Below are 57,671 nucleotides of genomic sequence, written 5' to 3' on the forward strand. Positions count from 1 at the left end.
CCTGGGACCCCCATTCCTCCCCGGCCGCTCGCTCGCTTCTCAAACGGGCTGGAGCGGACCGAGTCAAGGGTGACCCGGAGGGTCATCGCCGCAGGCGACGCGCAGCGCAGCGGAGCGCCCTTTACTCGGGCCGCGGAAGCCCGACACTGACAAAGAAGCGAGTGGCCCAACGGCAACCGGTGACAGACCTCGTCATCAACATGCTCGTCCGGGTCACCGATCCACCTGACCCAGCACGAGTTCGGCCCACACGGTCTTGCAGGGGGCGGGTGCCTCATCAACACCCCAATGGTCGGCATACGCGGCCACGAGCAGCAGCCCGCGCCCCGATTCCGCGTACGCCGAGGCCGAGTTCGGGACATGGGGGACCCGGTCGCCCCGAGCATCCGTCACCTCGATACGGAGCGTGCCGTACGCGTCGAGTCGTAGGGCCAGTCTGAAGTCACGTCCGGGTACCCGCCCGTGCACGACGGCGTTCGCCGCGAGTTCGGCGACGACGTGTTCCGCCGCCTCGGACGGCAGCCCCCAGTCGGCGAGTTGACGTTCCGTGAGGAGACGGGCCAGGCGGGCTCCCCGCCGGGTCGCGGACAACAGCACGGTGAAGTGCCCTACCAGGGGCGCGGCTTGGGTGATTTCTTCGTTCACATCACTCAGCGTGGCCACTCCTGTCTACCCTGAACAGCATTCATGTCGGTACGGAGCGCGACTGTCCGGGTGCGGTCCGGGGTCGTCCGGCTCATGTGCGGAAGGTGGCGGTGTGGACGACGAAGAGGCCATGGCCGTACTGAAGGCGGTCGGCCGTCAGATCAAGATGTGGCGCGAGGCCGCTGGGCTGTCGCAGGCAGAGTTCGGGGTGAGGGTCGGGTACAGCGAGGAGATGGTGTCCTCGGTGGAGCGGGGACGACGGGCCGCGAAACCGGAGTTCCTCGACAAGGCGGACGAGGCGACGGGGGCCGGCGGGAAGATCTCCGCGATGAAGGAGGACGTGGAGCAAGCGCGCTACCCGAAGAAGGTTCGCGACCTGAAGAACCTGGAGGACGAAGCCGTGGAGATGGGGGCATACACCGCCCTGCACATCCACGGTCTGCTCCAAACACCGGAATACGCACAGGCGTTGTACGAGATGCGGCGCCCCGCGTATACGGAAGAGGAGATCGAACGTCTCGTGGCCGCTCGTATGGCGCGCAAGGAGGTCTTCGAGCGCACGCCTCGGACATTGATCACCTTCGTCCAGGAGGAGTCGACGCTGCGACGGCCGGTCGGAGGCAGAATGGTGCAGCGGCAACAGCTTGAACACCTGCTGGAGGTAGGCAAGTTGCGGCACGTGGAGATCCAGGTGATGCCCACGGACCGGGAGGACCACGCGAGTGTGAGCGGCTCGTTCCGTGTGCTGAAGCTCCGGGGCGGAAAGACACTGGGGTACTCGGCGGCCGAACTGCACAGCCGGGTGATCAGCACTCCTCGGGAGGTCCAGATCCTGGAAATGCGCTATGGGATGATCCGAGCGCAGGCTCTCTCGCCCCGGGAGTCGCTGGCGTTCATCAAGAAAGTGCTGGGAGAAGAGACATGACCTCCTCAACCTTGGCGTGGTTCAAGAGCAGTTACAGCGGCAACGACGAGCCTGACTGCGTCGAGGTCGCCATCGCCCCCGCCGATGCCACCGTCCACGTACGCGACTCCAAGAACACCCAGCGCGCCCAACTCGCCTTCACAGACGCCTCGTGGGCCGAGTTCGTGGCGTTCGCCGGCCACTGAGCCCGGGGCAAAAGGACCGCGCAAGTCATCGTGCGCGGCGGGCGCGACGTGCCGGGCGACTCCGAGGAAATCGCCCAGCACGGGCTGCCTCCGGCGCGGGACTACGTGAACTTCTCGCACACCTTGAAGCTGTTGCCCTTGTACTGCACGCAGACGACGGTGTTCTTGGGGACCTTCAGCCCCTTGCCGTCGGCGTGGCCCCAGCCCGCGTAGGCGGAGTAGATGCCGTCGATCTTTCTGACCGTGGCCTTCTCCCAGCCGGCGCCGACCTTGGTGCTGCCGCCCGGCTTCTTGTAGGTCCAGCGCGCGTAGTAGGTCCCGGTGCGCTTGACACCGGTCTCCCTGTCTCCGCCGATGGCGTCCACGATCCGCGTCGAGGTGCCCTTGGTGTACGTTTTGTCGCCATTGATGCAGTAGATCGGATTGTGACGGCACGCTACGAAGTTGACCGTCGTCGTCGCCGCCGAAGCGGGCGATGCGACGAGCGATGAGGCCAAGGCCACCGTTGCGCCGACGAGCAGCGCCTTCCCCGTTACGTTGTTCATACTTGCGTGTTCCTCCGGCAGATCGGTGATCGTCGGAGAAGTTTGCAGCATTTCGGCATACACACCCATAGATATGGCGTGAAGATCATGTGCCGGCCCGTGCGACAGCGCATGTTCCCGCGACTGGCAACTCCCCGATGCACAGCACCCTTTGGGCGCTGATCCGACCGCTGGGCTCGACTTCCGTCCTACCGGACCACGATCACCTTGGTGGCCGTCGTCCCGAACGTCCACAGTGCCGCGCCGTCCGCCTTGCCCATGCGTACGCCGCCCGTTTCCTTGCCCGCGGCCGGTGGCGGGGACGAGCCGTCGACGGCGTTGGAGAAGGCGATGTTGACGCCGGACTTGGCGGCGAAGTAGACGATGTTCTCGATCTGGACGCCGTCGGAGCCGGTCGTGGCGTCGTTGCGGACCGACACCGTGTAGGTGCCGGGGTCGGGGCTCACCGTGCCGGGCCACACCGCGAACGTACGGCCGGCCTTGTCGCTCGCGTCGACCAGCCAGACGCGCTTCTGGCCGACGGAGTAGACGATGCGCCGACCGGTGCCGGAGGAGGCGGGTACCGCGGCGGCCGTGACGTGCGGCTTGGGGGACTTGGACGCGTGCGCGGACGCCGAGGCGGTGGGGCGGGCGGCGGACGCCTTCGGGTGGGGCCCCTTGTTGGCCTGCACGGCCAGGACCGTGACCGCGGCGATCGCTCCCACCGTCAGACCGGTCACCCAGACCTTCGAGGCAGGCACGGGCACGCATCTCCTCAGCTACTCACAGCCCCCACATCCCGATCGAACAGGGGTCGGATCATCGTACCGGCCCCCATCCGACCACCCGGACCCTCAGTCCAGCACCGGCAGCAGTTCCGGCAGGTGCCCGTCCGAGGCGGAAGCGACCCGCTGCCGCTCCTCCGGCACCTCCCCGTACAGCGTGGTGCGCGGACGCGCCGGCCGACCCGCCAGTTCCGCTACGGCGACCAGGTCACGCACCGACTTGTACGAGCCGTACGACGAACCCGCCATCCGCGAGATCGTCTCCTCCATCAGCGTGCCGCCGAGGTCGTTCGCCCCGGAGCGCAGCATCTCCGCCGCGCCCTCCGAGCCCAGCTTCACCCAGCTCGTCTGGATGTTGGGGATCCAAGGGTGGAGCAGCAGTCTCGCCATCGCCACCACCGCCCTGTTGTCCCGCATCGTCGGGCCCGGGCGCGCGATCCCCGCCAAGTACACGGGTGCGTTGGTGTGGATGAACGGCAGCGTCACGAACTCCGTGAAGCCGCCCGTGCGTTGCTGGATACCGGCCAGGGTCCGCAGATGTCCCAGCCAGTGTCTGGGCTGGTCCACGTGGCCGTACATCATCGTCGAGCTCGACCGGATGCCCAACTCGTGTGCCGTCGTGATGACTTCGATCCAGGTCGCCGTCGGCAGCTTGCCCTTCGTCAGGACCCAGCGGACCTCGTCGTCGAGGATCTCCGCCGCCGTACCGGGGATGGAGTCCAGTCCCGCTTCCTTCGCCGCCGTCAGCCACTCGCGGATCGAAAGGCCGGTGCGCGTCGCGCCGTTGACGACCTCCATGGGCGAGAACGCGTGGACGTGCATACCGGGGACGCGTTCCTTGACCGCCTTCGCGATGTCGAAGTACGCCGTGCCGGGCAGGTCGGGGTGGATACCGCCCTGCATGCAGACCTCAACCGCCCCTACTTCCCAGGCCTGTTGGGCGCGGTCCGCCACCTGGTCCAGCGACAGCGTGTACGCGTCCGCGTCCGTGCGGCGCTGTGCGAAGGCGCAGAAGCGGCAGCCCGTGTAGCAGACGTTCGTGAAGTTGATGTTCCGCGTGACGATGTACGTCACCTCGTCACCGACCACCGACTTCCTGACGTCGTCCGCGATCCGGGTCAGGGCGTCCAGCGCCGGGCCGTCCGCGTGCAGCAGGGCGAGGGCCTCCGCGTCGGTCAGCTTCGTGGGGTCGTCGGCCGCCGTCGCCAGTGCCTGCCGTACGTCCGTGTCGATGCGCTCGGGCACCATGCCGGGCGCCGCCGCCTCGCGCAGGGCGGCCCAGTCGCCGTAGACCTCGTCGAAGTCGTCACGGCGGTCGGACGTACGGCCCTCCGTGTCGATGGACACGTGCAGATCCGTACGGCCGGAGGACACGAACGCCTCCTCGGGCTCCTGCCAGGCGTGGCCCTCCACCACCGCGTCCTCGCGCGCCAGGCCCGTCTCCGGGTCGGCCAGTGCCCGTACGTGGGGCAGCAGGCGTGGGTCCAGCCAGGGTTCGCCGCGGCCCACGAACTCCGGGTAGACGCAGAGCCGTTCGCGGAGTTCGAAGCCCGCCTCGGCCGACTGTTCGCGCAGCAACTCGATCTGGGGCCAGGGGCGTTCGGGGTTCACGTGGTCGATCGTCAGGGGTGAGACCCCGCCCCAGTCGTCGATGCCCGCGCCGATCAGGCGCTTGTACTCGGAGTCGACGAGGTTGGGCGGTGCCTGGAGGCAGGCGGAGGGGCCCATGATGTGGCGCGCGACGGCGACCGTCGCCACCAGTTCGTCCAGTTCCGCGTCCGGCATGCCGCGCATCGCCGTGTCCGGCTTGGCGCGGAAGTTCTGGATGATGAGTTCCTGGATGCCGTGGTAGGCCCTCGACACCTTCCGTAGCGCGAAGAGGGAGTCCGCGCGCTCCTCGTACGTCTCGCCGATGCCGATCAGGATGCCGGAGGTGAAGGGGACGGACGAGCGGCCCGCGTCCTCCAACACCCGTAGGCGTACGGCGGGTTCCTTGTCCGGGGAGCCGTAGTGCGGGGCGCCGGGCTCGGACCAGAGCCGGGTCGCGGTGGTTTCGAGCATCATGCCCATGCTCGGCGCCACCGGCTTCAGGCGCTGGAAGTCCGTCCAGGTCATCACCCCGGGGTTGAGGTGGGGCAGCAGGCCCGTCTCCTCCAGGATGCGGATGGAGATGGCGCGGACGTAGGCGATCGTGTCGTCGTAGCCGTGCGCGTCGAGCCACTCGCGCGCCTCCGGCCAGCGGTCCTCGGGCTTGTCGCCGAGGGTGATCAGGGCTTCCTTGCAGCCGAGGGCCGCGCCCTTGCGGGCGATGTCGAGGACCTCGTCCGGGGACATGAACATGCCGTGGCCGGCCCGGCGGAGTTTGCCGGGGACGGTGACGAAGGTGCAGTAGTGGCACTTGTCGCGGCACAGGCGGGTGAGGGGGATGAAGACGCTCTTCGAGTACGTGATCACGCCGGGGCGGCCGGCCGCCGTCAGGCCCGCGTCGCGCACCCGGGCGGCGGACGCGGTGAGGTCGTCGAGGGCCTCGCCGCGGGCCTGGAGCAGCACCGCCGCTTCCGTCACGTCCAGTGCGACGCCGTCACGGGCGCGTTTGAGGGCGCGACGCATGGAGTTCTCGGTCGGGCCGGTTCCGGAGCTCGCGGGTGTCGTCATCCTTCGAGCATACGATCGGTGTGATCAGGCCAAAGAGGGGCGCCCGATTCGTTCCGGCCGGGCAGGTCGTTACACGGTGTCACTGGCCTCGGGAGCGCTCCGCCCTCCCCCGCGTCGGCTCCGGTTTCCCGACACCCGCCGATTCCCTTTCCTTGCACGGGAGTTCACAGCCGACTATCAGAGTCGTACGGGTCACCTCCGCGCCATCCCTGTCACTGACGACATCCTGGGAGCAGCAGCATGTGCGACGACGATCACGGAAACGGCCTCAACCGACGTGCGCTGATCGTGACGGGCGCCACCGCCGCGCTTACGTTGGGCAGTGTGACCTTCGCAAGCGGTGCGGCAATCCCCGCAAGCGGTGCCCAGGAGACGCGGACCGTTCGGGGCACCCTCCCCACCGGCTCGCCCGACTACGTGTACGTCCCCGTCGAGGTCCCGGCGGGGGTCCGCGAGCTCAAGGTGGCGTACACCTACGACAGACCGTCCGTCCCGGCCGGCACCCAGGGCAACGCCCTCGACATCGGTCTCTTCGACCAGTACGGCACCGGCCTCGGCGGCCGGGGTTTCCGGGGCTGGTCGGGCGGGGCGCGCACGGAGTTCTTCGTCCGCGCCGACGACGCGACGCCCGGCTACCTCCCCGGCCCGGTGCACGCCGGCACCTGGCACATCGCGCTGGGCCCCTACACGGTGTCCCCGCAGGGACTGTCGTACGAGCTCACGGTCACGCTCACCTACGGCGAACCGGGCGCCGCCCCGCGACCGGTGTATCCGCCGGAGCGGGCGAAGGGGCGGGGCCGGGACTGGTACCGGGGCGACTGCCATCTGCACTCCTGGTACTCGGACGGGCGCCGCACCCCCGCCGAGATCGCGGCGCTGGCGCGGGCGGCGGGCCTGGACTTCATCAACACGTCCGAGCACAACACGCACTCCTCGCACCCCCATTGGGCCTCGGAGGCGGGCGACGACCTGCTCATCCTGCTCGGCGAGGAGGTCACGACGCGCAACGGTCACGTGGTCGCCCTCGGCACCGAACCCGGCACCTTCGTCGACTGGCGCTACCGCGCCCGCGACAACCGTTTCGGCCGGTTCGCCCGTGAGATCCGCCGGGCGGGCGGCCTGGTCGTACCCGCGCATCCGCACGCCACCTGCATCGGCTGTGCCTGGAAGTTCGGCTTCGGCGAGGCGGACGCGGTCGAGGTGTGGAACGGCCCCTATACGCCCGACGACGAGGTGGCCCTGGCCTCCTGGGACGCGACGCTGGTGGCGTCCGTGCGGGCGAACCGGGCGTGGCTCCCGGCGATGGGCAACAGCGACGCCCACCGCGACCCGGACGCGGTCGGCCTGCCCCAAACCGTCGTCCTGGCCGACGACTTGACGAGGGAGGCGATCCAGGACGGTATTCGGGCGGGGCGTTCCTATGTCGCCGAGTCGAAGAGTGTCTCGTTGACCTTCACCGCGTCCGGCGGGCGGGCCGAACACGCGGGAATCGGCGAGCGGTTGAGGGTCGACGCCGACACCCCGGTCACGGTACGGCTGGAGGTCACGGGCGCCCCGCGCTGCACCGTCCGCTTCGTGACCGACCAAGGCACGCTGTTCACCGGCGATCCGCTGCCGGTGGGGGGCGCGGGCACCGTGGAGTGGCGGACGACTCCGGCCTACGCGGCTTACGTACGGGCCGAGTTGAGGCATGAGACGGCGGCGGGGCCACTGCCCGGGGCGCTGGCCGCGTTCACCAATCCGATCTTCCTGGGCGACGCCGAGCAGTGACTCGGCGGCAGCGGCTCTGCCGGGACGGCTCGAAGCCCGGCCGTTCGTGCACGAGAATCACCTTCTGGCGGGCCTCCCCCGGCGCGCACCCGTCCCGGCCGATCAGCAGGAGATCCGAGAACCGATGCCCCCATCGACCCCCGAGTCCAAGTACCGCAGCATCAGCCGAATCCAGCGCGTGCTGAACTCGGTCACCCGCCGCCTCCCCACCCAGACCGTCCTGGAGACCACCGGCCGCGTCTCCGGCGTGCCGCGCCGCACCCCGCTCGGCGGCCGTCGCATCGGCGACACCTTCTGGCTGGTCTCGGAGTTCGGCGAACTCTCCCACTACGTCCGCAACATCAAGGCGAACCCGGAGGTCCGGGTCCGGATCATGGGCCGCTGGCACACCGGAACAGCCCACCTCCTCCCCGACGACGACCCCCGCGCACGGCTGCGCACCCTGCCCCGTTTCAACAGCGCGGCGGTGAAGACGATGGGGTCGAACCTGCTGACGGTGCGGGTGGATCTGCGCGACTGAGCCGAAGGGGGAGGGGCCGGTCTCAGCCCTGCCACACGATCGCCTGTACCTCGCTGTACGCGTGCAGTGCGTACGAGCCGACGTCCCGGCCGACGCCGCTCTTCTTGAAGCCTCCGAACGGCGCCTCCATGTTGCGCCCCACCGTGTTGACGCCCACCCCGCCGGCCCGCAGCAGCCGTGCCACGCGGAACGCGCGGGCCACATCGCCGGACCAGACGTAGTCGATGAGGCCGTAGTCGCTGTCGTTGGCGAGGGCGATCCCTTCCTCCTCGTCGTCGAAGGGGACGACCACGACGACCGGGCCGAAGATCTCCTCGCGGACGACCCGCATCTCGGCGGTGCAGTCGGCCAGGACGGTGGGGGCGACCAGGAACCCCGGGCCGCCGGACGGCCGTTCGCCGCCCGCAACGACCACCGCGCCTTCCTTGCGGCCCAGTTCGACGTACGACTCGACGCGCTCCCGGTGCGCCGCCGAGATCACCGGCCCGACCACCGTGTCCGGCGAGCGCGGGTCCCCCACCTTCAACCGACCGGCGTAGGCGGCCAGTTGCTCGACCAGACGGTCGTACACGCCGCGTTGGGCCAGGACCCTCGTCGGCGCCGTGCAGATCTGCCCGCTGTAGAAGGAGAAGGTCGTACCGATCCCGGAGACGGCGGAGGCGAGGTCGGCGTCGTCGAAGACGACGGCCGCGCCCTTGCCGCCCAGCTCCATCAACTGGCGCTTCATGCCCCGCCCGCACACCTCGGCGATGCGCTGCCCGACCGCAGTCGAGCCGGTGAAGCTGACCATGTCGACGTCCGGCGACTCCACGGCCGCCTCCCCGACCTCCACCGCACGCCCGTTGACCACGTTCACGACCCCGCGCGGCACCCCGGCCGCCTCCAGCGCCTCCGCCATCCGGTAGACGGACAACGGGTCCTGCGGGGCGGGCTTCACGACGACCGTGTTGCCCATGGCGAGAGCGGGGGCGATCTTCCCTGCGGGGTTGGCCCACGGGTTGTTGTACGACGTGATGCAGGTGACGACACCCACCGGCTGCCGTACGGCAAGCGCCCCCATGACGGCCGCCCGCCCGAACGGCCCGGCCTCGTTGACCTGCGGCGCGATTGCCCACTCGGCCGGTTCCACGGTCGCGTACCGCCGGAACCGGGCGGCGGCCACACCCACCTGCATGCCCCGCGCGGTCCCGGTCGTGGCGCCGGTCTCCGCCTGGGCGAGTTCGGCGTACGGCACCAGCGCGCCCCGGACGAGGTCGGCCGCCCGCCCGAGGATCGCCGCGCGTTCCTCGGGCGGGGTACGCGACCACGGCCCGAACGCCTCCCGGGCCGCGGCGGCGGCGGCGAACACCTGCTCCCGCGAGGCCTCGGGCGCCCACCCCACGGTCTCCTCGGTCGCCGGATCGACCACGGCGTAGTGCCCGCCGTCCGGCTCGACCCACTCCCCGCCGACGAACAACCGCTGCCCATGGGCCACTTGAGAGCCATCACGGTAACCATCAGGGGAACCGACCCGGGAACTCACCTGGTGCTCACCGTCCTGGTGTCCCGCCCCGACCGCAGCACCCGCCCCGGCACGTTCCCGCTCACCGCGTCGCCGCGTATCGCCTCAACTCCGTTGACCCACACGGCCGTTATCCCGATCGCCTTGGAGTCCAGGCGCGGACTGTCACCCGGCAGGTCGTGCACCAGGGTGGCCTTGCCGGCGTCGATCCGTTCCGGGTCGAAGAGCACGAGATCCGCATGCCAGCCCTCCCGCACCTGCCCACGCTCCCGCAGCCCGAACAGCCGCGCGGGATCGTCGGTCAGCATCTTCACGGCCTGCTCGAGCCCGACCAGCTTCCGCCCGCGCAGACAGTCCCCGATGAACCGGGTGGTGTACGGCGCCCCGCACATCCGGTCCAGATGCGCCCCCGCGTCGGACCCGCCGAGCAGCACGTCCTCGTGCTGCCAGGTCTCGGCGCGCAGGGCCCAGGAGGCCGGGTCGTTGTCGGAGGGCATCGGCCACAGGACAGTCCGCAACTCGTCGGCCGCGCAGATCTCGACCAGACACTCGAAGGGCTCCTGCCCCCGCTCGGCGGCGATGTCCTTGACCACCCGCCCGGTCAGCCCCTCATTGGCGACGCTGTACGTGTCGCCGATGACGTACCGCCCGAAGTTCGCGAGCCGCCGGAAGACCCCGGCCTCCTTGCTGTTGGCCCGCACCAGCATCTCGGCCCGAATGTCGGGCTCGCGCAGCCTGGCGATCCGCTCGGGCACGGGGAGGCTCAGGATCGGCCCCCACCCGGGTATCAGGTTCAGCGCGCAGAACGTGCCGAGCGACATGTTCATCGGCGTGAGGATCGGCATGGTCAGCGCGACGACCCGCCCGCCGGCCTTCCGCGCCCGCTCACTCGCGAACAGCTGCCGGGGCACGCGCTCGGGCACGGCGGCGTCCACGGTCAGTACGTTCCAGTTCAACGGCCGCCCCGCCACCGCGCTCATCTCGACGAACAGATCGATCTCCGCGTCACTGAACTGATCCAGACACCCGGCGACGATCGCCTCGATCTGTGTCCCCTCGTGCTCACCGACGGCCCGTGAGAGGGCCAGCAGTTCCTCCGGGCGGGCGTGCCGGGAGGCGACCGGCTGTCCGTCGCCGTCCGAGTGGGTGGAGGACTGGGTGGTGGAGAAGCCCCAGGCGCCCGCGTCCATGGCCTCGTGCAACAGCCGTACGATCTCGGCGAGTTGCTCCGCGCTGGGCTGCCCGCCCACGGCATCCGGCCCCATCACGTACCGGCGCAGGGCACAGTGCCCGACCATGAACCCGGCGTTGACGGCGATCCGCCCTTCGAGCGCGTCCAGATACTCCCCGAAGCCCCGCCAGCTCCAGGGCGTCCCCTCCTCCAGCGCGACCAGCGACATCCCCTCGACCTTGGACATCATCCGCCGCGTGTAGTCGGCGTCCTCCGGCTTCAGGGGCGCGAGCGTGAACCCGCAGTTCCCGGCGGCCACGGTCGTCACCCCGTGATTGAGGGAGGGCGTCGCGTACGGGTCCCAGAAGAGCTGGGCGTCGTAGTGGGTGTGGGGATCGACGAACCCGGGGGCGAGGACGAGACCGTGCGCGTCCTCGCTGGTGCGGGCTTCCTCGGTGACCGTCCCGATCGCGGCGATACGACCGTCCCGTATGCCGACGTCGGCGATGTACGCGGGTGCGCCCGTCCCGTCCACGACGGCCGCACCCTTGATGACGTGATCGAACACGGGGTGACTCCTTGAGATACGTGACGCATACCTACCTAGGGGCGCGGGGAACTGCGCGACCAGCCACAACGCACCCGCACCCCGCAACGAAAGATCAGGCGGCTTGACGGAACCGGGTAGTCCGGTGAACAGGATCCGTGTCGATCTTCGGAATCACGTGCTCCCCGATCAACCGAATCGTCTGCAACGTCTCCTCCTTCGGCACCCCCACCGGCAACCCGAAGCTCAGCTGATCCGCCCCGGCCTGCTCCCACCGCTTGCACTGCGTGAGCACCTCGTCCGGGTCCCCGCAGATCAACAGCTCCTCCTCCACGAGGAGTTCGACGAACTCCGGCGTGTACTCGGGCAGGGTCTCCGGCCACACAGGGAACCCCTCGGGCCGAGGGAACGTGTCGTGGTACCGGAACACCAGCGAGGGCAGATAGTGCAGCCCCCCACTGGTGGCGATCCGGATCGCCTCGTCGTGCGTGGGCGCACAGATCGCCGTGGTCGTCACCATCACGTTGTCGTTGACGAACGCCCCGACCGGCTCGGCGTTCACGATCGCCGTCTTGTACTGCTCAAGCACCCACTCCATGTCGGAGACCTTCTGGATGCTGAACCCGAGGACACCGAGCCCCTTCCGCGCGGCCATGGCGTACGAGGGGGGCGACCCGGCGGCGTACCACATCGCGGGGTGGGCCTTGCCGTACGGCTTGGGCAGGATCTTGCGCGGCGGCAGCTGCCAGTGCTTGCCCTGGAAGCCGACGTACTCGTCCTGGAGCCACATCTTGGGGAACTCGGCGATGGTCTCTTCCCAGATCTCCTTGGTGTAGTTCATGTCGGTGACGCCCGGTATGAACCCGAGAATCTCATGGCTGCCCGCACCCCGCCCGCTCCCGAACTCGAAGCGGTTGTTGGAGAGATGGTCGAGCATGGCGACCTTCTCGGCGACCTTCACCGGGTGGTTGACCTGCGCGAGGGGGTTGAAGATCCCCGACCCCAGGTGGATGCGTTCCGTCGCGTGTGCGAGGTAGCCGAGGAAGACGTCGTTGGCCGAGAGGTGCGAGTACTCCTCCAGGAAGTGGTGCTCGGACGCCCAGGCGTACTTGAAACCGGACTTGTCCGCCTGGATGACGTACTCGGTCTCCTCCATCAGCGCCTTGTGCTCGGCCAGCGGGTCCGTTTCGGCACGCTTGCCCACGTATCCCTGTACAAAGAGCCCGAATTCCAAGGAGGTTCACCGTCCCAAGTCCAGGTGGTCCCTATGAGTGCTACGACTTTCTGACGTAGCGTCAGATTCGTCAATAGATGACGCCCCGTCAGATACTTCGGATGCCGTCAGATGACACTGACCCCCGCCAGCCAGCCCCCGTCGATCACGAACGGCTGCCCGGTGATGTACGACGAGTCGTCCGACGTCAGGAACAGCGCGAGGCGGGCGACCTCCGCCGGCTTCCCGATCCGCCCGAGCGGCACGAGCTTGCGGTACAGCTCGTCGAGGGCCCGGGACATCTCCTCCGTGTCGGCGTCCGGGTCGAGTTGGGCCGGGTTGGACATCGCGGTGTCGATGGCACCGGGACACATCGCGTTGACCCGTATCCGCCGGCTCGCCAACTCCAGCGCGGCGACCCGGGTGAGTCCGAGGATCGCGTGCTTGGTCGCCGCGTACGTCCCGACGGCCGCCATCCCGGTCAGCGCCGTGTACGAGGCCGTGTTGACGATCGTGCCGCCGTCCTCCATCGCCGCCGCCACGGTCCTGATCCCGAGGAAGCAGCCCACCTGGTTGACCCGCACGACCTGCATGAACTCGTCGAGAGGCGTGTCCACGAGGGAGTTGAACCGCAGGATCCCCGCGTTGTTGACGAGCCCGTCGATCCGCCCGTACGTCACCTTCGCGGCCTCCACGGCGGCCCTCCAGTCCGCCTCCTCGCCGACGTCGAGATGGACATAGGACGCGCCCAACTCCTTGGCCAGCGCCTCCCCTTGCTCATCCAGCACATCCGCTACGACGACCTTCGCACCCTCGGCCGCGAACAGCCGCGCCTCCTGCTCCCCCTGCCCGCGTGCCGCCCCGGTGACCAGAACGACACGCCCGTCCAGCTTGCCCATGCGGGCCTCCTCGGAATCGGTGGATGCAGGTCATCGTAGCGCCGCATCTGACGAAGCGTCAGATGAAGGTCAATGGATTGCACAAGCACACTTGAAGTGACCGTAGAGTAGGGACATTTGACCCTGGCCATACCTCGGCTTGACTCCAAGAATGCCGGGTATGGCAAAGCGGAGATTGCGCAACAGGAAAGTCAGGTACGTGGCGATCGGCGCGGCACTGGCCACCGGCGGGGTGGTCGTCGCCCTGCTGCCGTCGGCGAACGCGGCCGAGGCGAAGACACCGGACCAGATCATGACCATGTGCGAGAGGTCCGCGGTGGTCAATGGCGAGCAACGGACGGTGGAGGATTTCGGCGGCGCCTTCGCGGACGGTTTCCAGGCCGACAACTGCGATTACGTCGAGACGAATTTCGAGACCTTCGACGGCCCCACCGAAAAGTCGTCCATCGATTTCCCGAACTGCGAGCCGAACGCCACCGATCCCGCCAAGGTCTCCATCACCTGGTCGTCGACCGCGGCCCAGGGCCAGGGCAAGTACGTCTCCACCCAACAGGGCGGCGGAGGCGGCCTGTTCGGATTCCTCAGCGGGTCCTGGGCCAAGCACAAGGGCACCCTGGACATGACCGTGAAGTCGGCGACGGCCGGTGACACGGAGGCGCGGGACGTGCCGGTCGGCAAGGTGCTCCACATGGAGTTCACGCCGAAGCTGCAGCGCATGACCGGCGAATGGCGGGTGCGCATCGACGCCGATCCCGGCAGTTTCGCCGTGAACCCCTCTCCCGAACAGAACTTCGTGGCACCGGACGTCGTCGAGGGACCGGTCATCCTGCCGGGCGCCGCGGGCGCCCCCGGTGTCGTGGACGGCACCTCCAAGGCGGTTCTGGAGGACTGCTGACCCACCGGCCGACCCCCACGAACCCGCAGCTCAACTCCCTTACACCCCCCAGGAGATACCCATGTCCCGGACCGGCCGCGGCAGAAGCCACCGGAGCAAGAAGAAGCGCGTCACCCTGATGCTGGCCCCTGTGGCGGCGCTCGCGGTGATCGTCCCGCTGATGAACCAGGCGAACGCCGCCACCCCGTCCGAAGTGACCGCCGACTGCTCCGCGGACTCCGACAAGCTGGCCAACTGCGAGTTCGTGGACGTCCAGTTCAAGGCGAACAGCCTCGGACCCAACGAACGCGTCTCCCCGGTGAGCGACAACTGCGGTTCCACGAGCACCGCGACGAAGACCTTCAACGTCAGTACGTCGGTGACACGCACCCTCCAGGTGGAGGAGGGAACCGTCACCGAGGCCGGCACGAAACTCGGGAGCTCGCTCTTCGAAGTCGGCCTGGAATTCAGCACGTCGACCATCAACATCACGCGTGACGACAAGACGACCACCCTGGCGTTCAGCCGCACGGACACCGTGCAGCCGGACAGCACCGCCTTCTTCATGTGGTCGGCCAAGCGCACCGATGTCAGCGGATTCCTGAAGGCCACGTACAAGGAGGCGCAGGACGGCCAGACGGTGTTCTTCGCGCCGAGCGAGGGCGCCGCGACCGTGCACGTCTTCTATCCGCAGATCCTGAACAACGGAACGCCCGACGGGCGCCTTTGGCTGCGGAACGTGAAATGCGAAACCACAGCGGCGGACGCGGTTCCGAACTCCACGAAGGCCCTCCAGACCGAAGAGGCCGGATTCGGTCAGGGCGGCGCCGACGCCACCGACGTGGAAATACCGCTGACGGAGGTCCCGGCACCCTGATCCGGCGCTCCCGGACGGTTCTCAGGTGCGAAGCACGGGCGTGGCTCCCAGCCAGCGCAGGACCGCGTCCGTGCCGCTCCTGGCGTCCAGCTTGGCGTAGATGTTGCTGAGGTTGTTGCGGACGGTCTTCTCGCTCAGCCGTAACCGCTGCCCGATCTGCTGCGCGCCCAGGCCGGTCGAAAGGAGCTCCATGATCTGCTGTTCGCGCGGCGAGAGCAGCGCGCGCAGCCGCTCCATCGCGTCGTCGGTCGCGGCCATCCGCCGGGCCCCCTCACGCAGGGCGTCGCAGGCGGTCGGAGAGAGGTAGGTGTGCCCGACGGTGGCCGCCAGGACCGCCGAGGACATCATCTGGGGGCAGTGGTCCCCCTCGACCAGATAGCCCGCCCCGGCCCGGAACACCTCGACCACCGCTTGGGTGTCCTGGCGCGGACTGACCACGATCGCCGGGACACCCCGGGTGCGGAGCACGTCCAGCAGCCCCGGAAAGGATGCCGCCGGGTCCTCGCAGTGCAGCACGACGACGTCCGCCGTGGTCTCTCCCAGCCCGTCGTAGGGCGGGGAGACACGCACCACTCGGTCCACGTGCGGATCGTCCGGGGCCGGCCAGTCCTCGTGCGGCCAGGTGTCCCCGACGGAGGCCAGGACAACTACGAGTCGCTCGGAGGATCGCACTTCGGGGGTCCTTCCGCCGGAGCCATGACGTCCGTACGTCCATACATACGCGGCTCGGCGTGACCGTGTTCAAACAGGTTGTGATCAAAGGGTGGGCGTCAGCAGCGGGCGTGATCAGAGCAGGGGCCCCACCTCGGCCCCGAACTCGCTTATCTGGTCGGTGAGTTCGGCGCGGTCGCGGCAGCGGAACCGGACCTGGATCCGGTCCACGCCCATCGCCCGGTAGGCGCGCAGCGATTCCGCGAGCGCTTCGGGGGCTCCGGTGAGGGTGCGCCGCCCGACCTCCCACCCCGGGTTGCCGACGTACAGCGGCTCGGTGATGGCCCCGAACATGAACGGCCCCTGGAGGGAGGCCTCTTCGCGCAGTCGCCGGATCCGTTCGATCTGCTCGGACAGCCGGTCGCGCGGGTCGCCCTGCGGCAGCCAGCCGTCCGCCTTGAGGGCGGCCCGGCGTACGGCGGCGGGTGAGGAGCCGCCGACCCAGACGGGCACGTGTTCCTGCGCGGGCCTGGGTCGCTGCCCCAGCCCCTCGAAGTCGTACAACTTGCCGTGGTGCTCCGGGAATTCGTCCGGGCCGAGGGCGGCGCGCAGGGCGTCGATCGACTCGTCGAGGACGGGCCCGCGGCGGTCGAAGTCGACACCCAGCGCCTCGAACTCCTCCCGTACGTGCCCGGCGCCGACCCCGAGGAGCAGTCGGCCGCCGCTGAGGTGGTCGAGGGTGGCGTACTGCTTGGCGGTGATCAGCGGGTGCCGCAGCCCCACGACCGCCACATGGCTCAGCAGCCGGACCCGCTCGGTCACGCCCGCCAGGAAGGCGAGGGTGGCGACGGGGTCGTACCAGATGGTGCTCATCGCGGCGGCGAGGCGGCGCGGGACGCCGACGTGGTCGCAGCCCGCGATGTAGTCGAAGCCGGACCGGTCGGCGGCGCGGGCGATCTCGACGAGGTCGGCGGGGCCCGCGTCGGCCTCCCAGGGTTCGGCGTAGATGGTGCTCTGGGACTGGACGGGCAGTTGGATGCCGTAGGCGAGGCCGCTCATTCGGGCCCGCCCCACAGACCGTCCGGCGTCAGGCCCAGCAGGTCGATCGCGTTGCCCCGGACGATCCGCTCGACCACGTCCGGTGCCAGGTGCCCCATCTGTGCCTCCCCGACCTCGCGGGACTTGGGCCAAGTGGAGTCGGAGTGGGGGTAGTCGGTCTCGTACAACACGTTCCCGACGCCGATGGAGTCGAGGTTCTTCAGGCCGAAGGCGTCGTCGAAGAAGCAGCCGTAGACGTGCTCGGTGAAGAGTTCGGACGGCGGGCGGTGGACCTTGTCGGCGACGCCGCCCCAGGCGCGGTTCTCCTCCCAGACCACGTCGGCGCGTTCCAGGATGTAGGGGATCCAGCCGATCTGGCCCTCGGCGTACATGACCTTGAGGTCGGGGAAGCGTTCGAACTTGCCGCTCATCAGCCAGTCCACCATGGAATAGCAGCAGTTGGCGAAGGTGATGGTGGAGCCGACGGCGGGCGGGGCGTCGGCGGAGGTGGAGGGCATACGGCTGCTGGAGCCGATGTGCATGGCGATGACCGTCTGCGTGTCCGCGCAGGCCGCCAGGAAGGGGTCCCAGTCGTCGGTGTGGATGGAGGGGAGGCCGAGGTGCGGGGGTATCTCGGAGAAGGCGACGGCGCGGACGCCGCGGGCCGCGTTGCGGCGGACCTCGGCGGCGGCCAACTCCGGGTCCCAGAGTGGGATCAGGGGGAGGGGGATGAGGCGGCCCCGCGCCTGCGGGCCGCACCACTCCTCCACCATCCAGTCGTTGTAGGCGCGGACGCAGAGCAGCCCGAGTTCGCGGTCGGCGGCCTCGGTGAACGTCTGGCCGCAGAAGCGCGGGAAGGTGGGGAAACACAGCGCGGACTGGACGTGGTTGACGTCCATGTCGGCGAGCCGGGACGGGACGTCGTAGGAGCCCGGCCGCATCTGCTCGTAAGTGATGACTTCGAGCTTGATCTCGTCCCTGCTGTAGCCGACGGCGGTGTCGAGGCGGGTGAGCGGGCGGTGCAGATCCTCGTACACCCACCAGTCGCCGATGGGTCCGTCGTCGCCGGGCTCGCCCATGACGGGCTTGAACCGGCCGCCGAGGAACGTCATTTCCTTCAGCGGCGCGCGGACTACCCGCGGGCCGGTGTCCAGGTACTTCTTGGGCAGCCTCTGCTGCCAGACGTCGGCGGGCTCCACGGTGTGGTCGTCGACGGAGATGATCGGCGGAAGGGGTGTCCCGGGTGCGGCATGAGTGGTGGTCTGGGTGTCCATGGCGCTCACGGTAGCGCCGATCTGACGACCCGTCAGCTAGCTGGATCCGGGTTCGGGGTGCTCGGTTCTGTGCGGAACTGTGCGTAGGCCGTGTGAGGGCCTTGTGATATCCCGCGCGGCGACCTGTGAGCGGTGTCTCCGAGTGCTGACGCGACCGCCGCCGACAAGGCAAACTGTCGTAGTTATCAGGCGTGCCTAGGGGGAACGGCGATGGACGGTGGACCGCGAGTACCGGAGCAGCGGCGCCCCGACTCCGACTCTGAGGAGTCGACGGGCCTGCGCTTCAGCGTGCTCGGTCCGGTACGTGCCTGGCGGGGCCCTGTTTCGCTGCCCACCGGCTCTCCCCAGCAACGCGCCCTGCTGGCCGCGCTGTTGCTGCGCGAGGGGCGGACGGCGACCGCCGGCGAGCTGATCGACGCGTTGTGGGGTGACGACCCTCCGTCGCAGGCGCTGGCCGCGGTGCGGACATACGCGTCCCGGCTGCGCAAGGCGCTGGACGCCGGGGTCCTCGTCAGCGAGTCGGGCGGGTACGCCGTACGGGGCCTGCCCGACGGCGCGTTGGACGTGGCCGAGGTCCACGACCTGGCGAACGAGGCGGAGAAGGCGAAGTCGGCGGGTGACCTGTGCCAGGCGCGGGATCTGCTCGGCCGGGCGCTGGCGCTGTGGGACGGGGAGCCGCTGGCCGGGCTGCCGGGCCCGTACGCGGAGGCGCAGCGGGTCCGGCTGGAGGAGTGGCGGCTCCAACTCCTGGAGTCGCGGCTGGACATGGACCTGGAGCAGGGCTGCCACGCGGAGGCGGTCAGCGAACTGACGGCGCTCACGGCCGCGCACCCGCTCCGGGAGCGGCTGCGCGAGCTGCTGATGCTCGCCCTGTACCGCTCGGGCCGCCAGGCGGAGGCCCTCGCGGTGTACGCGGACACCCGGCGCCTGCTCGCCGACGAACTCGGCGTGGACCCGCGCCCCGGCCTGCGTGAACTCCAGCAGCGCATTCTCCAGGCGGACCCCGGCCTCGCGGAGCCGTCCGCACCGGCGGCGGAGACCGCGCCGGCTCCGGTCCGCCCCCACCAACTCCCCGCCACGGTCCCCGACTTCACCGGCCGGGGGTCCTTCGTGTCCGAGCTGAGTGAAGTCCTGGCCTCGGCCGAGGGCCGTGTGATGGCGGTGTCGGCGCTGGCCGGCATCGGGGGCGTCGGCAAGACGACCCTGGCGGTGCACGTGGCCCACCAGGCCCGATCCACCTTCCCCGACGGCCAGTTGTACGTCGATCTCCAGGGCGCGGGCTCGCGGGCGGCGGAACCGGAGACCGTACTGCGCGCGTTCCTGCGGGCGTTGGGCACCGCGGATTCCGCGATACCCGACTCCCTGGAGGAGCGGTCTGCGCTGTACCGGTCGGTGCTGGACGGCCGCCGGGTGCTGGTCCTGCTGGACAACGCCAGGGACGCGGCCCAGGTGCGCCCCCTCCTCCCCGGTACCGAGGGCTGTGCCGCGCTGGTCACCTCCCGGGTCCGGATGGTGGACCTGGCGGGGGCGCATCTCGTCGACCTCGACGTGATGTCCCCCGAGGAGGCGCTGCAGCTCTTCACGAAGATCGTCGGCGCCGAACGGGTCGCCGCCGAACGGGAATCCGCCCTCGACGTGGTCGCCGCGTGCGGCTTCCTCCCGCTGGCGATCAGAATCGCGGCATCCCGTCTGGCGGCCCGCCGTACCTGGACGGTCTCCGTCCTCGCCGCGAAACTCGCCGACGAACGACGCCGGTTGGACGAACTCCAGGCCGGCGACCTCGCCGTGAAGGCCACATTCGAGCTGGGTTACGGCCAGTTGGAGCCGGCGCAGGCACGGGCGTTCCGCCTGCTGGGCCTCGCGGACGGCCCGGACATCTCGCTCGCGGCGGCAGCGGCGGTTCTGGATCTTCCGGTTGAGGACACGGAAGACGTGCTGGAATCCCTCGTGGACACGTCACTCGTCGAATCGGCGGCGCCCGGCCGGTACCGCTACCACGATCTGGTGCGGCTCTACGCGCGTGCGTGTGCGGAGCGGGACGAGTGGCCGCCGAGCGAGACGGGGGCGGCGCTCTCGCGATTGCTGGACTTCTACCTGGCGACGGCCGCCGGTGTGTACGGCATCGAGCGCCCCGGCGACCGCCTGGTCGACCACCTGGAGGAGACCGGCGTCCCCGGGCTGGTCTTCCCCGACCGGCGCGCCGCCCAGGACTGGCTCTACTCCGAGGCGATCCCGCTGCTGGCCTGCGTACGGCAGTCGTCGAACGGTGCGCCGCTGCGGCGGGCCGTCGATCTGCTGTGGGCCACGGTCGACCTCGCGGAGTCCGGGGCGAACTTCAAGGAGTACGAGGCCGCCGGCGCGGCCCTGCGCGATGCCGCACGTGCGGCCTCCGACAGCCGGGCGGAAGGGCGGGCCATTCTGGTACAGGCCAACGCCCGCCATTTCTCGGGGCAGTTCGAGCAGGCCTACCAGGAGGCACGGCAGGCGCTCGCCCTGTCCGAGGCCGCCGACGACGCGTTGCCGTGCTGCTGGGCGGCGAACCTGCTCGGCATCTACTCCTTCTACCAGGGCCGCTACGGCGAGGCCGAGGAGTTCCTGGAGCGGGCCATCGCGAGCTTCCGCGCCTGCGGCGACCTCTCCGGCGCCGCGTCGGCGCTGTGCAATCTCTCCCGCCTGCACCTGGAGACGGAGCGCGCCGACAGCGCGGTCGATCTCGCCCGTCAGGGCACGGAGATGTACGAGGAACTCGGGCACACGCTCAAGGCGGCCAACGGCCACTACGCCCTGGGCCTGGCCCTCGGCAAGAACAGCCAACCTGCCGACGCGGTCGCACATCTCAACCAGGCACTGAACGTGTTCCGCGCGAGCCGGCAGCGCCTGTGGGAGGGTATGACCCTGTTCCGCCTGGCCGAGGTCGACCTGCTGGCCCAGCGTCCGGCACAGGCGGCGGCCAACGCGGAGATGGCCCTGACCCCGCTCCGGGAGATCGGCGGCGAGTGGCGACGGGGCAACGTGCTCACTCTCCTCGGCAAGGCCCTGAACGGCATCGGGCAGTCCGGCCGCGCGCAGGTCTGCTGGACCGAGGCGCTGGAGATCTACAAGCGGCTGGAGTCGCCCGAAGCGGCGGAGGTCCAGGCGCTGTTGGCGCCGGCCGCGGCGGTCTGAACCGGGGCCGGCGGGGCGTTCATCAATCGTTTATCGCCGCACGGCACTCTTCTGGATATCGGGCCGTCGCGTCGGGGGGCAGACGGACCGTCGGTGAAGCCGCCACCTTCGAGATCTAGAGTGGCGGCGCCAGTGGCCCATCCGGCCATCCTCGGGGGAGTGACCGGATGGGCCCGCCCCATTTTGAACGCGATCTCCAAGGAAGGCAGCACGATGAGCGACACCACGAACGACGAGACGGTCGTCACGCCGGACAACACCCACATCACCGACGCGAAGCTGACCGGCGACCTCAAGCCGCTCAACACGCACATCACGGACGTCGAGGCCGTCGTGGCCGCCGACGACGACGGCACGGCCACGCCGGACAACACGCACATCACGTCCGACCCCAGCTAGACCTTCTCCCACCGGGGGATCGGCCGCGGCGGCACCGAGGGGGAGCCGTCGCGGCCGATGTGCGTCCGGGGACCGGGGTTCTACGGGTTGGCATACCAGTCACCATGCCGCGCGTCACGGCCCCCGCAATTCCCCTTTGACCACCTTCCCACTGGCGTTCCGGGGCAGCTCCCCCACGAACTCCACCGCCCTCGGCACCTTGTAGTTCGCCATCTCGCGCCGGGCCCAGGCGATCAGGTCGTCGGACGTGAGGGTGGCCCCCGGCCGCCGGACGACGTACGCCTTCCCGACCTCCCCGAGCCGTGCGTCCGGTACGCCGATCACCGCCACGTCGGACACACCGGGATGCAGACCCAGCAGCTGCTCTATCTCCGCCGGGTACGCGTTGAAGCCGCCGACGATGAACATGTCCTTGATCCGGTCGGTGATCCGCAGGTTGCCCTCGTCGTCGAGGACGCCCACGTCACCGGTGCGCAGCCAGCCGTCGCCGTCCAGGACCTCCGCCGTCGCCACCGGGTCCTCGTAGTAGCCGCGCATCACGTTGAAGCCACGGACCAGCACCTCGCCCGGGGAGCCGGCGGGCGCCTCCACCCGGACTTCCGTGCCCGGGATCGCGCGACCCGACGTCGACGCGATGACCGACGGGTCGTCCCCGCGCCGGCACATGGTGACGATGCCGCTGGCCTCCGAGAGGCCGTACGCGGTCAGGACGGTCCCGACGCCCAGTTCGCCCCGCAGCCGCTCCACCAGCCGCAGCGGCACCACCGCCGCCCCGGTCACCACCAGCCGCAGCGCGGACAGGTCGTGCGCGTCGCGGGCCGGGTGGTCGAGGAGGGACTGGTGGAGAGTGGGCGGGCCGGGGAGAACCGACACCCGCTCCGCCGCGATGTTCGCCAGCACCGTGTCCACGTCGAACACCGGTTGCGGGATCATCGTCGCGCCCCGCATCAGACAGGCGATCACGCCCGCCTTGTAGCCGAAGGTGTGGAAGAGCGGGTTCACGATCAGATAGCGGTCGCCCTGCCTGAGTCCCGCGAGGTCGCTCCAGATCTCGTATCCCCGCAACGTCTGCGCGTGGGTGATCACCGCGCCCTTCGGGCGGCCCGTCGTGCCCGAGGTGAAGATGATGTCCGAGACCGTCGAGCCGTCCAACTCCCCTGCCCGCGCCCGCACTTCCGCCTCGCCCACGCCCTCGCCGCCCGCCAGGAAGTCCTTCCAGGTGCGGAAGTCGGCCGGCGCGTCATCGGAGAGGACGACGACCTGCTCCAGCGCCGGGAGCCCGGGCAACGGGCCCTCGCCCGTACCGCCCGTCCCCTCCCCCGCCGCCCGGCGCAGCGACGCCACGTACGACGTGCCCAGGAACGTCCCGGTCACGAACAGCAGCCGCGCCCCGCTGCCGCGCAGCACATACGCCGCCTCGGTCCCCTTGAAGCGCGTGTTCAGCGGCACCAGGACCGCGCCCGCCGACACCGCGCCCAGCGCCGAGACGATCCAGTCCAGCGAGTTCGGCGCCCAGATGCCGACCCGGTCGCCGACCTCGACACCGGCGGCGAGGCAGGCCGCCGCCGCGCGTTCCACCCGGTCGCCGAGTTCGGCGTACGAGATCCTCGTCCGGCCGTCCACGACCGCCTCGGCGTCCGCGTACCGTTCCGCGGCCGACCGGACCAGGCCCGGGATGCTGCCCCATTCCGTGTCTCCGCGCATGAACGGCCTCCCTGGACCCAGTAGCTGACTGTCCGTCAGATTAGCTGTAGCCTGACGCCCTGTCAGCTTTCCCGGTGTCACTCGGAGGTGCACGGAGAATGGCCGGACAGCGCATGGCCGGGCTGAAGGACGCGACCGCGATCGTCGGCATCGGACAGACCTTCTTCGCCAGGCAACTCCCCGAGGACGAACGGACCTTGGCCTGTCGCGCCGTCCTCGCCGCCCTCGACGACGCGGGCATCGCCCCGGGCGAGGTCGACGCCCTCGCCTCCTACACGATGGAGGAGACCGACGAGGTCGAGCTCGCGAAGGCGGTCGGCTTCGGGGACCTGACCTTCTTCAGCAAGGTCGGGTACGGGGGCGGTGGTTCCTGTGCGACGGTCGCCCACCTCGCGACCGCCATCGCCGCTGGACAGGCGACGGTGGGTGTGGCCTGGCGGTCCCGAAAACGCGGCAGCGGGGCGAGACCGTGGACCAACACCACCCGCCAACTCCCCACCCCCGCCCAGTGGACCCGCCCATTCGGGCTCCTCCGGCCGGCGGATGAAATAGCCATGCTCACCCGCCGCTACATGTACGAGTACGGCGCCACCCGGGACCACCTGTTCAACGTCGCCCTCGCCTGCCGGAACCGCGCCAACCAGAACCCGGCCGCGATCATGTACGACCGCCCGCTCACCCGCGAGATGTACATGACCTCCCGCTGGATCAGCGAACCCCTCTGCCTCTTCGACAACTGCCTCGAGACGGACGGGGCGTTGGCCTGTGTCGTCGTCTCGCGCGAGCGCGCCCGTGACTGCCGGCGCACCCCGGTCTTCGTCCACTCCGCCGCCCAGGGCCTCCCCGCCCAGCACCACGGCATGGTCAACTACTGGAACGACGACCCCCTCACGGGCCCCGCCTGGACCGCCGCCCGACACCTGTGGAAACACGCCGACTTCACCCCGCAGGACGTCGATGTCGCCCAGATCTACGACGCGTTCACCGCCCTCGTCCCGCTCTCCCTGGAGGGCTACGGCTTCTGCGGACGAGGGGAAGGCGGTGCCTTCACGGAAGGGGGCGCCCTCGAAATCGGCGGGCGACTCCCTCTCAACACCAGCGGCGGCGGGCTCTCCGAGGCGTACGTCCACGGCTTCAACCTGATCAACGAGGGCGTACGGCAGCTGCGCGGCACCAGCACCGCCCAGGTCCCGGACGCCGCCACCTGCCTGGTGACGGCGGGCGAGGGCGTCCCCACCTCAGCCCTGCTGCTCACGAAGTGAAAGGAAACGAGGAGTTGACCGCCATGCTCGCTCCGCTCACCGACTCCGACGGCGCCCCTTTCTGGCAGTACGCCCGCGCAGGCGAACTCCGCGTCCAGACCTGCGCCGACTGCGAGGAACCCCGCTTCCCGCCCCGCCCCTGCTGCCCCCACTGCCAGTCCTTCGCGAGCGAGTGGCGGCAGGTCAGCGGGCGGGGACGGGTGTGGTCGTACGTCTTCCCGCATCCGCCGCTGCTGCCCGACTACGCGGCCGTCGCGCCGTACAACGTGATCGTCGTCGAACTGGTCGACGTCCCCCGGATCCGGCTGGTCGGGAATCTGGTCAGCCGGCCGGGCGCCGCGCTCAACTCCCTTGCCCCTGCACGTGTTCGGATCGGGGCGCGGGTGCAGGTCGTGTTCGACGCGGACGGCCTTCCGCAGTGGGTTCTGGAGCGGCCATGACACTCCGGACCGCCGCCGACAAGGACACCGGCGTCGCCGTCGTCACCCTCGACCGGCCGCACAGGCTCAACGCCGTCGACCTCACCACGGCCGCCGAACTGGCCGCCGTATGGCGGGAGTTGCGGTTCGACGACACCGTACGGGCCGTCGTCCTCACCGGGGCCGGGGAGCGGGCGTTCTGCACCGGCCTCGACCGGGACGCGGTCGTGCCGCAGCCCAACTCGCCCTACATGCAGGACGATCCGCTGCTCCACATCGGGCCCAAGGCCAACGACCTGTGGAAACCGGTGATCTCCGCCGTCTCCGGGATGGCCTGCGGCGGGGCCTTCTACCTGCTCGGCGAGAGCGAGTTCGTCGTCGCCGACCCGAGCGCCGTGTTCTTCGACCCGCACACCACCTACGGCATGGTCAGCGCCTACGAGTCGGTGCTGATGGCGCACCGGATGCCGTACGGCGAGGTGGCGCGGATGATGCTCATGGGGACGGCCGAGCGGATCTCGGCCCAGCGCGCCCACGACATCGGGCTCGTGTCCGAACTCGCCCCTCCCGGCGGGGCGTTGGAGGCCGCCGTGGCCTGCGCGACCGTCATCGCCGGGTATCCGACCGAAGGCGTTCAGGGCACCGTGCGGGCATTGTGGGCGGCGAAGGAGGCGGCGCGGGCGCAGGCCTATGCGCAGGCGCCGCCGCTGATCGCCCTCGGCAATCTCCCGACCGAACGACAGGCGGAGTTGTTCGCCGCCCGCGGGAACGGGTTCCGGGTGAGGTGAGGGCGGGATTCACTCCCAGAGAGCCGTGGGATCCACCTCGCAGTGGTCGAGCACCTCGCCGGTCTCCCCACCACCGAACTTGACCTTGACGCGCACTGTGCCGTTCGCGGGCACGGTCTTCTTCGGGTGGACGTCCTCGATCCTCAGATCCTGCTTGTCCATGAAGGACACCGAGATGTCGAAGGTGAGCTTGCGGTTGTTGGGGTTGGTGACCTCGACGACGGCGTACGGCTTCGCGTCGGTCGCGCAGCTCACCAGCGTCACCCTGCCGAGTGCCGAGTTCCCGTCCCCGGAGGCCGTAGCGGTGGGTGTGGACCGGTAGTTGGACCGGCGTGGAGTGGACGTGTCGTGGTCCTGGCTCGAGCTGCTGCACCCGCCGCCACCGCTGCCGCTCCGGTGGCGGCTGCTGCTGTGGTGCCGTCCGGTGGAGAAGCCGGTGAGGGTGAGAACGGTCAATGCCAGTACTGCCGTGAGTTTGAGCCTGCGCCCCCGCGTATGCATCCGATCATGGTACCTACCTGGACCAACCGGCTCCGCTCACGCGGTCCTTGCGGTGCCCGTCCCCTTCTCCGCGTCGAGGGCGTACACGCAGCGGTCCTTGCTGCACGCGTACACGACGCCGTCTCTCACCACCGGCGCTCCGGTGATCTCGCCGCCGGTCGCGAGCTTCCAGCGGAGCCGGCCGTCGTCGGCCTTCAGGGTGTAGAGGAGGTGGTCGGTGGAGCCGAAGTGGATCCGGCCCTCGGCGACCGCGGGGGCGCCGACGATGTCGCCGCCCGCCTGGAAGCGCCACTTGGGGGTGCCGGTGACCGCGTCGAGTGTGTAGAGGCCCTTGCCGCTGCCGACGTGGACGTGTCCGGCGGCGACCAGGACCGGTTCGATGGAGGCGCGCGGTTCGGTCGCGATGCGCCAGCGGTCGCGGCCGTCGGCGGCGTCGAGGGCGTAGACCGTGCCGAGGTAGTCGGCGAGGTAGATGCCGCCGCCGGTCACCGCCGGGCCGGGGGCGAAGGTCGGGGCGCAGAGGAAGACCGCGGGGGCCTCGAAGTGCCAGCGGACCCGGCCGCTCGCCACCTCGACGGACAGGACGCGGGTGCCGGCGGCGACGTAGACGTGACCGTCCGGGGCGGCGGTGACCCGTACGGGTACCCCACCGCAGGAGGCCGCGTCGCCGATCGGGTACGACCAGCGCTCGTCGCCCGTCCGGGCGTCGAGGGCGCGCAGCCGGGCGTCCTGCCACACGTACACGGTGCCCTCGTGCAGCGCCGGTCCCGCCTCCGGGGACTCGAAGTCGGTCTGCGCGCCGGTCAGCTGCCACAGCTGCTGCCCGGTGGACGCCTCCCAGGCCTGCACTCCGCCGCCGCGGGTGCCGGTGACGACGGTGCCGCGCTCGGCCTTGAGGGCGTACACCCAGGCCTCGGTGGACAGCCGCCACAGGTCACCGCCCTCGCGGGCGTCCAGGGCGAAGAGGGTGGGGCCGTCCGAGGCGTGGATACGGCCGTCCGCGACCGCCATCGACCAGGCGACGTCCCTGGTCTTGAAGGAGCGGCGGCCGGTCTGCACGTCGAGGGCGTGCACCTCGAAGGAGGTGACGTAGACGAGGTCGCCGGCGACGGTCGGGGTGCCCCAGACGTCGTTCGACATCCGGAACCGCCAGGGGCGCCAGCCGGACGCGGTCTCCGGGGGCAGCGGCGGCGGTACGGGTACGGCGGGTCCTACGGCGGCGTCGGTGCCGTTGACGCCGGGCCGGGGCCGGGACCAGGAGGCGACGAGGCCGGCCTCCGGAGGGGGTGCCTTCACCGCGGCGGCGCGGGCGTCGGCGACCCGGGGGCCGGGACCGATCGGCACGGGGGCGCCGGCCAGCCGTACGGGCCCGGTGTCGGGGGCGCCGACCGGGACGGGCACCACGGGGTCGTGGGAGGGCGGCGGCGGTACGGCGGCGCGTCCGCCACCGCTGCGGCCCGCGGTGGGCGTCGGTTTCACGGGCGGGCGGCCACCGCGCCGGGTCTCGATCAGGGTCACCGCGCGCTCGGGCAGCCAGGCCGAGGCCGTACCGCTGTCGTCGGAACCGGAGCCGAAGAGGTGGGGGGCGAGCTGGGCCTGGAGGTCGGCCGGATTCGGGCGGCCGGTGGCCTCCATCTGCATGCAGGACTCGATGAGGGGACGCAGTTCGTCCGGGAGACCGACGAGGTCGGGGCCCTCGCGCAGCAGCATGAAGACGGTCTCGACCGGGTTGGCGCCGTGGAACGGGGGGTGTCCGGTGGCGGCGAACACGAGCATCGAGCCGAGCGAGAACACGTCGCTCGCGCCGGTGACGCTGCGGGAGTCCTTGGCCTGCTCGGGGGACATGTAGGCGGGGGTGCCCACCGCCACGTTCGTCATCGTCAAACGGGTGTTCGACACACCGGAGGCGATACCGAAGTCGATGACGCGCGGCCCGTCCTCGACCACGAGCACGTTGGACGGTTTGAGGTCACGGTGGACAAGACCCGCCCCGTGAATGGACTGCAGCGCCTCCGCGACCCCCGCCGCGAGCCAGCGCACCGCCTGGGCCGGCATCGGCCCGCACTCGTTCACTATCTCTTCGAGGGAGGGCGCGGGCACATACGCGGTGGCCAGCCACGGCACGGCCGCCCGCGGATCGGCGTCGACCACGGCAGCCGTGTAGAAACCGGAGACGGCCCGCGCGGCTTCCACCTCACGCGTGAAACGGACCCGGAAGAGCTGGTCCTCGGCGAGTTCCGTCCGCACGGTCTTGATCGCCACCCGCCGGCCGGACGCCGAGCGCGCGAGATAGACCAGCCCCATGCCGCCCGCGCCCAGCCGTCCGAGCACCTCGAACGGCCCGATCCGCCGCGGATCGTGCTGCGTCAGCTGATCCACCACTTGCCTGCCACCTCCCCGTACGGGCCACGCCACCCACATATGTACGCGACCCCGTGCAGCGTCTCACCACCGCACCACCATGGCGGCGCGCACCCTGATTCTTCCTGGCCCGGCCACAGGTTGCGAACCCGGCGACTAATCGGGGTGTCTCGGCATATCTCCGGACAAACGTCCAGGTGTCAACGTTGCTGCAGCGCGAACGACGCCCCTTGATTGTCGGTGACGACGGCCACATTTCCGTACGACGTCTCGAAGGGCGGGACCTGAACCCGCCCGCCGAGCCGCTGCACGACCCCCAGAACAGCGGCAATGTCCTCGACCCGGAAGTGAACGAGGAAATGCGGCGGCATCTCCACCGGGAACACGTCGGACACGGGCGCCCGCCCGAAGTCGGGAGCGGCCTCCGGCCCGAAGAGGGCGTCTGTGAAAAGTCCGCCGTAGAAAGAGTTCGCGCTCTCCGTGTCGCGGGCGTACAGCTCGGCCCAGCCGAAGGTGCCCGCCTTGTGCCGGACGCCGAAGCCGGGATGGCGGGCCGCCTGCCACAGTCCGAACACGGCACCCTCCGGATCGGCCGCGAGGGCGGCCGTGCCCAGCTCCCCCACGGGCAACGGAGCCATCACGACCTGCCCGCCGGCGTCCCGGATCCGCCCGATCAGCCGCACCACGTCCGGCGCCGCGAAGTACACCGTCCACACGGTCGGCATCCGCCCGTCCGCCTTGTGGGCGAGCGCCGCGACCGGCTCACCGTCCTTGCGGGCCCACACGGAGCCGCCGTACGCCTCCTCGAAGGTCCACCCGAAGAGCTCACCGTAGAACCGCCTGCCCGCAGCCAGGTCCGGCAGCTGCGCGTCCACCCAGCAGGGGACGCCCTCTCCGTAGGTCTCTTCCTTCGCGGATGCCCTGTTTTCGGCCATACCGTCAAAGTAACGGCGACACACGCACCCCGCAGACCAGGCACACCACCCTCTGGACCCTCGTGCACCCCATTTGCAGTCGGCCGAATCGCGCTCCGATCACCCCTCGGTAAGCTGACGGCATGACAGGACAAGTGCGTACCGTCGACGGCCGCGTGGCCGGCCGGCGTGGGCAGGCGACCCGGCAGAAGCTGCTCGACTGCCTAAGCGAGATGCTCAGCTCCTCCCCCTACCGGGACGTCAAAGTCATCGATGTCGCCCGGAAGGCGGGGACTTCACCCGCGACCTTCTACCAGTACTTCCCGGACGTCGAAGGTGCCGTCCTGGAAATCGCCGAGCAAATGGCCACGGAGGGCGGTCAGTTGACCGAACTGCTCGCCGGCCGGTCATGGGTCGGCAAGGCAGGCTGGCAGACCTCTCAGGAACTGGTGGACGGATTCCTGGAGTTCTGGCGCCGGAACGACGCGATCCTGCGGGTCGTCGACCTCGGAGCGGCCGAGGGCGACAAACGCTTCTACAAGATCCGCATGAAGATCCTCAACTCCGTGAACAACTCCCTCTCGGACGCGGTCGCCGAACTGCAGTCCAAGGGCAGGGTCGACAAGGACGTGAACCCGGCGGCGGTCGCCGGTTCACTGGTCGCGATGCTCGCGGCGGTCGCCTCGCACCAGAAGGGTTTCCAGACGTGGGGCGTCAAGCAGGCTGAACTCAAGCCGAACCTGGCGCTGTTGGTCCACCTGGGCGTGACCGGCAAGAAGCCGACGAAGTAGCGGTTCCTGCTTCCCAGGTTCTGACTTCCCAGGTCCCAAGTCCTGTCTCGCGGGCGGCGGTTCACCCAGGTGGACCGCCGCCTGCCCTGCGTGTGATCCGGAACAGCCGGATCTCCCGCTCCACCCGCGCCTGATAAGTGGCGTACGGCGGCCAGAAGACCAGCGCCGCCTTCCACACCTCGGCCCGCTCCTCCCCCTCCAACAACCGCGCGGTGACCGGGATTTCCACACCCTTCCAACTGATCTCGGCCTCAGGGTGAACGATGAGGTTGCGAGTCCAGGCCGGATGGCCCGTACGCCCGAAGTTGGACCCGATCAGAATCCACCCGTCCTCAACCGGCATACAGGCCAGCGGAGTACTCCGCCGCTGCCCACTCCGCGCACCCCTCGCCGTCAGGATCACCCCCGGCAGCATCTGTGCACTGAGCAGCACCTTCCCGCGCGTCAGCCGGTGTACGGCCCGGTCGAGCGCGGGGATGACATGCGGGGCGACGCGAGCGAACACGGGCGTCGAGGACACCTTCTGCACCAGCCGCACACCGATCACACCGTCACCTCACGACTCTCGAAGAGACGCGCACCCTCGGCGGCGTACGCCCGCAGCCGGTGCACCGGCCCGAAGAGCAGCTCGTCACCGGCGGCACGCTTGAAATAGAGATGGGCCTCGTGCTCCCAGGTGAACCCGATCCCCCCGTGCAACTGGATCCCCTCACCGGCAGCCGCCCGCAACGCCTCCAGCGCCTGCGCGAGCGCGAGCCCGCCCACCCGCTCCCCGTGGGAGGTCCCCCAAGCCGCGTAGTAGGCAGCCGACTTGGCCGCCTGCACCTGCACATACACATCGGCCAACCGGTGCTTCACCGCCTGGAACGACCCGATCGCCCGCCCGAACTGCTCCCGCTGCTTGACGTGTTGAACGGTCCGCTCCAACGCACGGTCGGCGGCCCCGACGGCCTCGGCGGCCAGCACGGTGGCGGCGGTGTCACCGAGCGCGGAAAGCTCTCGTAGCAGCCGCGGGCTGTCATCGGCGCCCAGCAACTCCCCTTCCACATCCCGCAGTTCCAGCCGAGCCTGCGGCCGGGTCGCATCGAGGGAGGTCTGCCGGGTCCGTACGAGCCCGGCCGCGTCCCCCGCCACCAGAAACAACAAGGTCCGCGACCGCGCGAAGCCTCCAACATGGGCGGCAACGAGAAGCAGTTGGGCACTGTGCCCGTCGAGAACCTGAGCGACCTGCCCGTACAACCGCCAGCCGCTCTCCCCCTCCCTTCTGGCCTGCACCCCGCCCGCACGCCCGCCGCCGGCCCACTCGCCGTCGTTGGGGCCGGTGAGGCCGAGGGCGGTGGTGAGGGCGGGTCCGGGTATCGCGAGGGCGGCGGTCAGGGAACCGGCGGCGATGCGGGGCAGCAGCGTCGCGCGCTGGGTCCCGCTCCCGAGGGCGAGGACGAGTGGAGCGGCGAGCACGGCCGTGGCGAGCAGCGGGGACGGAGCGAGCGAACGCCCCGTCTCCTCACAGGCCAGGGCGAGTTCGGTGGTCGTACAGCCGACACCGTCGTACGACTCCGGGAGCGCGAGCCCCGGCAGCCCGAGCCGGTCGGCGAGGGCGGCCCACAGGACGGGATCGTGCCCGGCCGGGCTGTCGACGGCGGCCCGGAGGCGGTCCAACCCACAGCGTTTGGTGAGGAGTTCGCGGAGGGTACGGCGGATCTCGTCCTGCTCGGCGGTGAAGCTGGCGTCCATGGCACTTCCCTCCAGATCTGACGGTCCGTCATATTAGGAGTCCGGGCACGATATGCACAGAGGGAGGAGGCCCCTCATGACACCGGGGAGCCGCAAGGTCGCCGTGGTGGGCGTGGCACTGTCCGACTGCGGACGGGTCGACGACACGACCCCCTACGCCCTGCACGCCCAGGCGGCCCGCCGCGCACTGGCCGACGCGGGCCTGGAACGGGCCGTGGTGGACGGCTTCGCATCGGCGGGCCTGGGCACCCTGCCGCCGGTGGAGGTGGCCGAATACCTGGGCCTGCGCCCCACCTGGGTCGACTCGACAGCGGTCGGCGGCTCCACCTGGGAGGTCATGGCGGCGCACGCGGCGGACGCGATAGCGGCGGGGCACGCGAACGCCGTGTTGTTGGTCTACGGCTCGACGGCCCGCGCCGACATCAAGGCGGGCCGCAGAACCGGCAACCTCTCCTTCGGCGCACGGGGCCCACTCCAGTTCGAGGTCCCCTACGGCCACACACTCATCGCCAAGTACGCGATGGCCGCGCGCCGCCACATGCTCGAATTCGGCACGACCATCGAGCAGTTGGCGGAAGTGGCAGTACAAGCCCGGGCCAATGCGGCCCTGAACCCCGAGGCGATGTTCCGCGACCCGATCACCGTGGACGACGTCCTCTCCGGCCCGATGATCGCGGACCCCTTCACCAAACTGCACTGCTGCATACGGTCCGACGGCGGAGCGGCGATCCTGCTGGCGGCGGAAGAGTACGTACGAGATTGCCGTACGGCACCGGTCTGGATACTCGGCACCGGAGAACACGTCTCGCACGCCACGATGTCCGAATGGCCCGACTTCACGGTGTCCCCGGCGGCGGTGAGCGGCCGACTGGCCTTCGAACGAGCCGGGGTACGCCCCGAGGAGATCGACTTCGCGGAGATCTACGACGCGTTCACCTACATGACGCTGGTGACGCTGGAGGATCTGGGCTTCTGTGCGAAGGGTGAGGGGGGCGCCTTCGTGGAGAAGGGTCGATTGCGAGTGTCCGGCGGCGAACTCCCCGTGAACACGGACGGCGGCGGCCTCTCGGCCCAACACCCGGGTATGCGGGGGCTGTTCTTGCTGGTGGAGGCGGTACGGCAGCTGCGGGGGGAGGCCGGGGCTCGTCAAGTCACCTGCGGGAAAGGCGAGTTGCCGCGCCTGGGGGTCGCCTCGGGTACAGGTGGGTGGTTCTGCTCGTCGGGGACGGTGGTGCTGGGGCGGGGGTGACACGTCCGCCGTCAGGCCGTCGCGGTGGCGGCCTGGTGTGCGCCGCGGGGCGGGGGCGTCGGGCGTGATTGTGCGCTGAAGTCTCGGCTGTTTCCTGATTCGTGTCACTCAGCGTGGCCGGTTCCGCATACCGTCGGCGGTGATCACGTCGTTGCGTACGGTGACTGTCCGGTGTTTGTCCGGCGCTGTCCGGGCTTGCCGGGGCGCGGTGCGCGGGTAGTGGCGGCGGGACGGTACGGCGGTACGGCGGAGGGGTGCGCGCGATGACGGGCGACGGTGAGGCGGGGCGGCTCAAGGGCGAAGCGGACGAGCCGGGTTGGGAGGTGGACCCGGACGACGAGTGGGGACTGGCCGTACTCGCCACGGTGGGGCGGCAGTTGAAGCTGCGGCGGGAGGCTGCGGGGCTGCGGGCCGGGGAGTTCGGGGAGGCGATCGGGTACGGCGAGGATCTGGTCTACAAGGTGGAGGGCGGGAAGCGGATTCCCCGGCCCGAGTATCTGGACGACGCCGACCGGGTGTTGGGGGCGGACGGGCTCATCTCCGCGATGAAGGAGGACGTGGAGAAGGTCCGGTACCCGAAGAAGGTGCGGGCCCTGCGAGAGCTGGAGGCGAAGGCCGTCGAGTTCCAGCTCTACGACCCTCTGAACGTCCACGGGTTGTTGCAGACGCCGGAGTACGCGCGCGGGCTGCTGCTGATGCGGCGTCCTCGTACACGTCGGACGAGGTGGAGCGGTTCATCGCCGCGCGTGTGGCTCGCAGTGCGGTCTTCGAGCGGGACCCGGCGCCCGAGATCAGTTTCGTGCTGGAGGAGTGGTCGTTGCGGCGTCCGCTCGGCGGGCGTGCGGCGCTGCGGGGCCAGTTCCAACACCTGCTGGAGGTGGCGGAGTTGCGGAACGTCGAGCTTCAGGTGATGCCGATGGACCGTGAGGAGCATGCGGGGCTGGCGGGCGGAATCGAGGTGCTGAAGTTCGAGGACGGTTCAGCCGTTGGACGTTCGCCGGTGGTGGCACACGGCCGGCCGGTCCACGAGCCGAAGCATCTCCGTATCCTTGAGCTGCGGTATGGCATCATCCGGGCTCAGGCACTCACTCCCCGTGAGTCGCTGGCCTTCGTCGAGCACCTGCTGGGGGAAACATGATCCACGACACCGCTTCCGAGTTGGAGTGGTTCAAGAGCAGCTACAGCAGCAGTAGCGAGGGCGACTCCTGCGTAGAGGTCGCCACCACCCCCGGCACGATCCACGTCCGTGACTCCAAGTACCGCGACGCCGGCCCCCGTTTCGCGCTGACGTCGGAGGCCTGGTCGGAGTTCGTGACGTACGCGTCGGGGAACTGATCGCACGAGGCGTCAACCGACCGCGCCCCGCGCCTGGTTGACGCCTGACGCGGGGCGCACACCTGTCTCACTCCTCCACTCGCGGCAGAGGAGTAGTGCGGGTGTGGGTCAGGTGAGCTTGTCGGCCTGCGCGGTCACCAGGTCGGCAGGGAAGGTGAAGTCCTTGCCGGAGACCATGGAGCCCGCGTTGCTCACGACGAAGTGAGCCAGAGTGGCACCCTCACGGAAGACGACGACCTTCCACGGCGCGGAGACACCGTCGACGGGCGTCACGGCGCTGAACGCGACCGCTTCCTCGCCGACCGCCGGCGCCTTGTCCTGCCCCACCTTGCTCGCCTTCAGCAGCTCACCGGCCGCGGTCCACTGGAACCCGCCCGCACACGCGGTGACCGCGTCGCCGACCGACTTCAGCGCGGCAGCGGCATCGTCCGAGTCGGCGTAGGAGGCGAGGGTGACCATGCCGACATTGATATCGACGGCCTCCTCCTCGGCACTGAGCGCATCGGCGCCATTCCCCGTAACCCGCCGGGACACCTTCGCCTCCGGCTCCCCCACAGCAGCCCCTGCCACCGCCCGCCCCAACGGCTCACACTCGGCCCCGGTCACCTTCACCGCACCCGCTGCAGCGACCTCAGCCTTCGTGGCCGCCTTCACCTCGTACCCCGCCACATCCGCCTTCACCAGCGACGCCTTGCCCAACTCCTCGGCGGTCAACGGCTTTACGGCAGCGGCAGCGGACGTCTCCGCACCGGCCGACGCCGACGAGTCCGCGCCGCCGACCGCCTCGCCGCTGTCGGAGCCCCCACAGCCGGTGAGCACGGTGAGAGATATCAGGGTGGAGGCAACGAAGACGGAGGTACGGAAACGAGGGTGACGCACGCAGGATCTGTTCACGATATCGCGTTAACTTTCTCTTTGAATTAATTACAGGCGTCCGACCGGACGCTCTCAGAAGCTCCCCGAAGCCCTGAATTCATGAACCGGCAACGGGAAGGAGCTGGAAAGAATTTCCGATCGAACCTCTCCGGTCAGCAGTTGGACAAGGAGTTCGACACACCCGACATCGAAGGACTCCCACCAGTCACCCCTGGCTTCGTTGACCATGACGGTCCACTCGTCTGGGCGACTCCCTGGCTCAACAAACCAGTAGAGATATTCACCGTTGTCCATCGAAGCCCAGGGGATTACTCGGGCACCAGGCGATTCCAATTGCACTGGCTTCGGCTCGCCGCCCTCCCACAACATCTCGAATGCCTCGTCACGCTCCGCAACGGACCGGGGCAGTTCGTAATGACGATTCGAACAGCGAGGCTCAAGCACCCACAGATACCCGTCGACCCGGCCACCCCCGAAGGTGTCCATCAAATCTCGGTAATCACTGGGCAGTCCGACCCCGAGTTCGCCGGTCACACCTCCCCAGTCCGTCCGCCGGGTAACACCTTCAGGAGGCGTGACCAGCCGGCTCAACCGCTCGACATGTACGTTCATGGTTTCGACCTGTTGAAAACCGTCTGGAATATGCCAGGTCCGCCCATCCCACCGCGAACAGGAGCGATTATCACGCATGCCGGATCTGTTTGCCATAACCTTTTCGATTCCTCTGTGAAATGCCACAGAAGACCGACCGAAACATTTCGACCGATCCCCACGCGAGCGAGGACCGGAAGAGCTCAGCAAGGCCACGACCAAATAGCTTCGGCCACCCAGCCCTCCCCACATCAAATGAACCGGGTAACCTGCCCCAGTGCAGTTCGGGTACGGAGATTTCCCTGCTCAGCAATCTCAAGAACGCTGTGTCGAACTTCCGGATCAGAGCTGCCAAGCCGCACCAGGGTCGAGATCTGGTCGCTGATCTCCAAACCCTCCAGGGGGCTCAGGTCGGGAATCGTTCCCGCAGGAATAAAAACAGCTGCCGTCGTTTCGCTTCCCTCACTCAACAAAGAATCGAATTGTTGATGAATGTCAAGACCGAGCGTCGAGCACCAATCCGACCAGTCATTCAATTCCATCCCATCAGCGAAGAATCGCAGGACCATTTCAGAAGCCATTGAGTACAACTCGCCGATTTCTTCAGGAGCATCCTCAGAACGCTCCGGGTCGATTACTTCACGTAGCGCCTCAAGAACTTCCCGCATCCGATTTGGCAACGTCTCAGGGAACCACATTCCGGACCTTGTCACATCTTCGTACAGGCCTGACGGGGCCCGCCAAAAAAGGATCGGAAGCACCCTGTAGATACACATGGCTCCCGAGACGAGCACGGCATCCGTCGCAGCATCCGCAAGTAGGCGGGTCAGGGACTCGTGCGACATCTCTACGGCTTCCAAAACATCCTCCATGGAGAGTTGCTCTTGCTGCTCTTGAACTCTGGGCCGCCAATCGTAGCCCCTTCATTACCGAGAAGGGGCGTGCATCTCGCCCAGCAGACACCTGTCGACGTACCCCCCTCCACAATGTCCCATTTTCCGTCCAGAGCTTGGATTATCGACTCCTCCGCATGTCCTTCGAGTTGGACAAATATCTCTCCTGGATTCAAGGAATTGTTCTTTTTCCAACCTGTAGGCATGTACGTCTTGTTGCTCGCTACCCAGGTCTCGATCCGACTCGGATCGGCAATATTCCTGACACGCACCACTGCTGTCGTTCCACTCCAACCGGCTTCTGACTGAAGCTGGGTGGCGCGATCCATCAGTTGTTGTGCGCCAGCCTCCGTACCACCACAATTGTGTACGAGAACGGGCGTGCCGCCCGCCACCACATAGTACGTATGCAGCATCGCAACGGTCAGGTTGTGAACCGTCGCATCCAGCGCCGTCCACCGCTCCACCGCCGTGATCTGGACGTACGTGCCGGCGCTGGTGCGCAGCCACTCGCCCGCCCTGAGGTCGGTCGCGTCGATCCAGTCGCCCAGCTCGGGGACCCAGAAGGGGTGGCCGGCGGTCGCGGTGACCTCGGCGGTCTTCGTGCCCTTCTTGCCGTCGGTGTCGATGGTGACCTTGACCAGGTGCTTGACGCCCTTGCCGAGGATCTCGGCGGTGACCGTCTGCGCCACCGTCTCGCCCGTCTCCGGGTCGGTCGCCAGGACCTTGTCGCCCGCCTTGACGTCCTTGATCTTCTTCGTGGAGCCGTCGGCCATCAGGACCCGGGTGTCGGGGGTGAAGCTGTTGGCCGTGCAGCTCGCGCCCTCGGAGCCGCCGCCTTCGCCGCCGGAGTTCTCCTTGCCGGACCCGTCGCGCGACCCCCCGGACTTCTCGTCCGCCTTGCCGCCGCCCTTGGAGCCCTTCGACTGGGCCTGGGAGCGTGCCTTTGCCTGGACCGGGTTGCCCTTGGCGCCCTTCGAGCCGGTGTGGGCTTTCTTCTTCACCGCCTCCGCTGCGCGTTTCGCGGCTTCCCTCGCCTTGCGTTTGGCCTCGGCTGCCGCGGCCTCCGCCGCCTTCTTCGCCTTGATCAGCGCCACCTTGGCGGCCTTGGCCGCCTTCATGCCGATCTCGGCCGCGCGCTTGGCCACCTTGAACGCCTTGACCGCGCTCATCGTGCCCTTGAAGGCACGCCACATCTTCTTGCCCTTGGAGAAGACACTGGTCCAGGGGATGGCGTCCATCAACAGGCTGCCGCACGCCCACAGGTCGCCCTGGGTGAAGCAGCCGACCACGTCGTTCCAGCCGATGAACTCCTTGAACACGGCCCAGCCGGTCGTCAGGATCACATCGCCGATCGAACGGCTCAGGGTCTTCTGGTAGGCGGCGATCTTCGCGTCCAGTGCCGCGATCGACGCGTCGAAACTCGACGCCGACGACGTCAGCCCCGACGGATCCGCGTAGGTGACCGGGTTGTTGTTCGCGTACGAGTAGCCGTTCGCCTGGAGCGGGTCGCTGTCGTCCAGGACCGGGTCCGCCGAGATGAAACGGCCGGTGGCCGAGTCGTACTCCCGGGCGCCCATATGGGTCAGGCCCGTCTCCACGTCGTCGTCGCCCGTGTGGAAACCGGTGTGGGAACGCGCGATCACGTTCACCGCACGGTCCTCGCCCCACGGGTCCCGCTTCGTGACCCGCACGGTCATCCCGCCGTCGAGGCGGACCTCCGCCAGCGGGGTGCCATTGAGGTCCGTCGCCTGGGCGTACACGTGCTCGCTGACGCCGGCCGTGTTGTCGACGCCCTCGCGGAAGCGGGTCACCGACGGGCCGCCGATGCCCGCGTACGTCCGCTCGACGTAGCGGACCTTCCCGGCCGTCGTCAGCGACACCTTCGTGTCGGGCAGGTCGAGCACCGCGCCCGCGCTCGTGCGCTCCAGCAGACGGTTGCCCATCGCGTCGTAGACGTACGTCGTCTTCGACGCGGGCTTCCACAGCTGGCCCGCCACTGTCGAGCCGCACGCGGCAAGCGTCAGGTCGGTGCCGACCGTCGATGCCGGCGCCGCCAGGCACAGGCCGGTCGAGACATGCTTGACCTGACCCGTGCTCAGGGTCTGCCAGCGCTGGGCCGCCACCGCGTTGTCGCAGGCCTGGACCAGGGCTGCCGCTCCCGCCGTCGTACCGTTCGGCTGGACGCAGCGCCCGCCCACCACCAGCTGACCGACTGTGGCGTCCTCGACGGTGCCGTCGCTGTTGGTGTCGGCGGCCTTCAGGCGCACCTGCTGCGACCTGTTGCCGTTGCAGACATACACCTGCATCGCCGTACCGGCCGTCGTGCTACCGCCCGACAGGTCCATGCACAGGCCGCCGACGCCGATCCAGGCCCCCGAGCCGTCGGCGCCGAAGCCGGTCACGGACTCGACCTTGCCGTCCCACGTCCAGGTCATCGTCTGCGCTGTGTCGCCGCCGGTGGAACGGGTCTCCATCTCGCCCGCGGCGTCGTAGGTCTGGGTCGAGCGGGCGGTCACCTGCGCGCCCGCCGCCGTCGTCGACGACGTGGTGTACGAGGTCAGCGTGTGCGGCTGGGCGTTCTTCGCGGTGGTGCTCGTTCCGTAGGCGTAGTCCGTGACCGTGTCGCCCTTGGTGTCGGGCGCCCCGGAGGTGAACGTCGGGTCGGCCTTGTGGACCGTCTTCTTCGTCCGGTTGCCCAGCACGTCGTAGTCGTACGACTGCCAGTAACCGTCGTTGCCGGACGAGACGTTGACCGTGTTGTCGGAGTAGACGGGTTCGGCCGTCGACTTGCCCGCGGCCACACAGGCACCGCCGCCCGGTGTCGTCCACGCCTCCTTGAGCTGGCCGAGGGCGTCGTACGTGAAGCACTGCTGGTCGGTCGTCGTGCCCATACGGTCGGCGACCGACAGCACATTGCCCGACGCGTCGTAGGAGTACGAGCGCTTGCTGACCTCGCTGCCCGGCACGACCGTCGTGTCCGTGGCGCTCTCCCGGACGAGCCTGCTGGTCGAGAGCTCGCCGGTCGACTCGTTGAACGTGTTCTCCTGCCACAGGCGGTGGCCCTGCTCACCGGTGGTGGAGCGCAGCACCTGCCCGTACGGCGAGTAGGCGGCCTCCGACGAGTACCAGTCCTTGCCGGAGACCGAGGTCGGCAGGCCCGCCGCGTTGTAGCGGGTGATCACGTCCTCGGCGTCCAGGCCGCCGGCCGCCGGGGCCGTGTACGTCTCCAACTGACCGTCGTCGTTGTACTTGTACGTGTACTTGTACTGGGTGGCGAAACCGTCGGTCGTCTGTCCGGCCGTCGAGCCGGGCGGCAGTGCCACGGTCATGTCCGTGGGCTGGTAGTCGGCCGTGTAGCCGCCGATCGTCGTCGTGTACGCCTTGCCGTCCGTGTAGCGGGTCGCCGAGACGAGCTGGCCCTTCCCGCCGCTCGCGCCGTCGTAGGCGTACGTCTGCGCGAGGGTGGAGGTCGTCGAGCCCTTCGGGGTGACCTTGACCTGCTCCACGCGGTTCAGCCGCTCGTAGCCGTACGAGACGGTCTGACCGCGGGCGTCGGTCGCCTTGTCCACCCGGCCGTAGGCGTCGTAGTCGGTGTGCGTCGCGCCCGTGTCCGGGTCCGAGGTGTCCGTGACCCGGCCCAGCGCGTCGTACGTCCACGTCCGTGTGTTGCCGACGTCGTCGGTGGAGGTCACCATGTCGCCGCGCAGGTCGTAGTCGTACGTCGTGGTGATCGCGCCCGTCTCGGTCAGCGCGGTGTCGGCGAAGGTGTCCTGACGGGTCGTGCGGCCCAGCGCGTCGGTCCACACCCGGGAGGCCGGCGTGCCCTTGGGCTGGCGGACGACCGTGTAGTCGAGGGCGTACTCGTAGCGGGTGCGGCGGTCGGTGGTGGTCACCGCCTTGCCCGCGTTGGTGAACGTCTCACCCGTCTGCGGGTAGGAGTTGTGCACCGGAATGACCGTCAGGACCCGGCCCAGGCCGTCGTACGTGTACGAGGTCGCGTTGGGGACCAGCGACTCCGAGGCGGGGACCACCAGGTCCGTGCTCGGGTCGCCCTCCATGTAGTACGCGTTGCGGGTGTAGCGGACCTGGCCGGCGCTGTTGTGGAGCGTGTCGGTGACCAGCCGGCCGCCGCCCACGGCCGGGGTCTGGGTCTGACGCTCGCGGCCCAGGCCGTCGTAGATCGTGGTGGAGGACTCGTACGTTCCGTCGACCGCCGCGGTGTTCGGGTTGTCGGCGAGGGACCGCGTCACCACCGACACCGGCTTGTTCGGGTCGATGTTGTACTCGTACGTGACCGTCGGATCGTCCGTGGCGGTCTGGGTGGCGTCCCAGGCGGCGACGGCGCGCCCGAGCGGGTCGTACTCGTAGGACTCGGTCCGGTTGTTGGCGTCCGTGGACTTGAGCGTGGTGCCGCGTCCGGGCTCCAGGGCGGTGGTGTCGGTGAAGCCCGCGACCACCGCGCCGTCGACGACCTTGTTCCCGGTGACCGTCTCGATCTTGTAGACCTGACCGCTCGACGGCGTGTACGTCGTGGTGTTGTACACCCCGGTCGGGTCGGTGACCTTCGTGACGCGGCCGGTGGAGTCGTACTCGGTGCGCGACTCGGGGTTGGTGGTCTCCCAGCCGGTGCCGGCGCCGGTCGGCGCCTCCGTCCTGGTGACCAGGCCCTTGGCGGGGGTGGCGGTGGACGAGGTCGCGCCGTCGTAGAACATGCGCGAGGCGCTGACCAGAGTGGTGCCCGTCGAGCTGGACAGGTCCGTGGAACAGGTGCTGGTGCCGGTGGTGGCAACGGTCCGGGCGACGAGGCCGACCAGGTAGTTCGTGCCCGAGGTGTTGTGCACGTACGAGGTCGCGGTGCACGACTCGTCGCCGGAGACGGCTGTGTCGCCGTACTCCTTGACCTTCGTCGGCAGACCGTATGTGGAGTCGTACTCGGTCTCGGAGGTCACCGTGTGCAGGGGCAGCTTGTCGGCGGCCTTGCCCGAGGCCTTGGAGATGGTCGAGGTCCTGCCGAGCGTCACGCGCTCGGAGACCACGTCCGGGCCGTCGGTACGGTCGCGGGTGGCCAGGCGGACCGGGGCGTCAGGGAAGTTGACCGTGCGGGCGACCCAGCCCGTGGTGGTGTCGGCCGCCGCGTCCGGGTAGGTGAGCGACTCGGCGACCATGCCGGCGTACGCCTTGCGGTCGGTGGCCAGGGTCGCGCCGGTGACGTCGGTCGTCACCACGGAGCGCTTGACGTCGTCGGAGGACTTCTCCGGAGTGTCGTCGGCGAGGACGTCGTCGTCCATGCCGCGGAAGTAGCGGGTGACGGACTTGGAGGCGACGCTGCCGCCGACCGCGTCCGTGGCGCCGGTGGTCGTGGTCACGAGCGGGAAGCCGCGGAAGTCGTCCCAGGTGCGTTTCTTGGGGCGGGAGAACTCCGACTGGCTCTTGGCCCACAGCGCGCCGTCGACGGCGTCGTCGTCGGTCTCGTACCTGTACGTCGTCACGATGTCCTGCGCGTCGGCGAGACGCGGGAACTCGGTGATCTTGTCGACGACATACTTGTGGAACCAGGAGATCCGTTTGTCCTCCAGCTCACCGTCGGCGTGCCAGTACGCCGGGTAGCACAGGGAGTGGTTCCTGTCGGTCGTCGGGCGGCCCGAACCGGTGAGGCACTTGCCCTCGGGATCCTTGTAGTCGACGTGTGTACGGCCGCCGTACTCGGAGACGACGTCCTGGATACGCAGCCGCGCGAACAGCGGGGACGTGTCGGAGGAGCCGTTCTTGACGCGGTTCGGCAACGCGTTCTGGTTGTGACCGAAGGACACCGGGTTGAGGCGGTCGATGGAGCCGTCCACCGCGTAGCCGGTACGGGTGACGGACTCCAGCCAGAGCGCGGTGTACTCACCGGTGAGGTTCCAGGGGAAGGACTGCTTCAGACCCCAGGAGTCGACCTTCGACAGCGAGGTCGTGGTCGTCGAATCGCCGTCCAGGCCACAGGCGTTGCGCTGACCGGTCTCGTTGCCGTCGGCGTCCGAGGAGTACTCGGTCAGTGTCACGCCCTGCTCGCGCTGGGTGCAGGAGTCGACCGAGGCGAGGCGCTTGCGCGAGAAGAAGGTGGGGGCGTACGTACCGCATTTCCTGCCGGTCGCGCACGCGAGGTCGGCGGGGGTGTCGAACCAGGGCCGGGTCCGGTCGGACTGCTTGGAGTCGAAGTTGGCGTTCGAGCACGCCACGTTCAGCGCGGGGTCCTCGAAGCAGCGCTCCCGGGTGTTGAACTTCACCCGGCCCAGCGGTTCTTGGGAGAAGAGCGTGGCGGCGCGCTGGCCGTAGTCGATGTGGGAGAGGTAGCCGGCGCGGTCGTAGCCGACCGCCTTGGCCTCCTTCATGTCGCGCGCGTAGGCGTTCTTCTCCTTCTCCCACCACAGCGACATCGCGTTGCCCGTGGTGTCCACGACGTAGTCGAGCTGGAAGCGCCAGCCCTGGTCGCAGAACGAGTCCGCGAACTTGGGCGCGTAGCAGGGGTCTTCGGAGTGGTTGCCGGCAACCGGCACATTGAGCACGGAGTTGGTCTCCGGCTTGTCCGAGGTCCAGCCCGGGAGCCGGTTCAGGCCGAAGTAGTACTGGGTGCCGTCGTCGGTGGTGACGCGCCAGAACTCCCCGTTGTCGTCACCGTTGTTGGAACCGTCGATCCCCGTGAGGGTCTTGTAGTCGGCCGCGGTGAGCAGCTCGACGCGCATGTTCTCGCCGCGCGCGCCCTTCCACTGCTTGGTGGTGTCGTCGCGCACCAGCTCGGTGGTCGTCCCGTTGAGGGAGAGCACCGCGTTGTACGAGCCCCAGCACTGGTCGCCGGTGAAGTGGTCCTTGTTGTTGGCGTCGGCGGTGTCGGCCGCGCAGCCGACGAAGGTGCGGGTGATGGAGCCGGGGTTGTAGTCCCAGCCCTCGCCGACCCAGGAGACCTGGTTGTTGGTGGAGGACGTACGGCCGTCCGAGGTCTGGGAGTTGTAGCTGAGGGTGACGTTGGGTGCGGGGCCCGCCGGGACCTGCGGGGCGGCCATCGTGTACGCGTAGGTGAAGGCGCCGGAGGAACCGCCCGCCGTCCAGGAACCCGCCGACACGATCGGGCTCGCGGAGAAGTCACCGCCGGCGCCGGCGCCGTAGGAGCTGCCGACGAGCAGACCGCCGCCGGAGGAGTCGGCGATCCGCTGGACGGAGCTGACCGCGTCGCCGCGCCAGACGGCGGAGTCGACGCGGCCGGCGTCCGTGCTCACCGCGCTGTTCGCGGTGGACGTGGCGGCGGAGACCGACGCGAGGTCGGCGGTGTCCAGGGTGACGTTGACCAGGGTCTCGGGGACCTCGACGGTGGTGTCGGTGGAGCCGCTGACCTCGTCGCCGGCGGTGTCCTCACCGGTGTCCGCCTCGGAGCCCGAGGAGTCACCGGCGTCCAGCGCCACGTCGACGGTGTCGCCGGTGCGCTCGACCTCGGTGGTCACCGGGATACCGGTGGAACACGCCTCGTCCTCGGGCGTCGTCGCATAGCAGGCCGGCATCAGGGTGAAGGAGAGCCGGTCGAGCCACTGTGCGCTGTAGGTCTCGGCGAGCCTGGTCGCGTCGATGGAGACGACCGCGTCACCGGTGGCGGTGTCGGGGGCGTCGACCGCGAGCATGAAGCCCTGGGCGCCGTTCGCGACGGCGTCGGCCTCGGGTGCGGCGGCGACGCTCCACTGGCCTTCGAGGGCGTCGGCCTGCGCCGGGGTGGCACCGTCGGGAGCGCCGACGCCGATGCTCATCGTGCCGTCGGCCGCCTTCGCGACGTCGGTCGTGCCGCCCGCGGTCATGGTGTCGACGGCCTTGGTACCGGAGGCCGCGGGCACCTCGGCGACGGCCGCCGGCGCGTACACCTTCTGCGGATCGGTCGCGGCGGAGCCCGAGAGATCGTCGAGGTCGTCGGTCGACTTCTCGTCGAGCGCGACGGCGTCCGTCTCCTGCAGGTCCGCCAGCTCGACCGTCGTACGGGGATCACCGGGGCCGAACGCGACGGCGCCGGGCAGCAGGGTGACGTTGAGGGCCAGGACCAGCCCGGCGACGACACCGACCCGCGTTCGGCGTCGGACCAGGCGCTCGCGCGGCGATCTCGCCAGCGAACCTCTGCCGCACCACGACAGCACCGCACGCACCGTCAAAACGAACCTTCCCCCCGTGACACCCCGTCAGAAGCACACCGGCCCTGACCGCACTTTGTGAGCAACGGCTTACTCACCGAGCACGAAAATAAAGGCCTCGTGAAGATCGTCGTCAAGATGACAAGATTTTCTGTTAGGTATGTCACTCGCCAAAATCAGGCAAAGAACAGCAAAGAAACACTGTTGCCGTCTTTGCGCGACGATTACCCACTCCACGTCGGCCAAAGGATGTTGATCAGGACGGGAGGAGCTGTCCATACTCCAACCGCCCGATCCGAGGGCACACCGGAAGAGTCATGCAGCCTGTTGTGGAGAAGGCCCCTTGAGCGACCTCGACACCGCCGCGGAACCAAGTCCCCCCGGCAGAAAGCGCGTTCGCCGTGCCGTGGCCACGGCCATGGCGCTGGCCCTCCTGGCCGGCGGCGGCGCACTGCTCGCGCTGCGCGACGGCGGCGACGCGGTCTCCGACGCCAAGGCCAAGCGGGCCGCACAGCCGGTCGACGAGGACGAGGCCCAGTCACGGGCACGCAGGAGCGGCGAGAAGGTCGAAGTCGCCACGCTGGCCGACGAGTTCTCGACCACCTACGCCAACCCCGACGGAACGTTCACCTACACGGTCTCCGTCGCGCCCCTGCGCGCGAGGAACTCCAAGGGGGCATGGGCACCGGTCGACACCGGCCTGCGCCGGAGCGGCGAAGGCTGGCACACCGTCAACAGCCCGTATCCGGTGACCTTTTCGGCCGGGGGCAAGGGGGCCGACGGCACGCGCAAGGCCTCAACCAGGCAGTCCGGTACGGCAGTTCAGCCAGCCGTGTTCCGCACCGGAAGCCATTCCGCCCAGCAGGCCGACGACCCCGCCGACACCTCGTGGACCCCGCTGCTGACGATGACCGCCGAGGGCCACGAGGTCACCTTCGAGTGGCCGGGCGCGCTGCCCGAGCCGGTCGTCGAGGAAAACCGCGCGCTGTACGAGGGCGTCCTGCCCGGCGTGGACCTGATGCTGACCGCCCGGGACACCGGCTTCACCCATGTCCTGGTCGTCCACACACCCCAGGCGGCCGAGAACCTGGCCGCCGACCCGCCGCGCTACCGGGTCACCTCCTCCAGCCTTTCCTTCGTCCTCGACCCCGGCACCGATGTGCTCACGGCCAAGGACGGCGACGGCAACGAGATCGCCGTCTCCCCCACGCCGTTCCTGTGGGACTCGGCGGGCACGCACGACACGGACGGCGGGTCCGCCGACCCGGAAGCCGCGACCGGCACCAACGAGAACCCCGAGGTCGTCGAAGAGGCACCGGCGCGCGAGAACCCGGACGACACACCGGCCGACGAGGTCCCGAACGAGAACCCGGACGGCACCGGGAGCAACGCGGACCCCGTCGCCTACGACGGCCTGCGGGCGTCCGCGTCCGACACACTCGCGCTGCCCGCCGTGAACGGCCCGGGCGAGGGCGGCCACGCCACCACTGCCGCCGCCGAGTACCGCGGCGACGTACTGACGATCACCCCGCCGGCGGGCTATCTCACGGACACCGAGAACCTCACCTACCCACTGTTCCTCGACCCCTCCACCACCGGCATCCGCGCCAACTGGACCACGGTCTACAAGCGTTACCCCGGCTCCAGCTTCTACGACGGCGCCAACTACAACGAGGACACCAAGGAGGCCCGCGTCGGTTTCGAGAAGGAGACCTGGGGCACGGCCCGTTCGTTCTTCCGCATGAAGCTGCGGAACTCCATCAAGAACGCGGACGTCTCCAGCGCGACCCTGAAGGTCCTGGAGACCCACTCCTGGTCGTGCAGCAAGCGCACCGTCCAGCTGTGGGGCACGGGCGACTTCACCTCCAAGACCACCTGGAACCGCCAGCCGTCCTGGAAGCGGAAGATCACCTCGAAGTCCTTCGCCTACGGCTGGAAGTCCAACAGCTCCTGCCCCGACGCCTACGTCAACTTCACCGTCACCTCGCTCGCCCAGGACGCCGCCGACTCCGGCGCGACCAGCTTCAACCTGGGCCTGGTCGCCTCCACCTCGTCCTCCGCACCGACGGGTTCCGCCAGCAGCCTGGAGACGGACACATACTCCTGGAAGCGGTTCAAGGCCGAGGGCGACGGCTCACCGTCACTGTCCATCACCTACAACCGGAAGCCGAACACGCCGACCTCCGTCACCATGAGCCCCGGCTCCTGCGACACCTCCGCCTCGCCGTACATCAAGGTCGGCAAGGGCGACACCATCACCCTCAGCGGCAAGGCGACCGACCCGGACAGCGACCTGGCCAAGCTGGAGTTCCAGCTCTGGCAGACGGGCAAGGCCGACACCACGACCAAGACCTTCACCAAGGCCGTGGACGACGGCGAGGTCGGCGGAGTCTCCGTCAAGTCGTCCCTGAGCAACGGCGTCACCTACTCCTGGCGGGTGCGCGCCTGGGACGCCAAGGTCAGCAGCGGCTGGGCGCCCACCGGCGGCGACGGCGTGTGCCGTTTCACCTACGACACCGATCTGCCCGACTCCCCCGCCCCCGTCGTCTCGACCGACTTCCCCGGTGACGACGACGGCGACAGCGAACCCGACGTGTGGTCCGCCAAGCCCTTCGGCAACAGCGGCAGTTTCACCTTCGGGGTCGGCTCGTCCAGCGAGAGCGACATCGTGAAGTTCGTCTGGTCCATCAACTCCACCAGTTACACGGGCTACGCCTGCTCGGGCGGCGCACAGGGCACCTCCGGCGGCCTCACCAAGTCCTGCACCACGGCGATCAAGACGGCCACCATCACCGGCATCAAACCCCCGGCCGCCGGCCCCAACACCCTGTACGTCAAGTCCGTCGACTCGGCCGGCAACATCTCCCCCAACGCCACCAAGCACTTCTTCTACGTCCAACCGCGCTCGGCCGCGGACGGCGCCGGCGATCTGAACGGGGACGGCACGGCCGACTTCGCCCATGTCACCGCCGCCGGAAACCTCTGGATCGACTCGGTCTCCCAGGACGGCGCCTGGGTGTCCAGCGCGTTCGGCACCCACGACAACGGCACCCTGATCAAGGACGGCGGCACCGCCCCACACATCTGGGACGGCACCGGCACCTACGCCCTGGTCACCCACAACGGCGACTTCGCCCCCGGCGACGGCGTCACCGACTGGGTGATCCGCACCCACGCGGGCCGCCTGTTCGTCTACCCCGGCGACGGCTACGGCGCGATCGACGTGAGCAAGCGCGTCGAGATCCGCCTGCCGTCCAACGCCCCCGCTCCCTCGACCTTCTCGGAGATCAAGTCGGCGGGCGACATCACCGGCGACGGCCGACCCGAACTCCTCGTGGCGGGCGGTGCCGGCGGCAACGAGCTGTGGGTGTTCACCGGCTACAGCGGCGGCAGCTTCAGCGGGGCGACCCAGATGACCTCGTCCTCCTGGGGCGACACCGAACGCGACTTCGTGGCCGTCGCCGACTACAACGGCGACGGCGCGGCCGACATGACGTACCGCACCTCGGCCGGCAACATCATCCTGCGCAAGGGCGTCCTCGACAGCGACGGGACGGGCACCGTCCTCGCCAGCCTGGGCACGTCCGCCGCGAGCCTGGACGGCGACGACACCTACGCCTCCGGCACCTTCACCTACGCCGCCTACCCGCTGATCCACGGCACCCCCGACGCCACCGGTGACGGCATCCCCGACATCTGGACGACCAACGCGGCCGGAGCCCTGCTTCTCCACAAGGGCGGCACCACCGCCATCGGCTCCTCCACCACGCTCAGGTCGAGCGGCTGGGAGACGGTCAAGCGACTGGGCTGACCACGTGCGGCACACCGAACGGGGCTCAGGGCCAGAGCAGTTGTCTGGCCCAGCCCCGCTCCTCCCGCACATAACTCAGCCGAACATGCCGCCGTAGCGCATCGCCCTGGAAGAACTCGGCCTCGTCGGGCAGCACGCGGTACAGCGTCCAGGTGGGGACCGGAAGCCCGGGCTCGCGCTGCGCCCGTTCCCAGGCCGCCTCCGACGCCTGCGTCAACTGGTCCAGGGACGGGAGGACTTCGCTCTGGTGGCCGGTCAAGGCCGCTGCCAGGGCTCCTGTCGAGCGGACGTGCAGGTCGGCCTGGGATTCGGCAGGGGGCGCCGGGAGGACCGGGCCGCGCAGGCGGATCTGGCGGCCCAGGCGGGGCCAGTAGAAGGAGAGGGCCGCGTACGCGAAGTGCTTGAGCTGGTGGCCCTTGCGGCTTGTGGCGTGGGTCGCGAAGGACCAGCCCTCCGTGTCCGCGCCGTGCAGCATCACCATCCGTACGTCGGGGAGGCCCTCGTCGTCCCTCGTCGCAAGGGACATCACGTGGGGCTCGATCTCCCCCGCCGCCACCGCCTCCGCGAACCACGTGGTGAAGAGGGAGAGGGGGGTGTCCGGTGCCGTCGTCGGGTCGAACGGCCTCAGTTCGGTCGCTTCGGGGGCCCATACCCGTAGTGACTTCAGCAGGTCGTGGAGGTCCGGTCCCGTTTCCGTTGCCATAAGTCGAGTATCACCTTTGGCCGGTGCCGGGTCCGAAGTCGTATGTAGTGAAGTCCGCGACCGGGCGGTACCCGATCCGTTGGTAGAGGGCGTTGCTGGTCGGGTTCGCGAGGTCGGTGAAGAGCAGTACCTCGGCCGCGCCCGCCGTACGCGCGGCCCGGCTGACCTCCGCCGTGACGGCGCCCGCGTAGCCGCGGCCCCGCAGGTCCGCCGGTGTGTAGACGGGGGCGACACGGATCTGGCCGGCCACCTTCGCCGTGACTCCGGCCATCGACACCGGTGTTCCGTCGGGGGTTTCCCAGAGCGTGACACCGCCGTAGGAGATCCGTGCGTCGGCCCAGTCGGCCGAGCCCATCGTGGCGCCGTGCTCGCCGATCGCCGCCACGAACTCGCCGTGCCAGCGCATGAGTTGTTCGCGGTCCTTTGCCACCGCAACTCTTGGGCGGCCGGGAGGGGCGGGGGTCGGGATCGTCAACTCGGCGAGGCGGTAGAGGCGTTGGCGGGCATTGATTTCGAGTTCGGCTCCGGTTCGTCGTCGCCATGCTTCCGCGAAGGTCGACGCCGTGTCCTGTTCGGCCATGATGCCGGGCAACTCGGTTTCCGGGTCGGCGAGTTGGGCTGCCAGCGCTTCGGCCTCGTCGGGGGTGAGGCGGGTCGGCATGAGGCGGCCGGGAGGTGTGCGGAAGAAGGTGGCCGTGACGGTGCCGTCGCGTTCCAGCACGCCGAACTCCGGGTCGCCGTCGCCGTAGATGTGTCGCCCGCGGCTGCGCAGGGTGTCCGTGACCGTCAGCTGGAGCGTGTGGGGTGCGGGGCGGGACCGGAGGAAGTCCCCTGCCAGGCGCAGGAATTGGTCGAGGTCCGCGGTGATGTGCCAGGTGGGGATCGTCGTCACAGTGCTGCCTTCGGGTCGGTCGCCAGGCGGCCGTGGAGGTGGACGTCGCGGAACGCGTCGCGCCGGCCCGCATCGAACATCGCCCCGCGCAGTGTTCCCTCGGCGGGGAAGCCGCAGCGTTCGGCGATGTGGCAGGAGGCGTGGTGGCCGAGGGCGTGGCCGAGTTCGAGGCGGTGCAGGCCCAGGTCGGTCAGGGCCCAGTGGGCGGCGAGGGTGAGGGCGCGGGTGGCGACGTGCCGGCCGCGGGCCTCGGGGAGGGTCCAGTAGCCGACGCGGGCGACGCGGATGATGTGGTCGATGTCGTTGACGCCGATGTGTCCCAGGGTCGTACCGTCGGCGGCGTCCATGACGCGGAACGAGGCGCTGACGCCGTCCTGGGCGCCCTCGGCGCGGGAGCGGAGCGAGTTGCGGGCGCCGGTGAGGTCCGTGATCGGGCGGAGTGGGGTGTTCCAGCGCTGGAAGTCGGGGTCGGACACTCCGCGCAGCCAGTCCGCGACGTCGGTGTCGTCGTCGGCGTCCCAGGGGCGCAGCCGCAGTCCGTGGCCGTTCAGCTCGGGCAGCGGGTTCTGCTGGAGGGACCGCTCGCGTATGTGGGCCATCGCGCCATTGAACCAAGTGCCCCGTGCACGGGGTGTGTCATTTTTCCCCGGGCGGAAGCGTGAACACCGGTACTCCGTCCCGGAACGCGGCCTCGACCGGCGTCCCGGCCCGTAGGGCGGCCGGGTCGGAGTCCACCAGTTCCGTCATCATGCGCGGGCCCTCCGCGAGGTCGACGACGGCGGCGACGTACGGGACCCGTTGCCCGAAGGGCGGCAGGTCGTTGCGGTGGACGACGGACCAGGTGTAGAGAGTGGCGTGGCCGCTCGCGGGCTCCCAGGTGACGTTCTCGCTCCAGCAGTGGGGGCAGAACTCGCGCGGGTAGTGGTGGGCCCGGCCGCAGTCGGCGCAGCGGCGGATCAGCAGTCTGCCCTGGCCGGCCGCGTCCCAGTAGGTCCGGGTGAACGCGTCGGCCTCGGGGAGGTCGGAGCGGGGGGCGCCGGTCATCGGAACCATCCCAGTGCGTCGTCCAGCGACCACACCTGCCAGGACATCGCGAACAGTGCCACGACCGAGATGAGCGCCATCATCGCGTTCTGCCCCTGCTCCGCCCAGTCGTGGATCATGAGGGTGAAGTAGAGGACGTTGAGGAGCAGGCCCCCGACGAGGGCGACCGGGGTGAGGAATCCGGCGACCAGGCCGAGGCCTACGGCGAGTTCGGCGTAGACGACGACGTACGCCATCGTGCGCGGGCGTGGGGCGACCATCACGTCGAAGCCCGAACGGACCGCGGTCCAGCGGTGTTTGGCGGCGACGTCGGCGGCCCAGGCGATGCCGGTGCCGCGTTCGAACCAGGCTTTCTTGTCCTTGTGCCGCCAGCTCTCCAGCCACCACAGGCCGAGTCCTATGCGGAGGACCGCGAGCCATTCCGCTCCGTCGAGCCAGATCGCATCCATGAATCTGACGGTACGTCAGAAGCTGAAGAAAGCCGAGAGGGGGCCATGAAAATCCTGTGCACGGGCCGTGCCGCTGTGGGCCCGCCATGAATCCCGGCAGATTGTTGACGATTTTGTTCGCCGCCGATTACGTTCGCAGGAGCAAGGCCAAGGAGCGGTCGGAAAGACACGGTCAGGAAGACGAGAGGCAGCACGGTGAAGCACAGGGCAGTGAAGCGCAGGACGGTAGTCATGGGCATCGGCGCCACCGCCGGTGTCGCGGCGGTCGGCGGTATCGCGCTCAGCGCGAACGCGAGCGACTCGAAAACGTCGTCGTCCTCCTCCTCGGACGCCCTGGTCTTCGACCCGGACGCCTACACGAAGCTGACGAAGACGATCACGGACACCGAGGGCACGGAGCACAAGGTCGTCTACCACTTCTGGAAGGCGATCACCTATGTCGCCAAGCCGGTCGACGCCACCTACCAGTCGCTGATCGTCAGTTCCCCGGTGGAGATCGACGGCAAGGCGGTCGACGCGAGCAACGCGCCGATCCTGTTCGCCAACTCCGTCGGCGGTTACCTGCCCGCTTCCGTGGCGACTGCCACCGAGGTCGGCGGCGGCGGTTCGGCGATGGGCGGCGGCGCGGCCCCCAGCGGCGCTCCCACCGGCTCGGCCGCCCCGAGCGCCTCGGCCTCCGCGAGCGCCGCCGCCCCCGGCGCCAACGGCAACACCAACGCCACCGGCGGCGCGACCTCCAGCAACCAGCTCCTCGCGCTGGCCGCCGGTTACGTCGTGATCGAGCCCGGCGCCCGCGGCCGTACCCTCAAGGACTCCAGTGGCGAGTACTACGGCACCGCCCCGGCCGCGATCGTCGACCTCAAGGCCGCCGTCCGGTACGTGAAGTCCAACAAGGGCCGCATCCCCGGCAACGTCGAGCGGATCGTTTCGGCAGGCACCAGCGCGGGCGGCGCCCTCTCCTCCCTGCTGGGTGCGTCCGGTGACAGCCCGATCTACGACAAGTACCTCAAGGAGATCGGCGCGGCCGACGCCTCCGACGCGATCTTCGCGACCGGCGCCTGGTGCCCGATCACCGACCTGGAGCACGCGGACGGTGCCTACGAGTGGAACTGGGGCGGCAACGACCTGAGCACCGGCAAGCTCGTCGACCAGACGGTGTCGAAGGCGCTGCAGGCGCAGTTCGCCGAGTACCAGGCCGGTCTGAAGCTGCGCGGCCTCGGCGGCTTCGGTCCGCTCAGCGCCCGCAACCTCGACGAGTACATGGTCGAGCAGTACCTGGAGCCGTCGGCCACCACGTACCTCGCCGCCCTCTCCGACTCGGCCCGCGAGACCTATCTGAAGGCCAACACCTTCATCACCTGGTCCGGCGGAAAGGCCACCTTCACCTGGGCCGACTTCCTCACCCACGTCGGCGCCCGCAAGAAGGACACCCCGGCCTTCGACGCCTTCGACCTGTCGGCCGGCGAGAACAACGAGTTCGGCGCGGGCACCACACTGGCCCGCCACTTCACGGCGTACGGCGCGAAGAACGACTCGACGGGCCTCAGCAGCAAGCGCGTCGCGAGTGACATCCCCGCGAAGCTCGACCTGATGAACCCGATGCACCACCTGGTCGAGAAGGTGAACCCGAACCGTTCCAAGCACTGGTGGATCCGTCTGGGCACCAAGGACTCGGACACCTCGCTGACGGTCGCCGCCAACCTCGCCGCCCGCCTCGACAACCTGGGCGACGACGTGAACCACATCTACTACTGGGACGAGGGCCACGGCGCCAACACCGACCCGGGCGACTTCATCACCTGGATCGCCCAGGTGACCGGCCACAAGGCCAAGCGCACCAAGTAGACACCCGGAACGCGGTACCGGTTTCCCGTCATGCACTCCGGTCACCGCCCTCACGACGCCGAGCCCCTCCGCGCACGTTGCGGGCTCGGCGTCGTGGCTTTTCCCAAGGACCTCACCACCACCAAGGCCCTCACAACCAGACGCCCTACGTCACCGGCCGCACCCGGTCCTCCACACCCGTGATCAATCCGCAACCAATTCCGGTCTTGACCGAGACCCATCAACGTGGGACGTGATTACGCTCGCGCTCATGGCCGACTCCACAGCGTCCCCGACCCCGGCGCCACAGAACCACGCAGACCGCCCCGTGTACGTCATCGGCGGCGGCCCCGGCGGACTCGCCGCCGCGTACGCGCTGCGCGCGCGGGGCATCCGTGCCGTCGTACTGGAGCGGTCGGACCGGGTCGGAGCGTCCTGGCGCGGCCACTACGACCGCCTCCACCTGCACACCACCCGGCGGCTGTCCGGTCTGCCGGGCCTCGCGATGCCGCGCCGTTTCGGGCGCTGGGTCTCGCGCGACGACGTGGTGCGCTATCTGGAGAAGTACGCGGAGGTCCACGAGCTGGAGATCGTCACCGGCGTCGAGGTCTCCCGCATCGAGCGCTCGGCCGACGGCACCGGCTGGCTGCTGCACGCCACCGGCGGCCGTGAGCTGACCGGCCGCGCGGTCGTCGTCGCCACCGGCACCAACCACACCCCCCGGCTGCCCGACTGGCCCGGCCGCGACACCTACACCGGCGAGCTCCTGCACGCCGCCGACTACCGCAACCCGCAGCCGTACGCGGGCCGGGACGTCCTGGTCGTCGGTGTCGGCAACACGGGTGCGGAGATCGCGGTGGACCTGGTGGAGGGCGGCGCGGCACGCGTCCGGCTCTCCGTGCGCACCACCCCGCACATCGTGCGCCGCTCGACCGCGGGCTGGGCGGCCCAGTACACGGGCATCGTCGTACGACGGCTGCCGGTGGGTCTCGTCGACCGGCTCGCGGGGCCGATGGCCAAGCTCAGCGTGCCGGACCTGTCGGAGCGGGGGCTGGCGCGACCCGACACCGGGCTGTACAGCCGGGTCAAGGACGGGTCGATCCCGGTGCAGGACGTCGGTCTGATCGACGCCGTGCGCAAGGGGCGGGTGGAGGTCGTGGCGGCCGTGGAGGCGTTCGAGGACGGCAAGGTGGTGCTGGCCGGCGGTGAGCGGATCGAGCCGGACGCCGTCGTCGCGGCCACGGGTTACGTCCGTTCGCTGGAGGGTCTCGTCGGTCATCTCGGTGTGCTGGACGCGCGCGGCAGGCCGGTCGTGCACGGCGCCCGCGCCCCGAAGGACGCGCCGGGCCTGTACTTCACCGGCTTCACCAACCCCATCAGCGGGATGCTCCGCGAGCTGGCGATGGACGCGGAGAAGATCGCGAAGGCCCTCGCCAAGTCCGTCCGCAAAGGTGCCGTGAGCTAGGACCCGTCCGGCGGATCCTGTCGGAGATGCGGAGTCCGTCCGTTCTTTGCGTGCACGACAGTTCCTGACGCAGTGTCAGTTCAGTAATCTGACAGTGCGTCAGTTGAATATGCTGTCACACAGGAGCGGGCGGACCGATGCTTGGATCAACCCACGGCACCCTCACCACCGACTCCCGCCGGGCCCGGGTCATCGCCTGCGGTGAGCAACCCGGCCCCGCCGTCCACGGAAGGCCCGCCGACGTCGACGATCTCGATGTCGGCGGGCGGCCGTTGTACGCCGGCGTACCCGACCTGGACCGTTTCTTCCGCCCCGAGTCGGTCGCCGTGATCGGCGCCTCGGACGCGGAGGGACGCCCCAACACCGGCATCACCCGCCAACTCATGGCCTGGGCGGACCGGGTGGGGGCGCGCCTGTATCCGGTGCACCCCACCCGTACGACGGTCTTCGACGTCCCCTGCTTCCCCTCCGTCGCCGATCTCCCCGAACAGGTCGACCTGGCCGTGGTGCTGGTGGCCGACCCGCTCCCCGTGATCGAGCAACTGGCCGAGGCGAAGGTGAAGTTCGCGGTCGCCTTCGCGTCCGGCTTCGCGGAGACGGGCGAGGAGGGCGCACTGGCGCAGCAGCAACTGGCCGCCGCCGTGGGCCGATCCGGTCTCCGTCTGCTCGGTCCGAACACCAACCTCAACGCCTTCGAGAAGTTCCGCGAGGACCTCGACGGGCCCGCCATCGCCCTCATCACCCAGTCCGGCCACCAGGGCCGCCCGGTCTTCGCGCTGCAGGAACTCGGCATCCGCCTCTCCCACTGGGCGCCCACCGGCAACGAAGCCGACCTGGAGACGTCCGACTTCATCTCCTACTTCGCCGAACGCCCCGAAGTGGGCGCCATCGCCTGCTACTTGGAGGGCCTCAAGGACGGCCGCGCCTTTCTCCTCGCCGCAGACCGCGCCGCCCGCCGCAAGGTGCCCGTCGTCGCGGTGAAGGTCGGCCGCACCGAGACCGGCGCCCGCACCGCCGCCTCCCACACCGGCAAACTCACCGGCGCGGACACGGTGGTGGACGCGGCGATGCGCCAGTACGGCGTGCTCCGCGTCGACGGCCTCGACGAACTCCAGGACACGGCAACGCTGTTGGCGCGGGCGAAGCCCCCCGTCGCGGACGGGGTCGTCGTGTACTCGATCTCCGGCGGCACGGGCGCCCACTTCGCCGATCTGGCGAGCGAGGCGGGGCTGCGGCTGCCACAGCTGTCGGACGCCAAGCAGGACGAGCTCCACCAGTGGATACCGCCGTATCTGAGCGTGGCCAACCCGGTGGACAACGGCGGTCACCCGGTGGGCGACTGGCGCGGCCGGAAGATCATCGACGCGGTCCTCGACGACCCGGAGGTGGGCGTACTGGTGTGCCCGATCACGGGCCCCTTCCCGCCGCTGAGCGACAAACTGGTCGAGGACCTCGTCGCCGCGGCCGAACGCACCGACAAGCTGGTGTGCGTGGTGTGGGGTTCGCCGGTCGGCACCGAACCGGCGTACCGGGACGTCCTGTTGGGCTCCTCGCGGGTGGCCACCTTCCGGACGGTCGGCAACTGCATCACCGCACTGCGCGCCTACTTCTCCCACCACCGCTTCGTCCACGCCTACCGCTCCCCCTTCGACGAGGCCCCCCGCACCCTCTCCCCCTCCTTCCGCAAGGCCCAGGCCCTGATGCGCCCGGGCCAGCAACTGAGCGAGCACGCGGCGAAACAACTGCTGCGGGCCTACGGCATCCGGGTGCCCCGCGAGCAGTTGGTGACCAGTGCGGCAGCGGCCGTACGGGCGGCGGGGCTGGTGGGCTACCCGGTGGTGATGAAGGCGTCGGGCGGCCAGATAGCGCACAAGACCGAACTGGGCCTGGTGAAGGTGGGTCTCACCTCCGCGAGCCAAGTCCGGGACGCCTACCGGGAGTTGACGGACATCGCCCGCTACGAGGACGTGACCCTGGACGGTGTCCTGGTCTGCCAGATGGTCGAGCGGGGCGTCGAGATGGTGGTGGGCGTCACCCAGGACGACCTGTTCGGGCCGACGGTGACGGTCGGGCTCGGCGGGGTGCTGGTCGAGGTGCTGCGGGACGTGGCCGTACGGGTGCCGCCGTTCGGCGAGGACCAGGCGGCCGACATACTCGGCGAGCTGCGCGGCCGTCCCCTGCTCGACGGCGTACGGGGACGGCCACCGGCGGACCTGGACGCGCTGGTGGAGGTGATCCTGCGCGTGCAGCGCATGGCCCTCGAACTGGGCGACGTGCTCTCCGAGTTGGACATCAACCCG

At 69.4% G+C, this 57,671-nt stretch carries 44 protein-coding genes and 1 pseudogene (1 of these 45 running past the window's edge); 19 read left to right on the forward strand and 26 right to left on the reverse strand.

The window, feature by feature from the left end; all coding sequences use genetic code 11:
- Positions 1-213: 213 nt before the first annotated feature.
- Complete coding sequence (locus OC490_RS42250; RefSeq protein ID WP_262063363.1) at positions 214-645, reverse strand: ATP-binding protein; 432 nt, start codon at positions 643-645, stop codon at positions 214-216.
- Positions 646-757: 112 nt separating this feature from the next.
- On the opposite strand from OC490_RS42250, the gene OC490_RS42255 reads away from it, so the two are divergent.
- Both OC490_RS42255 and OC490_RS42260 read left to right on the forward strand, forming a co-directional pair.
- Positions 758-1,570, forward strand: coding sequence for a helix-turn-helix domain-containing protein (locus tag OC490_RS42255; protein ID WP_262063364.1), 813 nt, complete (start codon positions 758-760; stop codon positions 1,568-1,570).
- A complete protein-coding gene (locus OC490_RS42260) occupies positions 1,567-1,755 on the forward strand; it encodes a DUF397 domain-containing protein (RefSeq protein ID WP_262063365.1) in 189 nt (62 codons plus the stop codon). Before OC490_RS42255 ends, OC490_RS42260 begins: the two co-directional genes overlap by 4 nt.
- Before the next feature lie 101 nt (positions 1,756-1,856).
- On the opposite strand, the gene OC490_RS42265 is transcribed toward OC490_RS42260, so the two are convergent.
- The 3 genes from OC490_RS42265 to OC490_RS42275 all read right to left on the reverse strand — a co-directional run bounded on the left by OC490_RS42265 (position 1,857) and on the right by OC490_RS42275 (position 5,719).
- Positions 1,857-2,300 carry a hypothetical protein gene (locus OC490_RS42265; protein WP_262063366.1) on the reverse strand — a complete coding sequence of 148 codons (444 nt, stop codon included), beginning with the start codon at positions 2,298-2,300 and terminating at the stop codon, positions 1,857-1,859.
- A 188-nt stretch (positions 2,301-2,488) separates the two neighbouring features.
- Positions 2,489-3,040: a hypothetical protein gene (locus OC490_RS42270; RefSeq protein ID WP_262063367.1), complete on the reverse strand. Its 552-nt coding sequence runs from the start codon at positions 3,038-3,040 to the stop codon at positions 2,489-2,491.
- A 93-nt stretch (positions 3,041-3,133) separates the two neighbouring features.
- Positions 3,134-5,719 (reverse strand): bifunctional FO biosynthesis protein CofGH, encoded by a 2,586-nt coding sequence (locus tag OC490_RS42275; RefSeq protein WP_262063368.1) that lies wholly within the window; start codon positions 5,717-5,719, stop codon positions 3,134-3,136.
- A gap of 240 nt (positions 5,720-5,959) precedes the next feature.
- Here OC490_RS42275 and OC490_RS42280 point away from each other — a divergent pair, with 240 nt between their 5' ends.
- Positions 5,960-7,489: a CehA/McbA family metallohydrolase gene (locus OC490_RS42280; protein ID WP_262063369.1), complete on the forward strand. Its 1,530-nt coding sequence runs from the start codon at positions 5,960-5,962 to the stop codon at positions 7,487-7,489.
- A 124-nt stretch (positions 7,490-7,613) separates the two neighbouring features.
- On the forward strand, positions 7,614-8,009 hold the full coding sequence (locus OC490_RS42285; protein WP_262063370.1) for a nitroreductase family deazaflavin-dependent oxidoreductase: 396 nt from the start codon (positions 7,614-7,616) through the stop codon (positions 8,007-8,009).
- Between the two features lie 22 nt (positions 8,010-8,031).
- On the opposite strand, the gene OC490_RS42290 is transcribed toward OC490_RS42285, so the two are convergent.
- The 4 genes from OC490_RS42290 to OC490_RS42305 all read right to left on the reverse strand — a co-directional run bounded on the left by OC490_RS42290 (position 8,032) and on the right by OC490_RS42305 (position 13,340).
- Positions 8,032-9,483, reverse strand: coding sequence for an aldehyde dehydrogenase family protein (locus tag OC490_RS42290; RefSeq protein WP_262063371.1), 1,452 nt, complete (start codon positions 9,481-9,483; stop codon positions 8,032-8,034).
- 44 nt (positions 9,484-9,527) lie between these two features.
- The gene (locus tag OC490_RS42295) at positions 9,528-11,267 is read right to left on the reverse strand and encodes an N-acyl-D-amino-acid deacylase family protein (RefSeq protein ID WP_262063439.1); all 1,740 of its coding nucleotides are present in this window, start codon (positions 11,265-11,267) and stop codon (positions 9,528-9,530) included.
- 76 nt (positions 11,268-11,343) lie between these two features.
- A complete protein-coding gene (locus OC490_RS42300) occupies positions 11,344-12,462 on the reverse strand; it encodes an LLM class flavin-dependent oxidoreductase (protein ID WP_406456212.1) in 1,119 nt (372 codons plus the stop codon).
- A gap of 107 nt (positions 12,463-12,569) precedes the next feature.
- Positions 12,570-13,340, reverse strand: a complete 771-nt coding sequence (locus OC490_RS42305) for an SDR family NAD(P)-dependent oxidoreductase (protein ID WP_262063373.1) — start codon at positions 13,338-13,340, stop codon at positions 12,570-12,572.
- Positions 13,341-13,500: 160 nt separating this feature from the next.
- On the opposite strand from OC490_RS42305, the gene OC490_RS42310 reads away from it, so the two are divergent.
- Together OC490_RS42310 and OC490_RS42315 are read left to right on the forward strand one after the other, a co-directional pair.
- On the forward strand, positions 13,501-14,235 hold the full coding sequence (locus tag OC490_RS42310) for a hypothetical protein (RefSeq protein WP_262063374.1): 735 nt from the start codon (positions 13,501-13,503) through the stop codon (positions 14,233-14,235).
- A 61-nt stretch (positions 14,236-14,296) separates the two neighbouring features.
- A complete protein-coding gene (locus OC490_RS42315) occupies positions 14,297-15,091 on the forward strand; it encodes a hypothetical protein (protein WP_262063375.1) in 795 nt (264 codons plus the stop codon).
- Between the two features lie 21 nt (positions 15,092-15,112).
- On the opposite strand, the gene OC490_RS42320 is transcribed toward OC490_RS42315, so the two are convergent.
- The 3 genes from OC490_RS42320 to OC490_RS42330 form a co-directional block, all read right to left on the reverse strand.
- Positions 15,113-15,763 carry a response regulator transcription factor gene (locus tag OC490_RS42320; protein ID WP_262063376.1) on the reverse strand — a complete coding sequence of 217 codons (651 nt, stop codon included), beginning with the start codon at positions 15,761-15,763 and terminating at the stop codon, positions 15,113-15,115.
- 114 nt (positions 15,764-15,877) lie between these two features.
- Positions 15,878-16,801 carry an LLM class F420-dependent oxidoreductase gene (locus tag OC490_RS42325; protein ID WP_262063377.1) on the reverse strand — a complete coding sequence of 308 codons (924 nt, stop codon included), beginning with the start codon at positions 16,799-16,801 and terminating at the stop codon, positions 15,878-15,880.
- Positions 16,798-18,054, reverse strand: a complete 1,257-nt coding sequence (locus OC490_RS42330) for an amidohydrolase family protein (protein ID WP_262063378.1) — start codon at positions 18,052-18,054, stop codon at positions 16,798-16,800. The genes OC490_RS42325 and OC490_RS42330 overlap by 4 nt, the downstream gene beginning before the upstream one ends.
- Positions 18,055-18,264: 210 nt before the next feature.
- On the opposite strand from OC490_RS42330, the gene OC490_RS42335 reads away from it, so the two are divergent.
- Positions 18,265-21,219 (forward strand): AfsR/SARP family transcriptional regulator, encoded by a 2,955-nt coding sequence (locus tag OC490_RS42335; protein WP_262063379.1) that lies wholly within the window; start codon positions 18,265-18,267, stop codon positions 21,217-21,219.
- Between the two features lie 213 nt (positions 21,220-21,432).
- Complete coding sequence (locus OC490_RS42340) at positions 21,433-21,618, forward strand: hypothetical protein (protein WP_262063380.1); 186 nt, start codon at positions 21,433-21,435, stop codon at positions 21,616-21,618.
- Between the two features lie 114 nt (positions 21,619-21,732).
- On the opposite strand, the gene OC490_RS42345 is transcribed toward OC490_RS42340, so the two are convergent.
- The gene (locus tag OC490_RS42345) at positions 21,733-23,322 is read right to left on the reverse strand and encodes a FadD3 family acyl-CoA ligase (RefSeq protein ID WP_262063381.1); all 1,590 of its coding nucleotides are present in this window, start codon (positions 23,320-23,322) and stop codon (positions 21,733-21,735) included.
- Positions 23,323-23,435: 113 nt separating this feature from the next.
- Here OC490_RS42345 and OC490_RS42350 point away from each other — a divergent pair, with 113 nt between their 5' ends.
- The 3 genes from OC490_RS42350 to OC490_RS42360 are packed head-to-tail and all read left to right on the forward strand — an operon-like array spanning position 23,436 to position 25,791.
- Entirely contained in the window at positions 23,436-24,584 is a 1,149-nt protein-coding gene (locus OC490_RS42350; protein ID WP_262063440.1) for a lipid-transfer protein, read from the forward strand.
- Positions 24,585-24,607: 23 nt separating this feature from the next.
- The gene (locus OC490_RS42355; RefSeq protein WP_262063382.1) at positions 24,608-25,024 is read left to right on the forward strand and encodes a Zn-ribbon domain-containing OB-fold protein; all 417 of its coding nucleotides are present in this window, start codon (positions 24,608-24,610) and stop codon (positions 25,022-25,024) included.
- Positions 25,021-25,791 carry an enoyl-CoA hydratase/isomerase family protein gene (locus OC490_RS42360; protein ID WP_262063383.1) on the forward strand — a complete coding sequence of 257 codons (771 nt, stop codon included), beginning with the start codon at positions 25,021-25,023 and terminating at the stop codon, positions 25,789-25,791. Before OC490_RS42355 ends, OC490_RS42360 begins: the two co-directional genes overlap by 4 nt.
- Positions 25,792-25,800: 9 nt before the next feature.
- Here OC490_RS42360 and OC490_RS42365 read toward each other — a convergent pair whose 3' ends face one another.
- The 3 genes from OC490_RS42365 to OC490_RS42375 all read right to left on the reverse strand — a co-directional run bounded on the left by OC490_RS42365 (position 25,801) and on the right by OC490_RS42375 (position 29,588).
- Entirely contained in the window at positions 25,801-26,292 is a 492-nt protein-coding gene (locus OC490_RS42365; RefSeq protein ID WP_262063384.1) for a hypothetical protein, read from the reverse strand.
- Between the two features lie 36 nt (positions 26,293-26,328).
- Positions 26,329-28,674 carry a PQQ-binding-like beta-propeller repeat protein gene (locus tag OC490_RS42370; protein ID WP_262063385.1) on the reverse strand — a complete coding sequence of 782 codons (2,346 nt, stop codon included), beginning with the start codon at positions 28,672-28,674 and terminating at the stop codon, positions 26,329-26,331.
- Positions 28,675-28,853: 179 nt separating this feature from the next.
- Positions 28,854-29,588 (reverse strand): VOC family protein, encoded by a 735-nt coding sequence (locus OC490_RS42375; protein ID WP_262063386.1) that lies wholly within the window; start codon positions 29,586-29,588, stop codon positions 28,854-28,856.
- Positions 29,589-29,722: 134 nt separating this feature from the next.
- On the opposite strand from OC490_RS42375, the gene OC490_RS42380 reads away from it, so the two are divergent.
- Entirely contained in the window at positions 29,723-30,358 is a 636-nt protein-coding gene (locus tag OC490_RS42380; RefSeq protein WP_019075507.1) for a TetR family transcriptional regulator, read from the forward strand.
- A 61-nt stretch (positions 30,359-30,419) separates the two neighbouring features.
- Here OC490_RS42380 and OC490_RS42385 read toward each other — a convergent pair whose 3' ends face one another.
- Positions 30,420-30,905 carry a nitroreductase family deazaflavin-dependent oxidoreductase gene (locus OC490_RS42385; protein WP_262063387.1) on the reverse strand — a complete coding sequence of 162 codons (486 nt, stop codon included), beginning with the start codon at positions 30,903-30,905 and terminating at the stop codon, positions 30,420-30,422.
- Positions 30,902-32,092: an acyl-CoA dehydrogenase family protein gene (locus tag OC490_RS42390; protein WP_262063388.1), complete on the reverse strand. Its 1,191-nt coding sequence runs from the start codon at positions 32,090-32,092 to the stop codon at positions 30,902-30,904. Before OC490_RS42390 ends, OC490_RS42385 begins: the two co-directional genes overlap by 4 nt.
- Before the next feature lie 76 nt (positions 32,093-32,168).
- On the opposite strand from OC490_RS42390, the gene OC490_RS42395 reads away from it, so the two are divergent.
- The 3 genes and pseudogenes from OC490_RS42395 (at position 32,169) to OC490_RS42405 (ending at position 34,676) form a co-directional block, all read left to right on the forward strand.
- Positions 32,169-33,341: a thiolase C-terminal domain-containing protein gene (locus OC490_RS42395; RefSeq protein WP_262063389.1), complete on the forward strand. Its 1,173-nt coding sequence runs from the start codon at positions 32,169-32,171 to the stop codon at positions 33,339-33,341.
- A gap of 263 nt (positions 33,342-33,604) precedes the next feature.
- Positions 33,605-34,479 (forward strand): annotated as a pseudogene (locus tag OC490_RS42400) (helix-turn-helix domain-containing protein).
- Positions 34,476-34,676 carry a DUF397 domain-containing protein gene (locus OC490_RS42405; RefSeq protein WP_262063390.1) on the forward strand — a complete coding sequence of 67 codons (201 nt, stop codon included), beginning with the start codon at positions 34,476-34,478 and terminating at the stop codon, positions 34,674-34,676. Before OC490_RS42400 ends, OC490_RS42405 begins: the two are co-directional and overlap by 4 nt.
- Before the next feature lie 108 nt (positions 34,677-34,784).
- Here OC490_RS42405 and OC490_RS42410 read toward each other — a convergent pair whose 3' ends face one another.
- From OC490_RS42410 to OC490_RS42425, 4 genes are all read right to left on the reverse strand, one after another.
- Positions 34,785-35,495 (reverse strand): hypothetical protein, encoded by a 711-nt coding sequence (locus tag OC490_RS42410; protein ID WP_262063391.1) that lies wholly within the window; start codon positions 35,493-35,495, stop codon positions 34,785-34,787.
- Between the two features lie 129 nt (positions 35,496-35,624).
- The gene (locus OC490_RS42415) at positions 35,625-36,260 is read right to left on the reverse strand and encodes an SMI1/KNR4 family protein (protein WP_262063392.1); all 636 of its coding nucleotides are present in this window, start codon (positions 36,258-36,260) and stop codon (positions 35,625-35,627) included.
- A gap of 134 nt (positions 36,261-36,394) precedes the next feature.
- On the reverse strand, positions 36,395-37,015 hold the full coding sequence (locus tag OC490_RS42420) for a hypothetical protein (protein ID WP_262063393.1): 621 nt from the start codon (positions 37,013-37,015) through the stop codon (positions 36,395-36,397).
- Complete coding sequence (locus OC490_RS42425; protein WP_262063441.1) at positions 36,991-45,198, reverse strand: RHS repeat-associated core domain-containing protein; 8,208 nt, start codon at positions 45,196-45,198, stop codon at positions 36,991-36,993. The genes OC490_RS42420 and OC490_RS42425 overlap by 25 nt, the downstream gene beginning before the upstream one ends.
- 328 nt (positions 45,199-45,526) lie before the next feature.
- Between OC490_RS42425 and OC490_RS42430 the strand changes: the two genes are divergently transcribed.
- Positions 45,527-48,994 (forward strand): DNRLRE domain-containing protein, encoded by a 3,468-nt coding sequence (locus OC490_RS42430; protein WP_262063394.1) that lies wholly within the window; start codon positions 45,527-45,529, stop codon positions 48,992-48,994.
- A 25-nt stretch (positions 48,995-49,019) separates the two neighbouring features.
- Here OC490_RS42430 and OC490_RS42435 read toward each other — a convergent pair whose 3' ends face one another.
- From OC490_RS42435 to OC490_RS42455, 5 genes are read right to left on the reverse strand one after another with little or no spacing between them, the layout of a single operon-like run.
- Entirely contained in the window at positions 49,020-49,697 is a 678-nt protein-coding gene (locus tag OC490_RS42435; RefSeq protein ID WP_262063395.1) for a pyridoxal 5'-phosphate synthase, read from the reverse strand.
- A 10-nt stretch (positions 49,698-49,707) separates the two neighbouring features.
- A complete protein-coding gene (locus OC490_RS42440) occupies positions 49,708-50,589 on the reverse strand; it encodes a GNAT family N-acetyltransferase (RefSeq protein ID WP_262063396.1) in 882 nt (293 codons plus the stop codon).
- Entirely contained in the window at positions 50,586-51,188 is a 603-nt protein-coding gene (locus OC490_RS42445) for a GNAT family N-acetyltransferase (protein ID WP_262063397.1), read from the reverse strand. Before OC490_RS42445 ends, OC490_RS42440 begins: the two co-directional genes overlap by 4 nt.
- A gap of 37 nt (positions 51,189-51,225) precedes the next feature.
- Positions 51,226-51,633 (reverse strand): Zn-ribbon domain-containing OB-fold protein, encoded by a 408-nt coding sequence (locus tag OC490_RS42450; protein ID WP_262063398.1) that lies wholly within the window; start codon positions 51,631-51,633, stop codon positions 51,226-51,228.
- Complete coding sequence (locus OC490_RS42455) at positions 51,630-52,082, reverse strand: DoxX family protein (RefSeq protein WP_262063399.1); 453 nt, start codon at positions 52,080-52,082, stop codon at positions 51,630-51,632. Before OC490_RS42455 ends, OC490_RS42450 begins: the two co-directional genes overlap by 4 nt.
- Before the next feature lie 231 nt (positions 52,083-52,313).
- Here OC490_RS42455 and OC490_RS42460 point away from each other — a divergent pair, with 231 nt between their 5' ends.
- From OC490_RS42460 to OC490_RS42470, 3 genes are all read left to right on the forward strand, one after another.
- Positions 52,314-53,927 carry a subtype B tannase gene (locus OC490_RS42460; protein ID WP_262063400.1) on the forward strand — a complete coding sequence of 538 codons (1,614 nt, stop codon included), beginning with the start codon at positions 52,314-52,316 and terminating at the stop codon, positions 53,925-53,927.
- A gap of 250 nt (positions 53,928-54,177) precedes the next feature.
- Positions 54,178-55,371 (forward strand): flavin-containing monooxygenase, encoded by a 1,194-nt coding sequence (locus OC490_RS42465; RefSeq protein ID WP_262063401.1) that lies wholly within the window; start codon positions 54,178-54,180, stop codon positions 55,369-55,371.
- Between the two features lie 137 nt (positions 55,372-55,508).
- On the forward strand, positions 55,509-57,671 hold the 5' portion of the coding sequence (locus OC490_RS42470; RefSeq protein ID WP_262063402.1) for an acetate--CoA ligase family protein. The gene runs 63 nt beyond the window's last position; 2,163 of the gene's 2,226 nt are visible here — the first part of the coding sequence; its start codon is at positions 55,509-55,511; its stop codon lies off the right edge, out of view.

Origin of the sequence: Streptomyces sp. STR69 (genome assembly GCF_024519455.1) — a bacterium.
In the GTDB taxonomy this organism is placed as follows: Bacteria; Actinomycetota; Actinomycetes; order Streptomycetales; family Streptomycetaceae; genus Streptomyces.

What these genes read in the sequence shown, in the direction of transcription:
- OC490_RS42420 (WP_262063393.1), bottom strand. Translation starts at nt 37,015, where the DNA reads ATGGAGGATGTTTTGGAAGCCGTAGAGATGTCGCACGAGTCCCTGACC.
- OC490_RS42435 (WP_262063395.1), bottom strand. Translation starts at nt 49,697, where the DNA reads ATGGCAACGGAAACGGGACCGGACCTCCACGACCTGCTGAAGTCACTA.
- OC490_RS42375 (WP_262063386.1), bottom strand. Translation starts at nt 29,588, where the DNA reads ATGGCCGAAAACAGGGCATCCGCGAAGGAAGAGACCTACGGAGAGGGC.
- OC490_RS42455 (WP_262063399.1), bottom strand. Translation starts at nt 52,082, where the DNA reads ATGGATGCGATCTGGCTCGACGGAGCGGAATGGCTCGCGGTCCTCCGC.
- OC490_RS42415 (WP_262063392.1), bottom strand. Translation starts at nt 36,260, where the DNA reads ATGGCAAACAGATCCGGCATGCGTGATAATCGCTCCTGTTCGCGGTGG.
- OC490_RS42350 (WP_262063440.1), top strand. Translation starts at nt 23,436, where the DNA reads ATGGCCGGGCTGAAGGACGCGACCGCGATCGTCGGCATCGGACAGACC.
- OC490_RS42450 (WP_262063398.1), bottom strand. Translation starts at nt 51,633, where the DNA reads ATGACCGGCGCCCCCCGCTCCGACCTCCCCGAGGCCGACGCGTTCACC.
- OC490_RS42390 (WP_262063388.1), bottom strand. Translation starts at nt 32,092, where the DNA reads ATGGACGCCAGCTTCACCGCCGAGCAGGACGAGATCCGCCGTACCCTC.
- OC490_RS42275 (WP_262063368.1), bottom strand. Translation starts at nt 5,719, where the DNA reads ATGACGACACCCGCGAGCTCCGGAACCGGCCCGACCGAGAACTCCATG.
- OC490_RS42330 (WP_262063378.1), bottom strand. Translation starts at nt 18,054, where the DNA reads ATGGACACCCAGACCACCACTCATGCCGCACCCGGGACACCCCTTCCG.
- OC490_RS42395 (WP_262063389.1), top strand. Translation starts at nt 32,169, where the DNA reads ATGACACCGGGGAGCCGCAAGGTCGCCGTGGTGGGCGTGGCACTGTCC.
- OC490_RS42360 (WP_262063383.1), top strand. Translation starts at nt 25,021, where the DNA reads ATGACACTCCGGACCGCCGCCGACAAGGACACCGGCGTCGCCGTCGTC.
- OC490_RS42445 (WP_262063397.1), bottom strand. Translation starts at nt 51,188, where the DNA reads ATGGCCCACATACGCGAGCGGTCCCTCCAGCAGAACCCGCTGCCCGAG.
- OC490_RS42465 (WP_262063401.1), top strand. Translation starts at nt 54,178, where the DNA reads ATGGCCGACTCCACAGCGTCCCCGACCCCGGCGCCACAGAACCACGCA.
- OC490_RS42315 (WP_262063375.1), top strand. Translation starts at nt 14,297, where the DNA reads ATGTCCCGGACCGGCCGCGGCAGAAGCCACCGGAGCAAGAAGAAGCGC.
- OC490_RS42260 (WP_262063365.1), top strand. Translation starts at nt 1,567, where the DNA reads ATGACCTCCTCAACCTTGGCGTGGTTCAAGAGCAGTTACAGCGGCAAC.
- OC490_RS42355 (WP_262063382.1), top strand. Translation starts at nt 24,608, where the DNA reads ATGCTCGCTCCGCTCACCGACTCCGACGGCGCCCCTTTCTGGCAGTAC.
- OC490_RS42285 (WP_262063370.1), top strand. Translation starts at nt 7,614, where the DNA reads ATGCCCCCATCGACCCCCGAGTCCAAGTACCGCAGCATCAGCCGAATC.
- OC490_RS42335 (WP_262063379.1), top strand. Translation starts at nt 18,265, where the DNA reads ATGGACGGTGGACCGCGAGTACCGGAGCAGCGGCGCCCCGACTCCGAC.
- OC490_RS42340 (WP_262063380.1), top strand. Translation starts at nt 21,433, where the DNA reads ATGAGCGACACCACGAACGACGAGACGGTCGTCACGCCGGACAACACC.
- OC490_RS42405 (WP_262063390.1), top strand. Translation starts at nt 34,476, where the DNA reads ATGATCCACGACACCGCTTCCGAGTTGGAGTGGTTCAAGAGCAGCTAC.
- OC490_RS42280 (WP_262063369.1), top strand. Translation starts at nt 5,960, where the DNA reads ATGTGCGACGACGATCACGGAAACGGCCTCAACCGACGTGCGCTGATC.
- OC490_RS42325 (WP_262063377.1), bottom strand. Translation starts at nt 16,801, where the DNA reads ATGAGCGGCCTCGCCTACGGCATCCAACTGCCCGTCCAGTCCCAGAGC.
- OC490_RS42365 (WP_262063384.1), bottom strand. Translation starts at nt 26,292, where the DNA reads ATGCATACGCGGGGGCGCAGGCTCAAACTCACGGCAGTACTGGCATTG.
- OC490_RS42305 (WP_262063373.1), bottom strand. Translation starts at nt 13,340, where the DNA reads ATGGGCAAGCTGGACGGGCGTGTCGTTCTGGTCACCGGGGCGGCACGC.
- OC490_RS42310 (WP_262063374.1), top strand. Translation starts at nt 13,501, where the DNA reads ATGGCAAAGCGGAGATTGCGCAACAGGAAAGTCAGGTACGTGGCGATC.
- OC490_RS42265 (WP_262063366.1), bottom strand. Translation starts at nt 2,300, where the DNA reads ATGAACAACGTAACGGGGAAGGCGCTGCTCGTCGGCGCAACGGTGGCC.
- OC490_RS42460 (WP_262063400.1), top strand. Translation starts at nt 52,314, where the DNA reads ATGGGCATCGGCGCCACCGCCGGTGTCGCGGCGGTCGGCGGTATCGCG.
- OC490_RS42345 (WP_262063381.1), bottom strand. Translation starts at nt 23,322, where the DNA reads ATGCGCGGAGACACGGAATGGGGCAGCATCCCGGGCCTGGTCCGGTCG.